The organism is Bradyrhizobium sp. A5 (assembly GCF_042076515.1).
GTDB classification, from domain to species: Bacteria; Pseudomonadota; Alphaproteobacteria; order Rhizobiales; family Xanthobacteraceae; genus Bradyrhizobium; species Bradyrhizobium cosmicum.
The window spans coordinates 4001891-4056345 of record NZ_CP148990.1 but is presented as its reverse complement, the minus strand read 5'-3'; the positions used below and the strand labels follow the sequence as shown (position 1 = coordinate 4056345).

Annotated in this window: 58 protein-coding genes (1 of these 58 cut by a window edge); 23 read left to right on the top strand and 35 right to left on the bottom strand. The window is 65.0% G+C overall.

Annotated elements, in window-relative coordinates:
* Positions 1–438, top strand: partial view of a ribosome biogenesis GTPase Der gene (gene der, locus WHZ77_RS19570; RefSeq protein WP_015686686.1) — the 3' portion only. It extends 945 nt beyond the left edge of the window; 438 of the gene's 1383 nt are visible here — the last part of the coding sequence; its start codon lies beyond the left edge, outside the window; it ends in the stop codon at positions 436–438.
* Positions 439–576: 138 nt separating this feature from the next.
* Here the strand turns inward: der and WHZ77_RS19565 are convergent, their stop codons facing one another.
* From WHZ77_RS19565 to radA, 6 genes are all read right to left on the bottom strand, one after another.
* The gene (locus tag WHZ77_RS19565) at positions 577–1803 is read right to left on the bottom strand and encodes an ABC transporter substrate-binding protein (protein WP_375309426.1); all 1227 of its coding nucleotides are present in this window, start codon (positions 1801–1803) and stop codon (positions 577–579) included.
* 178 nt (positions 1804–1981) lie between these two features.
* Positions 1982–3130 carry a hypothetical protein gene (locus WHZ77_RS19560; RefSeq protein WP_375309425.1) on the bottom strand — a complete coding sequence of 383 codons (1149 nt, stop codon included), beginning with the start codon at positions 3128–3130 and terminating at the stop codon, positions 1982–1984.
* A gap of 75 nt (positions 3131–3205) precedes the next feature.
* Entirely contained in the window at positions 3206–3946 is a 741-nt protein-coding gene (locus WHZ77_RS19555) for an SDR family NAD(P)-dependent oxidoreductase (protein ID WP_375309424.1), read from the bottom strand.
* 156 nt (positions 3947–4102) lie between these two features.
* The gene (gene purF, locus WHZ77_RS19550) at positions 4103–5626 is read right to left on the bottom strand and encodes an amidophosphoribosyltransferase (protein WP_375309423.1); all 1524 of its coding nucleotides are present in this window, start codon (positions 5624–5626) and stop codon (positions 4103–4105) included.
* Positions 5627–5654: 28 nt separating this feature from the next.
* Positions 5655–6284: a CvpA family protein gene (locus WHZ77_RS19545; protein ID WP_375309422.1), complete on the bottom strand. Its 630-nt coding sequence runs from the start codon at positions 6282–6284 to the stop codon at positions 5655–5657.
* Positions 6285–6450: 166 nt separating this feature from the next.
* The gene (radA, locus tag WHZ77_RS19540) at positions 6451–7899 is read right to left on the bottom strand and encodes a DNA repair protein RadA (protein ID WP_375309421.1); all 1449 of its coding nucleotides are present in this window, start codon (positions 7897–7899) and stop codon (positions 6451–6453) included.
* Positions 7900–8101: 202 nt separating this feature from the next.
* On the opposite strand from radA, the gene WHZ77_RS19535 reads away from it, so the two are divergent.
* Both WHZ77_RS19535 and WHZ77_RS19530 read left to right on the top strand, forming a co-directional pair.
* Complete coding sequence (locus WHZ77_RS19535) at positions 8102–9259, top strand: ABC transporter substrate-binding protein (RefSeq protein WP_375309420.1); 1158 nt, start codon at positions 8102–8104, stop codon at positions 9257–9259.
* Positions 9259–11328 (top strand): putative bifunctional diguanylate cyclase/phosphodiesterase, encoded by a 2070-nt coding sequence (locus WHZ77_RS19530; protein WP_375309419.1) that lies wholly within the window; start codon positions 9259–9261, stop codon positions 11326–11328. The genes WHZ77_RS19535 and WHZ77_RS19530 overlap by 1 nt, the downstream gene beginning before the upstream one ends.
* An 11-nt stretch (positions 11329–11339) precedes the next feature.
* On the opposite strand, the gene WHZ77_RS19525 is transcribed toward WHZ77_RS19530, so the two are convergent.
* From WHZ77_RS19525 to WHZ77_RS19490, 8 genes are all read right to left on the bottom strand, one after another.
* Positions 11340–12065 (bottom strand): sulfite exporter TauE/SafE family protein, encoded by a 726-nt coding sequence (locus tag WHZ77_RS19525; RefSeq protein WP_375309418.1) that lies wholly within the window; start codon positions 12063–12065, stop codon positions 11340–11342.
* An 874-nt stretch (positions 12066–12939) separates the two neighbouring features.
* Entirely contained in the window at positions 12940–13386 is a 447-nt protein-coding gene (gene rpiB, locus WHZ77_RS19520) for a ribose 5-phosphate isomerase B (RefSeq protein ID WP_143844745.1), read from the bottom strand.
* A gap of 66 nt (positions 13387–13452) precedes the next feature.
* Positions 13453–14247, bottom strand: a complete 795-nt coding sequence (locus WHZ77_RS19515) for a transporter substrate-binding domain-containing protein (protein ID WP_375309417.1) — start codon at positions 14245–14247, stop codon at positions 13453–13455.
* 18 nt (positions 14248–14265) lie between these two features.
* Entirely contained in the window at positions 14266–15024 is a 759-nt protein-coding gene (locus tag WHZ77_RS19510) for an amino acid ABC transporter ATP-binding protein (RefSeq protein ID WP_375309416.1), read from the bottom strand.
* Position 15025: 1 nt separating this feature from the next.
* On the bottom strand, positions 15026–15694 hold the full coding sequence (locus WHZ77_RS19505) for an amino acid ABC transporter permease (protein ID WP_375309415.1): 669 nt from the start codon (positions 15692–15694) through the stop codon (positions 15026–15028).
* A gap of 7 nt (positions 15695–15701) precedes the next feature.
* A complete protein-coding gene (locus WHZ77_RS19500) occupies positions 15702–16385 on the bottom strand; it encodes an amino acid ABC transporter permease (RefSeq protein WP_375309414.1) in 684 nt (227 codons plus the stop codon).
* Positions 16386–16395: 10 nt separating this feature from the next.
* Complete coding sequence (locus tag WHZ77_RS19495) at positions 16396–17295, bottom strand: NAD(P)-dependent oxidoreductase (protein ID WP_375309413.1); 900 nt, start codon at positions 17293–17295, stop codon at positions 16396–16398.
* A gap of 31 nt (positions 17296–17326) precedes the next feature.
* Positions 17327–18067, bottom strand: a complete 741-nt coding sequence (locus WHZ77_RS19490; RefSeq protein WP_015686670.1) for a FadR/GntR family transcriptional regulator — start codon at positions 18065–18067, stop codon at positions 17327–17329.
* Between the two features lie 179 nt (positions 18068–18246).
* Here WHZ77_RS19490 and WHZ77_RS19485 point away from each other — a divergent pair, with 179 nt between their 5' ends.
* Positions 18247–18564, top strand: a complete 318-nt coding sequence (locus tag WHZ77_RS19485; protein WP_375309412.1) for a hypothetical protein — start codon at positions 18247–18249, stop codon at positions 18562–18564.
* 50 nt (positions 18565–18614) lie between these two features.
* Here the strand turns inward: WHZ77_RS19485 and WHZ77_RS19480 are convergent, their stop codons facing one another.
* Entirely contained in the window at positions 18615–19391 is a 777-nt protein-coding gene (locus WHZ77_RS19480) for an exodeoxyribonuclease III (protein WP_375309411.1), read from the bottom strand.
* Positions 19392–19430: 39 nt separating this feature from the next.
* On the opposite strand from WHZ77_RS19480, the gene WHZ77_RS19475 reads away from it, so the two are divergent.
* The gene (locus tag WHZ77_RS19475) at positions 19431–19652 is read left to right on the top strand and encodes a cysteine rich repeat-containing protein (RefSeq protein WP_375309410.1); all 222 of its coding nucleotides are present in this window, start codon (positions 19431–19433) and stop codon (positions 19650–19652) included.
* Positions 19653–19686: 34 nt separating this feature from the next.
* Here WHZ77_RS19475 and alr read toward each other — a convergent pair whose 3' ends face one another.
* The 3 genes from alr to WHZ77_RS19460 form a co-directional block, all read right to left on the bottom strand.
* Positions 19687–20961, bottom strand: a complete 1275-nt coding sequence (alr, locus tag WHZ77_RS19470; RefSeq protein WP_375314768.1) for an alanine racemase — start codon at positions 20959–20961, stop codon at positions 19687–19689.
* 46 nt (positions 20962–21007) lie between these two features.
* Positions 21008–22516, bottom strand: a complete 1509-nt coding sequence (locus WHZ77_RS19465) for a replicative DNA helicase (RefSeq protein ID WP_375309409.1) — start codon at positions 22514–22516, stop codon at positions 21008–21010.
* A gap of 511 nt (positions 22517–23027) precedes the next feature.
* Positions 23028–23486, bottom strand: coding sequence for a hypothetical protein (locus WHZ77_RS19460; RefSeq protein ID WP_375309408.1), 459 nt, complete (start codon positions 23484–23486; stop codon positions 23028–23030).
* A gap of 81 nt (positions 23487–23567) precedes the next feature.
* On the opposite strand from WHZ77_RS19460, the gene WHZ77_RS19455 reads away from it, so the two are divergent.
* From WHZ77_RS19455 to WHZ77_RS19445, 3 genes are all read left to right on the top strand, one after another.
* Entirely contained in the window at positions 23568–24575 is a 1008-nt protein-coding gene (locus tag WHZ77_RS19455) for a hypothetical protein (RefSeq protein ID WP_375309407.1), read from the top strand.
* A 109-nt stretch (positions 24576–24684) separates the two neighbouring features.
* Complete coding sequence (locus tag WHZ77_RS19450) at positions 24685–25281, top strand: TetR/AcrR family transcriptional regulator (protein ID WP_143844755.1); 597 nt, start codon at positions 24685–24687, stop codon at positions 25279–25281.
* Between the two features lie 8 nt (positions 25282–25289).
* Complete coding sequence (locus tag WHZ77_RS19445) at positions 25290–25757, top strand: PaaI family thioesterase (RefSeq protein WP_375309406.1); 468 nt, start codon at positions 25290–25292, stop codon at positions 25755–25757.
* Positions 25758–25793: 36 nt separating this feature from the next.
* On the opposite strand, the gene rplI is transcribed toward WHZ77_RS19445, so the two are convergent.
* From rplI to rpsF, 4 genes are all read right to left on the bottom strand, one after another.
* Positions 25794–26396, bottom strand: a complete 603-nt coding sequence (gene rplI, locus WHZ77_RS19440) for a 50S ribosomal protein L9 (RefSeq protein WP_015686659.1) — start codon at positions 26394–26396, stop codon at positions 25794–25796.
* Positions 26397–26457: 61 nt separating this feature from the next.
* Entirely contained in the window at positions 26458–27429 is a 972-nt protein-coding gene (locus WHZ77_RS19435; RefSeq protein ID WP_375309405.1) for a DUF2232 domain-containing protein, read from the bottom strand.
* A 127-nt stretch (positions 27430–27556) separates the two neighbouring features.
* Positions 27557–27796 (bottom strand): 30S ribosomal protein S18, encoded by a 240-nt coding sequence (rpsR, locus tag WHZ77_RS19430; protein WP_007592020.1) that lies wholly within the window; start codon positions 27794–27796, stop codon positions 27557–27559.
* A 5-nt stretch (positions 27797–27801) separates the two neighbouring features.
* Complete coding sequence (gene rpsF, locus WHZ77_RS19425; RefSeq protein WP_375309404.1) at positions 27802–28305, bottom strand: 30S ribosomal protein S6; 504 nt, start codon at positions 28303–28305, stop codon at positions 27802–27804.
* Positions 28306–28647: 342 nt separating this feature from the next.
* Here rpsF and WHZ77_RS19420 point away from each other — a divergent pair, with 342 nt between their 5' ends.
* The 9 genes from WHZ77_RS19420 to gmk all read left to right on the top strand — a co-directional run bounded on the left by WHZ77_RS19420 (position 28648) and on the right by gmk (position 37257).
* A complete protein-coding gene (locus WHZ77_RS19420; RefSeq protein ID WP_375309403.1) occupies positions 28648–29352 on the top strand; it encodes a TetR/AcrR family transcriptional regulator C-terminal domain-containing protein in 705 nt (234 codons plus the stop codon).
* A 3-nt stretch (positions 29353–29355) separates the two neighbouring features.
* Positions 29356–30381, top strand: coding sequence for a fatty acid desaturase family protein (locus WHZ77_RS19415; protein WP_375309402.1), 1026 nt, complete (start codon positions 29356–29358; stop codon positions 30379–30381).
* Between the two features lie 174 nt (positions 30382–30555).
* Positions 30556–31515, top strand: a complete 960-nt coding sequence (fabD, locus tag WHZ77_RS19410; RefSeq protein WP_375309401.1) for an ACP S-malonyltransferase — start codon at positions 30556–30558, stop codon at positions 31513–31515.
* A 12-nt stretch (positions 31516–31527) separates the two neighbouring features.
* Complete coding sequence (gene fabG / locus WHZ77_RS19405; RefSeq protein ID WP_015686653.1) at positions 31528–32265, top strand: 3-oxoacyl-[acyl-carrier-protein] reductase; 738 nt, start codon at positions 31528–31530, stop codon at positions 32263–32265.
* Positions 32266–32576: 311 nt separating this feature from the next.
* Positions 32577–32816 carry an acyl carrier protein gene (locus WHZ77_RS19400; protein ID WP_006020277.1) on the top strand — a complete coding sequence of 80 codons (240 nt, stop codon included), beginning with the start codon at positions 32577–32579 and terminating at the stop codon, positions 32814–32816.
* Between the two features lie 109 nt (positions 32817–32925).
* The gene (fabF, locus tag WHZ77_RS19395; protein WP_375309400.1) at positions 32926–34191 is read left to right on the top strand and encodes a beta-ketoacyl-ACP synthase II; all 1266 of its coding nucleotides are present in this window, start codon (positions 32926–32928) and stop codon (positions 34189–34191) included.
* Positions 34192–34316: 125 nt separating this feature from the next.
* Positions 34317–35591 carry an endolytic transglycosylase MltG gene (gene mltG, locus WHZ77_RS19390; RefSeq protein ID WP_375309399.1) on the top strand — a complete coding sequence of 425 codons (1275 nt, stop codon included), beginning with the start codon at positions 34317–34319 and terminating at the stop codon, positions 35589–35591.
* Positions 35592–35706: 115 nt separating this feature from the next.
* The gene (locus tag WHZ77_RS19385; RefSeq protein ID WP_375309398.1) at positions 35707–36594 is read left to right on the top strand and encodes a YicC/YloC family endoribonuclease; all 888 of its coding nucleotides are present in this window, start codon (positions 35707–35709) and stop codon (positions 36592–36594) included.
* A gap of 3 nt (positions 36595–36597) precedes the next feature.
* Positions 36598–37257, top strand: coding sequence for a guanylate kinase (gene gmk, locus WHZ77_RS19380; RefSeq protein ID WP_375309397.1), 660 nt, complete (start codon positions 36598–36600; stop codon positions 37255–37257).
* Here gmk and WHZ77_RS19375 read toward each other — a convergent pair.
* Positions 37190–38335, bottom strand: a complete 1146-nt coding sequence (locus WHZ77_RS19375; protein WP_375309396.1) for a hypothetical protein — start codon at positions 38333–38335, stop codon at positions 37190–37192. The genes gmk and WHZ77_RS19375 overlap by 68 nt on opposite strands.
* 412 nt (positions 38336–38747) lie before the next feature.
* Here WHZ77_RS19375 and WHZ77_RS19370 point away from each other — a divergent pair, with 412 nt between their 5' ends.
* The 3 genes from WHZ77_RS19370 to WHZ77_RS19360 all read left to right on the top strand — a co-directional run bounded on the left by WHZ77_RS19370 (position 38748) and on the right by WHZ77_RS19360 (position 39636).
* Positions 38748–38870 (top strand): hypothetical protein, encoded by a 123-nt coding sequence (locus WHZ77_RS19370; protein ID WP_375314884.1) that lies wholly within the window; start codon positions 38748–38750, stop codon positions 38868–38870.
* A gap of 335 nt (positions 38871–39205) precedes the next feature.
* Complete coding sequence (locus tag WHZ77_RS19365) at positions 39206–39373, top strand: hypothetical protein (RefSeq protein ID WP_375309395.1); 168 nt, start codon at positions 39206–39208, stop codon at positions 39371–39373.
* Positions 39374–39390: 17 nt separating this feature from the next.
* Positions 39391–39636 carry a hypothetical protein gene (locus tag WHZ77_RS19360; protein ID WP_375309394.1) on the top strand — a complete coding sequence of 82 codons (246 nt, stop codon included), beginning with the start codon at positions 39391–39393 and terminating at the stop codon, positions 39634–39636.
* An 88-nt stretch (positions 39637–39724) separates the two neighbouring features.
* Here the strand turns inward: WHZ77_RS19360 and WHZ77_RS19355 are convergent, their stop codons facing one another.
* The 12 genes from WHZ77_RS19355 to lptF all read right to left on the bottom strand — a co-directional run bounded on the left by WHZ77_RS19355 (position 39725) and on the right by lptF (position 51309).
* Positions 39725–39946 carry a hypothetical protein gene (locus tag WHZ77_RS19355; RefSeq protein WP_375309393.1) on the bottom strand — a complete coding sequence of 74 codons (222 nt, stop codon included), beginning with the start codon at positions 39944–39946 and terminating at the stop codon, positions 39725–39727.
* 395 nt (positions 39947–40341) lie between these two features.
* On the bottom strand, positions 40342–40755 hold the full coding sequence (locus WHZ77_RS19350; protein ID WP_375309392.1) for a phosphonate metabolism protein PhnM: 414 nt from the start codon (positions 40753–40755) through the stop codon (positions 40342–40344).
* A gap of 227 nt (positions 40756–40982) precedes the next feature.
* Positions 40983–41198: a DUF6894 family protein gene (locus WHZ77_RS19345; RefSeq protein WP_015686643.1), complete on the bottom strand. Its 216-nt coding sequence runs from the start codon at positions 41196–41198 to the stop codon at positions 40983–40985.
* Between the two features lie 48 nt (positions 41199–41246).
* Entirely contained in the window at positions 41247–41963 is a 717-nt protein-coding gene (locus WHZ77_RS19340) for a Crp/Fnr family transcriptional regulator (RefSeq protein WP_375309391.1), read from the bottom strand.
* A 325-nt stretch (positions 41964–42288) separates the two neighbouring features.
* Complete coding sequence (locus WHZ77_RS19335; protein WP_375309390.1) at positions 42289–42525, bottom strand: hypothetical protein; 237 nt, start codon at positions 42523–42525, stop codon at positions 42289–42291.
* A 75-nt stretch (positions 42526–42600) separates the two neighbouring features.
* On the bottom strand, positions 42601–43659 hold the full coding sequence (locus WHZ77_RS19330) for an alcohol dehydrogenase (protein WP_375309389.1): 1059 nt from the start codon (positions 43657–43659) through the stop codon (positions 42601–42603).
* A 22-nt stretch (positions 43660–43681) separates the two neighbouring features.
* Positions 43682–44539, bottom strand: a complete 858-nt coding sequence (rsmA, locus tag WHZ77_RS19325) for a 16S rRNA (adenine(1518)-N(6)/adenine(1519)-N(6))-dimethyltransferase RsmA (protein ID WP_375309388.1) — start codon at positions 44537–44539, stop codon at positions 43682–43684.
* Entirely contained in the window at positions 44536–45552 is a 1017-nt protein-coding gene (gene pdxA / locus WHZ77_RS19320) for a 4-hydroxythreonine-4-phosphate dehydrogenase PdxA (protein ID WP_375309387.1), read from the bottom strand. The genes rsmA and pdxA overlap by 4 nt, the downstream gene beginning before the upstream one ends.
* Positions 45552–46487, bottom strand: a complete 936-nt coding sequence (locus WHZ77_RS19315; RefSeq protein WP_375309386.1) for a peptidylprolyl isomerase — start codon at positions 46485–46487, stop codon at positions 45552–45554. The genes pdxA and WHZ77_RS19315 overlap by 1 nt, the downstream gene beginning before the upstream one ends.
* Positions 46488–46553: 66 nt before the next feature.
* Entirely contained in the window at positions 46554–49046 is a 2493-nt protein-coding gene (locus WHZ77_RS19310) for an LPS-assembly protein LptD (protein ID WP_375309385.1), read from the bottom strand.
* Positions 49046–50143: an LPS export ABC transporter permease LptG gene (lptG, locus tag WHZ77_RS19305; RefSeq protein WP_375309384.1), complete on the bottom strand. Its 1098-nt coding sequence runs from the start codon at positions 50141–50143 to the stop codon at positions 49046–49048. The genes WHZ77_RS19310 and lptG overlap by 1 nt, the downstream gene beginning before the upstream one ends.
* A complete protein-coding gene (lptF, locus tag WHZ77_RS19300; protein ID WP_375309383.1) occupies positions 50140–51309 on the bottom strand; it encodes an LPS export ABC transporter permease LptF in 1170 nt (389 codons plus the stop codon). The genes lptG and lptF overlap by 4 nt, the downstream gene beginning before the upstream one ends.
* 341 nt (positions 51310–51650) lie before the next feature.
* Here lptF and WHZ77_RS19295 point away from each other — a divergent pair, with 341 nt between their 5' ends.
* The 3 genes from WHZ77_RS19295 to WHZ77_RS19285 all read left to right on the top strand — a co-directional run bounded on the left by WHZ77_RS19295 (position 51651) and on the right by WHZ77_RS19285 (position 54264).
* Positions 51651–53150: a leucyl aminopeptidase gene (locus tag WHZ77_RS19295; protein ID WP_375309382.1), complete on the top strand. Its 1500-nt coding sequence runs from the start codon at positions 51651–51653 to the stop codon at positions 53148–53150.
* 6 nt (positions 53151–53156) lie between these two features.
* Positions 53157–53609 carry a DNA polymerase III subunit chi gene (locus WHZ77_RS19290; protein WP_375309381.1) on the top strand — a complete coding sequence of 151 codons (453 nt, stop codon included), beginning with the start codon at positions 53157–53159 and terminating at the stop codon, positions 53607–53609.
* Between the two features lie 166 nt (positions 53610–53775).
* Complete coding sequence (locus WHZ77_RS19285) at positions 53776–54264, top strand: hypothetical protein (RefSeq protein WP_375309380.1); 489 nt, start codon at positions 53776–53778, stop codon at positions 54262–54264.
* Positions 54265–54455 lie beyond the last annotated feature (191 nt).

Here is a 54455-nt window from a genome sequence, read left to right as displayed (position 1 = left end):
GGCGGCGCCATCTCCAATTTGCGCCGGGATGCCGACCACTTGCTGCCGCAGGTTAAGGGGGTACCGATCGTCGCCGTATCGGGCCTGATGGGCGAGGGCATCGACCGCCTGATGCAGGCGATCCAGGACGCCTACGCGGTCTGGAACAGGCGCGTCTCGACGGCGGCCTTGAACCGCTGGTTCGAGGAAGCGGTCCAGGCCAATCCGCCGCCCGCGGTGTCCGGCCGCCGCCTGAAGCTGAACTATATCACGCAGACCAAGGCACGTCCGCCGAGCTTCGTGCTGTTCTGCTCGCGCGCGGACGCCGTGCCGCAATCGTACATGCGCTACCTCGTCAATTCGATGCGCGAGGCTTTCGAACTGCCGGGCACGCCGGTTCGGATCACGTTGCGCGAGAAGGCCAACCCCTTCGCCCACAAGCGCAAGCGGCCGTCGTAGGGTCGGGCAACGCGACTTGTCCGCCGTAGCTTGAAGAGCGAAGGCGGAAGCGTGATCATCGCGACTTCGTCAACTCGCGGAGAGAAGGTGGGCACGGCGCCAGAGCGCCCTTGCCCACCTTGCACAGCGTTGGCTGGCTTACTTCTTCACCAGCGGGCACTCGCTGTCCTTGAGTGGCTTGGCCGCATCTTCCGCCGAGATGGTCGCGACCAGCTTGTAATAGTCCCACGGGCCCTTCGATTCTTCCGGCTTTTTCACCTCGAACAGATAGGCCGGGATGATGCGGCGACCGTCCTCGCGCAGCGGGCCCTTGCCGAACAGCGCATCCTCGGTCGGAAGCTCCTTCATCTTGGCGACGACCTTGGCGCCGTCATGCGGATTGCCGCCGAGGGCATCGAGTGCCTTCAGGTAATGCAGAATGGCCGCATAATTGCCGGCCTGCGTCATTGACGGCATCGCCTTGTTGGCCGCCTTTTCCTGGAAACGCTTCGAGAAGGCGCGGGTGCCTTCGTTGAGGTCCCAGTAGAACGACTCGGTGAAGGTCAGGCCGTGCGCGGTCTTCAGCCCGAGCGAGTGGACGTCGTTGATGAAGAGCAGCAGCGCGGCGAGCTTCTGGCCGCCCTCGACGATGCCGAACTCGGCCGCCTGCTTGATCGAGTTGGTGGTGTCGCCGCCGGCATTGGCAAGCCCGATGATCTTCGCCTTCGAATTCTGCGCCTGCAGCAGGAAGGACGAGAAGTCCGACGTATTGAGCGGATGCTTGACGCCGCCGAGCACCTTACCGCCATTGGCGGTGACGACCGCGCTGGTGTCACGCTCGAGCGCGGCACCGAAGGCATAGTCGGCGGTCAGGAAGAACCAGCTGTCGCCGCCGGCCTTGGTCAGCGCCTTGCCGGTGCCATTGGCGAGCATGTAGGTGTCGTAGGTGAAAGAGATGGTGTTGGCGTTGCAGGCCTTGCCGGTGAGGTCGGCGCTGGCGCCGCCATTGTTGAGCAGGACCGCGTTCTTCTCCTTGACGACGTTGCTGACGGCCAGCGCGACGCCGGAGTTCGGCGTGTCGGCGATCACATCGACTTTCTGGGTGTCGATCCACTGGCGCGCGATGTTGACGCCAACGTCAGGCTTGTTCTGGTGGTCGCCGCTGATGACGTCGATCTTCCAGCCCTTGGCGGCCAGGCCGGAATCTTCCACCGCCATCTTGACCGCGATCACCGCGTTAGGGCCGCCGATGTCGGCGTAGAGACTGGACATGTCATTGAGCACGCCGATCGTGACGGTCTTGTCTTGAGCGTAGGCGGATGTGGCAAAACCGAAAGCGGCACAGGCCAGAAGGGCCGCAGAGCGGCGCGCGAACGTCATCGTCATATAAGGTTTCCTCCATTGTCAAATATGCGGACGGCTCTCTTGCGAAGCCTTGGTCCGGTGATGGCTCTACCTTGTCCCGCGGTCTGCGGCAATGCGCCTAAAGCCGGATGACGCTGCGTCGAAGCGTCATCCGTCGGTTAACTTTTGGGCAAAATGCGCCAAGGCGCTATTGGGGACGTTATTTCAGAGCGTCCGACGTCAACCTGAATTTCTGGATGCGCTTTCCGGTATCGACCTCGGCGGTATAGACGTTACCCTTGGCGTCGATCGCCATGGCATGCACCCAATGGAATTGCCCGGCATTGCGGCCGTTGTGCCCGAAGCTGCCGACCACGCTGCCGTCGTCGCGCTTGATCACCCGGATCTCGTTGTTCTCGCCGTCGGCGCTCAGCAGATAAGTCTGCTTCGGATCAGGCCAGATCGCGATGTCCCACACTGCGCCGTTGCCCAGCGTGTTCTTCTCGAAGAAGAACTCCTTCACGAAGGTGCCGTCCTTCCTGAACACCTGGATGCGGTTGTTGATGCGGTCGCAGACGTAGACGAACCCGTCATTGGCGAGCTTCACGCAGTGGACGGGATTGCCGAATTGCTGCGACACCGGCGCCTTGGGATCATAGGCCGCCTGCCTGGCGTCGTCAGGCTTGTTGCCATAGGCGCCCCAGTGCCGCTTGTAGGCGAGCGTTGTCGCATCGAACACGACGACGCGGCGGTTGCCATAGCCGTCGGCGACGTAGATCTCGTTGGCCTCCTTGTCGATCGCGGTCTCGGCGGGCTTGCCGAGCTGCGTCGTGTCGTTGCTGCCGAGGCTCGGCGCGATCTTGCCGATCTGGGCCACGAACTTGCCGTCGAGCGTGAACTTCAAAATTGCGTTGTCGTTGTCGGCATTGCCGCCGACCCAGACGAAGCCTCGCTCGTCGACCTCGATGCCGTGCTCGCGGCCGACCCATTCATAGCCTGCGCCTGGACCGCCCCAGGACCGCAGCAGATTGCCTTCGGCGTCGAACTCGAGCACGGGCGGCGCCGACACGCAGCATTTCGAGCGCGGCGGGGTGAGGCTCGCGCCCTTCTCGTCATCGGTGAGCGAGCGTGGGCGATGGATCACCCAGATATGGCCCTGCCAGTCGACGGTGATGCCACCGACCTGGCCGAGGATCCAGTTGTTCGGCAGCTGCTTTGGCCAGGAGGTATCGACCGCGAAGGTCGGGATGTCGCCGGCGGTCGCAACGCCCGGACATATGAAGGCGATGGCCGCAATCAGGATGGAGAAGGCGCGACAGACATTTGCGAGCGCACGGTTGAGGCCGGCGCGATCATGCCATGGTGCCATGGCAAACTCCCTTTGGCTTGCGGCTTGCTGCCGCTTGAGCGCGGGCAGTCAATCGCGGGGAGGTCTCCAAGTCAATCAGGCCGGCGAGCGGAAGCTCATCAGGCTGCGGCTCTTGTAGTCGTAGAACTTGCCGGTCTCGGTCCAGTCGGGCGCGCACATCGGGACGATGAATTCGGCGACCTGCTCGGGCGTCTCCAGCGTTGCGGGATCCTCGCCCGGCATCAGGGTTGCGCGCATGCGGGTGCGGATCGGGCCGGGGTTGAACAGGTTGACACGGAGAGGCGTGTTCGCGGTTTCCTGCGCCCATGCGCGCGCCAGCGTTTCCAGCGCCGCCTTGGAGGCGGCGTAGGGGCTGACATAGGCGGTCGCCTTGTTGGCGGCGCCCGAGGTGATGAACACGGCGCGGCCGGCGTCGGATTGCCTGAGCAGCGGTTCCATGCAGCGGATCAGCTGGAAGTTCGCGGTGACGTTCACCGCCATCACGTCGGTGAAGGTTTTCAGCTCGATATGACCGATTGGCGAGGAGGGGCCGAGCACGCCGGCATTGCCGACGAGGATGTCGAGCTTGCCGTAACGCTCGTGCAGGCCGGCCCCGAGCCGCGCGATGCCGTCGGAATCGGTCAGGTTGAGCGGCACCAGCGTGGCGCCGCCGCCGTCCTTCCGGATCTCGTCGTCAAGCTCCTCCAATCCGCCCTGCGTGCGCGCCGTCGCAACGATATGCGCGCCCGCTTTTGCAAGGGCGACAGCGGTGGCATAGCCGATGCCGCGCGAGGCGCCGGTGACGAGAGCGATGCGGTTGGCGAGGGGCTTTGTCATGGCGGGGGTTTTACAGGCGTGGATGGCCGGGACAAGCCCCCACGTGGCCCGTCATTCCGGGGCGATGCGAAGCATCGAACCCGGAATCTCAAGCTTACCAGGCAATGTCGAGATTCCGGGTTCGCGCTGCGCGCGCCCTGGAATGACAGCAGAGGGTCAGCTCGCTTCCGCCAGCAGCGACAGCTGCCGCGGCTGTTGCTCGGTCTGGGTCTGGTCGGTGAGGTGGGTTGGATAGGCGCCGGTGAAGCAGTGGTCCGAGAATTTTGGATTGGCGGGGTCGCGGCCGGGCTCGCCCATGGCGCGATACATGCCGTCGATCGACAGGAAGGCGAGCGAGTCGGCGCCAATGATCTCGCGCATCTCTTCCAGCGAGTGCGTCGCCGCGAGAAGGCCGCCGCGATCGGGCAGGTCGATGCCGTAATAGTCGGGATAGAGGATCGGCGGCGAGGCGAGGCGGAAATGCACTTCCTTGGCGCCCGCATCGCGCATCATGCGCACGATCTTCTTCGAGGTGGTGCCGCGCACCAGCGAGTCGTCGATCAGGATAATACGCTTGCCTTCGATCGCGGCGCGGTTCGCCGAATGCTTCATGCGCACGCCGGATTCGCGGATCGCCTGCGTCGGCTGGATGAAGGTGCGGCCGACATAGTGGTTGCGGATGATGCCGAGTTCGAACGGCACGCCGGAATGCTGGCTGTAGCCGACCGCGGCGGGCACGCCGGAATCCGGCACCGGCACGACGACGTCGACCGGGACATGGCTCTCGCGGGCGAGTTGCGCGCCGAAGGCCTTGCGCACCTCGTAGACCGAGCGGCCGTGGACGACGGAATCGGGCCGGGAGAAATAGATGTATTCGAAGATGCAGGGACGCGGCGCCATCGGCGGGAACGGCTTGTGGATGTCCTGGCCGTTTTCGTCGAATACGATGACCTCACCGGGCTCGATGTCGCGGACGAAGCGCGCGCCGATGATATCGAGCGCGCAGGTCTCGGAGGTCAGGATCGGGCAGCCGTCGAGGTCGCCAAGCACCAGCGGACGGATGCCGCGCGGATCGCGCGCGCCGACCAGCTTCTTGTTGGTCAGCGAGACCAGCGCATAGGCGCCTTCGATCTCGCGCAGCGCGTCGATGTAGCGTTCGATGAAGCGGCTGCGCCTGGAGCGTGCGACCAGGTGCAGGATCACCTCGGTGTCGGTGGTCGACTGCATCATCGCGCCGCTCTTCACGAGCTCGCGGCGCAGCGTCAGGCCATTGGTAAGGTTGCCGTTGTGGGCGACCGCAAGGCCGCCGGCATTGAGTTCGGCGAACAGCGGCTGCACGTTGCGCAGGATGGTGGCGCCGGTGGTGGAATAGCGGACATGGCCGACCGCCATGTTGCCGGGCAGGCGGTCGATCACCTCGCGGCGGGAAAAGGTGTCGCCGACAAGGCCGAGGCGACGTTCGGAATGAAAGCGGGAGCCGTCATAGGAAACGATGCCGGCCGCTTCCTGGCCGCGGTGCTGAAGGGCGTGGAGGCCGAGCGCGGTGATGGCGGCCGCGTCGGGGTGGCCGTAGATGCCGAACACGCCGCATTCCTCGCGCAGCGTATCCCCCTCCAGATCGTCCTGTAGCTCGATCGCGGCTGGGCCAGAGGGCCGGTTCAAGTCGAGATCAAGCTGGGCGTCCTGGTCAGGGTGTCGCATCTCGTCCGCGCCTCTCTTTAGGGCCTAATCAACGCGCCGCAGGTTTCTCGATCAGCTTTTTCAGGCTGTCACGAGCCGGTTTGCTGTATCCGTCGCCAGTAGCCGAAGGCTGCTGTTCGGAATCAGCTTGATCATCATCTGGTTTGTTTTTCTTGAATCTCTTCAAGATGGTGTTCTCGGGGTCATCCGGCAAGAGGGCCATCAACCAATCCCCGGTTCCCTGCAGCACCAGGCGGGATTTGGCCCCCGTGACCCAGTCCGGGCGCTGCTTGTCCGGCACCAGCCAAGTAAAGAACAGGAAGGCGACCACGACGATCAAAAGCCCGCGAGCGAGGCCAAACAGGAAGCCGAGGGTGCGGTCCAGCGCGCCGATGCGCGAATCCAGGATCATGTCGGAGATCCGGACCGTGATCACGGAAACCACGACCAAGGTACCGACGAACACGCCGGCGACCACGACCACGCTGGCGACCGTGTCGTTGTTGAAATAGGTCTTTGCGGTCGGCAGCAGCTTCGAGAACGAGTACAGCGTCACGATCGCCGCCGCGCCCCAGGCCGCGATCGACAGGATTTCGCGCATAAAGCCGCGGACCATCGCGAGCAGGCCCGAGATCAGCATCACACCGAGCAGGATCAGGTCGAGGATGGTTACTGGCATCGGCTGGTCTGGTCCGCTCGTACTCTCAAAGGTGTCAGCGAATCGGTGCTTGGCCGCCGCCCTAACTGAAGGCCAGACGGCGTTCCCGGCAAGGCCGCAAACACGCAATCCCATGCTGCTTTTGTGACGGCTGTATAGCGACGGGGGCGGGGGACGTCACCTCCACCTAACCCTCTCCGCGGCGGAATCTTGCCGGTGTGGCATTTTTCTCTACCGGCGGGTTCTGTTCGCCGCGGCGGGAGCCGCGGGCGGCGATCTCGGCGACCAGGGTGGTCAGGCTGTTGATCGCGTTCAGGGACAATCCGGCGTCGCCGCCCGCATCGCCGCCCCGGGCCGATTCGGGGAGCACGGCGCGCTTGAAGCCGAGCTTGGCCGCTTCTTTCAGCCGAGCCGGGGTCTGCGCAACCGGGCGAATGACGCCGGAGAGCGAAATCTCGCCGAAATAGACCGCATCGGTGGGTAACTGCGCATTAACCAGGGAGGAAACCAGCGCGGCCGCAGCGGCCATATCGGCCGCTGGCTCGTGGATACGCAAGCCGCCCGCGACATTGAGATAGACGTCGTGGCCGGACAGCTTGACCCCGCAATGGGCCTCCAGCACCGCCAGCACCATGGAGAGCCGGCTCTGATCCCAGCCGACCACTGCGCGCCGCGGTGTACCAAGCGAGGTCGGCGCCACCAGTGCCTGCAATTCGACCAGAACGGGCCGTGTGCCCTCGATGCCCGCAAAGACTGCGGTGCCGGGCGTGCCGAGGTCGCGCTCGGACAGGAACAGCTCTGAGGGATTGGTGACCTCGCGCAGGCCAAGGCCGGTCATCTCGAACACACCAATCTCGTCGGTCGGGCCGAAACGGTTCTTCACGGCGCGCAGGATCCGGAATTGCTGCGAGCCTTCGCCCTCGAAGGACATGACCGCGTCGACCATGTGCTCGACGACGCGGGGGCCGGCGATCTGGCCATCCTTGGTGACGTGGCCGACCAGGATGATGGCGGCGCCCGTCTTCTTGGCAAACCGTATCAGCGCCTGCGCCGAGGCGCGTACCTGCGTGACGGTGCCGGGCGCGGATTCCACCGTGTCGGTCCACATGGTCTGGATCGAGTCGATCACGATCAGCCGCGGCACCGCGCCTTCCGAGAGCGTCGAGACGATATCCTCGACCGAGGTCTCGGCCGCGAGCTGCACCGGTGCATCCGACAGGCCGAGCCGCTCGGCGCGGAGCCGCACCTGGGCAATGGCTTCTTCGCCGGAGATGTAGACGATGCGGTGGCCGGCGCGCGCCATCAGGCTCGTTGCCTGCGTCAGCAGCGTCGACTTGCCGATGCCGGGATCGCCGCCGACCAGAAGCACCGAGCCGCGAACGAAGCCGCCGCCGGTGACGCGGTCGAGTTCGGTCATCCCCGAGGACAGGCGCGGCGCGTCCTGGGTCTTTCCCGACAGGCTTTCCAATGCAAACGTCCGGCCCTTGCGCTTGGAGCGGATCGAGACCGGCACGCTGCCGGTCGTGTCCTCCTCGGCAAGCGTATTCCACTCGCCGCAGGACTCGCACTTGCCCTGCCAGCGGTTATAGGCCGCGCCGCAATTCTGGCAGACGAAGGACAGCGTGTTCTTGGCCATGGGGACAACGAGTCGGGAATCTCAGGTTTGCTGATAGCACGGAATGACGGGCAGCGAGGGCATCCGATGGCGCTCCAATGAGCGCAATTCGGTGCGGCAGATACACCTTTTGTTAGGGCTACGTCGCCGCACCTCGCCGGGCTTTGCCAAATGTTAGCGGACGCGGGTCCAGTTTCGGAACCGATACGGGGTGGCTAAGACGATGACGGCATTTTTGCGCATATTGCTCGCTGTGGGCATGGCCTGCGGCGTTCTCGCGCCCGTCAGCCTGGCCGTCGCCGCCGATGCAGGGCCGCTCGACATCGTTTTCGTCAATCCCGGCAAGACCGGCGAAGTCTACTGGGACATGGTCGCGCAGACCATGCAGGCGGCCGGACGAAAGCTCAATGCACGTGTCGAGGTGCTCACCAGCGAGCGCAATTACCGCACCATGCAGGAACTGGGGCTCGGTGTTGTAGCCCGCACCGACAAGCCGGATTTCCTCATCCTGTCGAACGAGGAATCCGCCGCCGTTCCGATCCTGGAGGCTGCCGAAGCTGCCGGCGTCAAGACGCTGTTGTTGTCGAACACGCTGATCGGTAACGATGCGGCGCGTCTCGGAGCGCCGCGCCAAATCCTCAAAACCTGGCTCGGCGATATCACGACCGATCTCCAGACCGCGGGGGCCCGGATGGCCAACGCCCTGATCGGCAGGGCGCGCGCCGAAAAATGGCAGAGCGCTGACGGCAAGATCCACATTCTCGGCATCGGCGGCGACGAGATCACGCCGGCATCGATCGCCCGCAATGCCGGTCTCCAGCTTGCGGTCGCGGCAGCGCCTGATGTGGTGGTGGACCGGATGCTGTTCGCCAACTGGACGCAGTCCGAGGCCGAGCAGGTCACAATGAATTATCTGAGCTGGGCCTCGCGCAAGGGGATTCGGCCCGCCGGCATCTGGGCCGGAAACGATCCGATGGCGCTCGGAGCTATCAAGGCCGCCTCGACGGCGGGCCTGGCGCCCGGCGAGGACATCCAGGTGGTCGGCCTCAACTGGTCGGAGGACGCGCTGCGCGCGATCAGGGCTGGCCGTCTGCTTATGACGGACGGCGGCCACTTCCTGCTCGGCGGCTGGTCGATCGTGCTCTTGCGCGACTATGCCGATGGCTGCGATTTCGCAGTCGCTTCCCCTCATGTCGAGGTCAAGACATCCGCGATTACCCGCGCCAACCTTGCCTCGGTCGGCGACCTCATCAGGGCCCGTGCCTTCGACAGGATCGACTTCACCCGGTTCAGGGCGAAGGCAGGACACTGCGGCCAGTACGATTTCTCCAGCGATGCGCTGATCTCGTCGCTGGCGCCCCTGGAAGGTACCGCTGACTGATGCGAAACGGTAACGACATGACCGATCCGAACGGCAACGAGCAGGTTGCGCCTTCGCGCACCCGCTCGGTGGTCCGGGCGATGATCTGGGCCACGATGCCGGTGCTGCTGGTGGTGCAACTGTTCGCCTCCGCCGGTGTCGAGGTCTCGAGTTTCTGGTCGCAGATCAGGCAGCTGGACGCCCGCATTGCCCGCGTCGCCGAGAGCCGCGCCGAGCTGATTGCCGAGCCGCTCTGGAAAATGCGTTACGACCAGGTCACGAGCGTGCTCAACGAGATCATGCACGACGAGACCATTGCCGCGGCGGCGGTCTACGACGATACCGGCGTTGCGATTGCCCGCGTGGTGGCGCGTCCGGCGGATCAGTCTGTCGCAGAAGTGTCGCGTCCGATCAACTATCGCAACGGCAACATCGCCGTTCAGGCCGGCCGTATCGCGATCGCCTATTCCTATGGAACCGTTTATACGGACACCAGCAGCCAGCTGATGCTGCTGATCGTCGTAGGTCTGCTCGCAACGCTTGCGACCGTGGTCGCTTTGCGGATATCGGCCAACATCTTCATCGGCAAGCCGCTTGCCGCGATCATGTCCGCGATCCAGCGCAGCAAGCAGGACGGCCGTGCCTATCCGGCGGACATCAAGTCGTCCAATGAATTCGGCCAGCTCGCGCGTGCCTTCAATTCCATGCAGCACACCACGTCGGGTGCGCTCGACCGGCTCGGCCACATGGCCTCGCACGATCCGCTCACGGGGCTGCCCAATCGCCGCTCGCTGTCCGAGCGACTCGCGACCTTGAGCAGCGATGCCGGCTCGCCGGACTCCCTGATCGCGTTCTGCTTCATCGATCTCGACGACTTCAAGGGCATCAACGACACTTTCGGCCATGATGCCGGCGACAAGTTCCTGGTGCACATCTCCGAGCGCCTGCGCGAGGCGGTCGAGCCGCAGGACTGGGTCGCGCGGCTCGGCGGCGACGAATTCGTCGTCATCCGTCCCGAGGTCAGCAACGCAGCGACCGCGCAGGCGTTTGCGCGCCAGTTGCTGGATGCCATCTCCGAGCCGATCCGGCTGCACGACAAGCAGGTCATTCCGCGCGCCAGCATCGGCCTTGCAGTGCGCCGCGCCGGCGATCCCGAGCTTTCGCACCTGCCGGCGCTCGCCGACATCGCGCTCTACCATGCCAAGAGCAAGGCGCCCGGCACCGTCGCGGTGCTCGACGAAGCGCTGCAGCGCGACTACCGCCGCCGCCGCGATCTCGAGCTCGCCATTCCCACAGGCTTCGCCGAGGGTCAATTCGAGGTCTGGTATCAGAGCCTGGTCGATCTCGAGAGCCAGGCCGTCGTCGGCCTCGAGGCGCTCATTCGCTGGCGTCATCCCGAGCATGGCTTGATAGGCCCCGGCGAATTCCTGCCGCTGATCGAGCGAAGCGGCAACAATGCGCGGTTGACGCGCTATGTGCTGACCGATGCCTGCCGCGCGCTGCAGCGCCTCGCGTCCGCGGGCAGGCCGCATATCCGGATCGCGATCAACCTGCCGCCGTCCGAGCTCGCCGACCATTCGCTCGCCGCCGAGCTGCGCGAGACCTGTGCGCGCTTCGATGTTGCGCCCTCGTCACTGGAACTCGAGATCACCGAGGGCTCGCTGATCAACAACATCGCCAGCGCTTCCGAGACGCTGCACCGCCTGCGGCGCCTCGGCGCGACCATCGCGCTCGACGATTTCGGCACCGGCTACAGCTCGCTCGCCCATCTCAGGCGCTTCCCGCTGGACAAGGTCAAGATCGACAAGGCCTTCATCAGCGAGATTCCCGGCAGCGCGGAGGACCAGGCGATCGTCGGGGTCATCGCCTCGCTCGCCGGCACTTTGGGGCTCACACTGGTCGCCGAAGGCATCGAGCGGGCCGAGCAGGCGCAGGCCATGCGCGAGATGGGCGTGACGCTCGGGCAGGGCTTTCTCTATCACCGGCCGCAGCCGCTTGAGGCCGTGCTGCGATGGCTCGAGGGACAGGCGGTGCCCGAAAGCCGCGTCCTTGCGGAGAGCCCGCCAATCACGCCGGAGTTTGCCGCCTGAGTGCGCCGCGATTACGTCTGCGCCGCATTCCAGAGCATCGACAGCCCGGCAGCGATCATGATCGCGTCCATCACCAGGCGGAACATCTCTGGCTTCAGATGCAGCACGAAGCGTTTGGCGATGAAGGCGCCTGACATCAAGGAGGAGCCTGCGACCAGGCCCTTGACGAAGACGTCGCCGGTCAGCGCGCCGAAACGCTCGAACGTCACGGATTTCGCGAAGTAGAGGCCGAGCGAAGAGGCGGCTTCGGTGGCGAGGAAAGCGCCCTTGCTGAGTCCGTAGAACAGGAACAGCGGCACGCTGAGCGGGCCGGTCGAGACCACGATGCCGGTGAGATAACCGATGATGGCGCCGCCGATCGCAAGATGCCAGAGGTTGGCCTTCAGATCGTGCCGCGCCAGCCAGTGCCGCACCGGCACCATCGCGATCAGGAAGATGCCGATCGCGAGGTCCACGGCATGCGACGGCAGCGCCAGCAGCGTGCGTGCGCCGAGCGCAGCCGCTGGAATGCCTGTCACCGAATAGGCGGCGCAGGCCCGCCAATCGACCTCGCGCCACCAGGCCAGGATGCGTGAAAAATTCGCCATCACGGAGGCGACCGCCATGATCGGCACGGCCTCCTTCGGCCCATAGGCATAGACCAGCACCGGCATCAGCATGATCGACGATCCCGTGCCGACGATGCCTGAGATGGTACCGGCGAGCAGGCCGACGATGAGGACGAAGAGAAAGGCCAAGAGCAGGACTCCGGGAATCGGAGCAGTCTAGCCGGAGGAGGGGGCAGGCGGGAATGGCGGCACTGGTTCCTTCCGTGTCCCGGACGCGGTGCGGCACGCGGTGACGCCTCCGCAGAGCCGGGACCCAGCAAGCCACACGGATCGCCGACGCATGGGCCCCGGCTCTGGAGCGCGCCGCTGAAGTGGCGCTGTGCAGCGTCCGGGGCACGAGATTGTTGTTCATCGATAGACATGGCTGTCCATCCTCGCGGCGTGTTCGCCCGAGCTTTGCTTCGTCGCGTTGCCCCCAATGAAAGAGGGCGCAGGGAAGGCCGGGCACCGGCTGGCACCCGCGGTCCACTGTGCGAAGTTGTGGTGAGAAAACTGCACAGCGGCATACAGGTGTAGCCAGGACATCCCGGCCTTCCCTGCGCAGTGGTTTGACGGCTTATGTCGTGCTCTCCCCGGGGAGCGATGCACTATTGCCCCCGTCGCCTTGCGGATGGCTGATGCACGCGCCCGGTCGGGCCGCCACATCACCACAACGCTTGACGCCAGCCTGCGGGCGCCAGGACCACACGATTTTGCCGTACGCAGATCGCACCGATCGTGTGCGCGAGGTGTTCCGCTCACGGTTTCCCGCCCTGCGATCACCGTCGCACCAGTGTGGCCCACGTCCACCGCCGTCCGGCCCGCGTTCGTGACGATCGCGATACGCCCCTCTTCCTTGGGCCGGGTTGAGGCGACAGATACGCTTTTTCCGAAATTCGGTAAAGTGGAATATTTTCGACGACCGATGTCGACCTAGGGGGGGCGTGTTTTGCCCGTCGGGCAACGCGATATCTTGTAGCCCGGATTGCACTGCGCTCCGTCCGAGCTACGACTTTGCAGTCCGTCAGCCCTGTTCGTCCATGACGCGCAGCTTCTCGACGCGGCGGCGGAAATCCTCATCCGTCGAAAATTCCGCCGAGAGATAGGAGGAGACGAGATCGACGGCAAGCCACGCGCCGACGATCTGTGCGCCGATGCACATCACGTTGACATCGTCATGTTCGACGCACTGATGGGCGGAATGGATGTCGTGGCAGACCGCGGCGCGGATGCCCTTCATCTTGTTGGCGGCGATCGAGGCACCGACGCCGGTGCCGCAGACCATGATGCCGCGTGCGGCTTCACCCGAGGTCACCTTCTGCGCCACGGCGCGTGCGATGTCGGGGAAGTCCACCGGCTTGTCGTCATAGGAGCCGACGTCGACGACGTCATGGCCGAGGCTGCGGATGTGGTCGATGACGGTCTGCTTGAGCGGCCAGCCGGCGTGGTCGGATCCGATGACGAGACGCATGTGATGTCCTTCTTGATTTTGCCATAGCCGTGACAGTCGCGTGCGACTGTCACGGCGTTCTTCTGTTCAGCTGCGCATGTCCGGCGGCAGCTCGACGCCGTGGAATTTCTTGTAGATCGTGTTGAGCTTGCCGTTCTTGATGTTCTCGGTGATCCAGGCGTTGAGCTTGTCCATCAGGCGCTGCTCGCCCTTCTTCAGGCCGATGGCAAGGTCGAAGGTCGCCAGCGGTATCCGGGACTCGAACACGCGTGAGGGGTTCTTCACGCCGATCTGGTTGATGATCGTCGCGGACGAGGCGACGCAGTCGACCTGACCGGACACCGCCGCCGTCACCATGGTGGCGTCGTCGTCGTAACGGGAGATCTTGAGGTCCTTGTCCTTCATGTTGGACAGGGTCGTGTCCTGCGTGGTGCCGCGGGAGACGCCGATCGACTTGTCCTTGAGGTCGGGCCAGTCCTTGACCGTCGATGATTTCAGGCAGCCGACGTCGGATTGCAGCGTCGCATAACGCTTGGTGAAATCGATCACCTTGGCGCGGTCGGGCGTCACTGACAGCGTCGAGATGATGATGTCGGCCTTGCCGGTCAGGACGTTCGGGATACGGGTTGCGCCGGTGGTCTGGATGAACTCGAGCTCGAGCCCCCAGTCCTTGGCTAGCAGCTGCGCCACTTCGACGTCGGAGCCGGTCGGCTTCATGCTGGAGTCCATCATGCCCGAGGGCGGGATGGCGACATCCGTCGAAATGCGGATCTTCTTCGCCTGCGTGATGTCGTCGAGCAAATCGGCCGATGCCGGCGTCGCCGTCATCATGACGAGGCTGCACAGCGCGGCGGCAGCCCCCAGCAATGTTGTGTTGGTCATCCCTAGTTCCTCTCCCTGTTATGATTTTAAGTTTCCCGTACCCACAAATTGTGTGAGTTCGGGGGTCGTCGGCGACGTCAGGATCGAGGCAGGTCCGGTCTCGTGAACCTTGCCGCGATGCATGAAGACGATCCGGTCGGCGATGCCCTTGGCAAAGCCCATCTCGTGGGTCACCATCACCATGGTCATGCCGTCAGCCGCCAGCTGCTCGATCACCTTGAGCACTTCGCCGGTGAGTTCCGGATCGAGTGCGGACGTGACCTCGTCAAACAGCATGACCTTCGGCTGCATCGCGAGCGAGCGGGCGATCGCGGCGCGCTGCTGCTGGCCGCCGGAAAGCTGCTCCGGATAGGCGTGCAGCTTCTCTTCGAGCCCGACCTGCGCCAGCACGTTTCGCGCGAGATCCTTGGCCTGCGACGTCGTCATGCCCTTCACGGCACGGGGCGCCAGCGTGATGTTCTGCTCGATCGTGAGATGCGGAAACAGATTGTAGCTCTGGAACACGATGCCGACGTCTTGGCGCAGCGCGCGCAGGTTGACATCCGGGCGGTCAACGCGGTGCCCGCACACGACGATCTCGCCGCCGTCGACTTTCTCGAAGCGGTCGATGCAGCGCAGGGCCGTGCTCTTGCCGGAGCCGGAGCGGCCGATCAGCGCCAGCACCTCGCCGCGATCGACGGCAAAGGAGACGCCGTCGAGCACAAGGAGCGGACCAAAGCTCTTCTGCACGTCGCGAAGCGACACGATCGGTTCGGAGGAGGGCGGGTTTTGCTTCATGTCAGGCTGGCGAGAGGGTGGATCTGCCACGCCCCATCCGCCGTTCCAGCTTCTGGCTGAACAGCGACAGGGGATAGCACATGGCGAAATAGGTAGCGGCGATGATGGCGTAAATGACGAACGGCTCGAACAGCGAGTTGTTGACGATCTGGCCCGAGCGCATCAACTCGACGAAGCCGACTACGGAGGCGAGCGAGGTGTTCTTGATGATCTGCACCATGAAGCCGACGGTGGGCGGCGTCGCGATGCGGATCGCCTGCGGCAGGATCACCTTCATCATGCGCTGGGTCCGGCTGAGCGCGAGGCCTTCGGCGGCCTCCCATTGCGGCTTCGGCACCGACTGAATGCAGCCGCGCCAGATCTCGCCGAGATAGGCGGCGACATAGAGCGTGAGCGAAGCGCCGGCGGCCGTGAGCGAGGAGACCTTGAGGCCGATCGCGGCGAGGCCGAAATAGCCGAGAAACAGGATGACCAGAAGCGGCGTGCCCTGGATGAGCTGGACATAGACAGCGCTGGCGATGCGCACCGATTTGAGCGGCGAGATGCGCGCCAGCGCGATCACGAAGCCCACGATGCCGCCCCCGATCAGCGCGATCACGGATAGACCAATGGTCCACAGCGCGCCCTGGCCGAGGAACATCAGATGATTGATGTTGAGATGTCCGCCCATGGTCATCTCACAACGGTGTGCCGAGCCGGCGACGGCGCGGGAACAGCACGAGGCCGAGGCCCCAGAAGCCGGCGCGCATCACCAGCGACAGGATGATGTAGAGCACGGCGACGATGATGTAGGTCTCGAACGCGCGGTAGGTGTCCGACTGAATGTAGTTGGCGACCGCCGTGAGTTCCTCGGCCGAGATCTGCGAGCAGACCGAGGAGGCCAGCATCAACAGCACGAACTGGCTCGTTAGCGCCGGATAGACCTTCTCGACCGCCGGCAACAGGATGATGTGCCAGTAGATCTGCAGGCGTGACAGCGCCAGCCCTTCGGCGGCCTCGATCTGTCCGCGTGGGATCGCCTCGAAGCCGGCGCGCATGATCTCGGCGGTGTAGGCGCCGACATTGATGGTCAGCGCGGCCACCGCCACGGTGAAGGCCGAGAGTTTCAGCCCCAGGCTGGCGAGGCCGAAATAGACCAGGAAGATCTGCACCAGCAGCGGCGTGTTGCGGATCGACTCGACGTAGACTTTGCAGGCGCCCGCGATCAGCGCGCTGTGCGAGCCGCGGCCGACGGCGGCGAGCGTGCCGAACAGGGCGCCGAGCACCGTCGCAAAAGCCGCCAACTCCAGCGTCAGCGCCGCGCCGCCGAGAAAACTCGGCCAACGCTCCAGCACTGCGGGAAAGTCGAGTTGGAGGCTCATTGTGTCGGGTTCAGCCGGTGGTCTGGTTGGTCATGCGGTCGTAGACGCGGAACAGCGCCTGGTTGCCGTTGCTGCCTTCGCCATGCGCACGCGCGTCCACATACTGACTCGTGACGAGCGCCGTGCCCGGCAGCGGCACGCTCAGCGCCTGGGCCTGCTCCTGCACCAGGCGGAGGTCCTTGAGCTGCAGATCGATCCGGAAGCCGGCGGAGACGTCGCCCGCGATCATCGCGGGGCCGAGCTTGTCGAGCATCCAGGAGGCAGCGGAGCCACCGAGCAGCACCCGGCGCAGCAGATCGAGATCGAGGCCCGAAGCGCGACCAAGAGCGAGCGCCTCGCAGATGGCCTGGATGTTGATGCCGCAGATCAGTTGGTTGCAGAGCTTCACCGTTTGCCCCGCGCCGGAAGCGCCGACATGCGTGATGGTGGTGCCCATAGCGCGGAAGAACGGCTCGGCCTGCGCGAACGCGTTCGCATCGCCGCCGGCCATGATCGAGAGTGCGGCCTTCTTGGCGCCCACCGGGCCACCCGAGACCGGCGCGTCGATGAAGCTGACGCCGATTTTTTGCAGATCGCCATGGATGCGGCGGACCGCGACCGGCGAGATCGTGCTCATGTCGACAATGAGCTTGCCGGATGGCGGCGACTTCAGCAGTCCGTGCTCGCCGTAAACGGTCGCTTCGACATGGGGCGTGTCGGGCAGCATGGTGATGACGATGTCGGCGCCTTGCGCGGCATCGGCCGGGTTCTTGGCGCGGGTCGCGCCGTCCTTGACGATATCGGTTACGGCGGCCTCGTTGAGATCGAACGCGTGCACCGCGTGCCCGGCCTTCAGAAGGTTACGCACCATCTCCAGGCCCATTGTGCCGATGCCGATGAAGCCGACGCTGCCCTTGTCGTTCCGTCCCATGTCACTCGTCCGTTTCTTGGTTAGTCCGCGATCAGCGCGAGGCGCTGGTCTTGTCGATGTCGCCGACGACGGCGCGCCTGCGGTATTCGTCGCCGATGGCAAAATGCTTGCGCAGCGTCGCGTCGGCGCGCTCGGGGTCGCGCGCGATGATCGCGTCGAAGATGCGCCGGTGGTCGTCGATGAGGTACGTCTTCATCGATGGAAAGGCCTGTACCAACTCGCGGCGGCTGCGATGCGAGTGCGTCAGCAGACCCGCCAGCGAGCCGTGCAAGACCGTCAACGTCTCCGAATGCGAGGCCACGACGATGGCGCGATGAAATTCGAAGTCAGCCATGCCGCCGGCATCGGCCTCGTCGATGGTGTCCCCGATCTTCGCCAGTGCGCGCTGTAGGCGTTCGAAATCGGCAATGTTGGCGCGCTCGCAGGCGAGGCGGATCGCCTGGCATTCGATCGCGACGCGCGCCTGCATGACGTCGTCGAGCATGTCCGCCTGCTGGGCGAGGGCGAAGGTGAAGAAGTCGTTCAGCACCGAGACGTCCGGCCGCGTCACCACGGTACCGATGCGGTCGCGGATCTCGACGATGCCGAGCACGGTGAGGGCGCGAAGCGCCTCGCGGACGATCGGCCGGCTGACGCCGAGGAGGGTTGCCAGCTCGCGCTCGGAGATCAGGCGGTCGCCCGGCTTCAGCGAGCCTGCAAGCAGGCGCTCGCGCAGGAAGGCGAACACCTTCTCGAACCCTTTTTCGCCCTCAGCGGCTCGCTTGAGCTCCATCCCGGTCTCTTTTGGTCTGATCGTGGTCAGACCAGTAAGATAACCAGAGCCGGCGCGTCAAGGGCCTTGGTTAACGGCCGATCTCGGAGGCGAGCCCAATCCGACCGGTTCCCCGGCCTGATCCTTCAAGTTTGAAGCATATTGATCGGAGCGTCCGCCCAAAGAATTTGAGGTCCGAGATGCCCGATCACCCTTCCTTCTCCGCGCTCGACCGCCACGCGGTGCTCAGCGGTTCCGACAACGGCTTTCCCTGGTACGCCGGTGTGATGCTCGCGGTCGAAGCCAGCGAAGTGGTGCGGCTGCGCTGCGAGAAGCTCAGCCATGGCGGCGAGGCGGCCGGACAGGAAGCCGCGCTGATGGTCAGCGAGAAGATCGCAGCAGCTTTCGAAGCGGCCGCGAGCCTGCTTGCCGGGGCAACGCCGGGGACAATCGTCCGGCGCTATCGCGAGCATGTGGCCGCGAACGCCAGGCGGCTGTCCGGGAACCAGGCTTCGTGACCGGGTTGCGCTGCTGACAGCATATTGGCAGCAGCGGCGAGCCCTGCGCATCAACGTTGCTTCAGCATCACCCATGCCGGCGCGTGATCGCTGGCGCCATCCTCGCCGCGAACCTTCTTGTCGACTCCGGCTTTCGCCAGCCGTGAGACGAGGGCAGGGCTGAGCAGGAGATGGTCGAGCCGCAGGCCCGCATCACGCGGCCAGCGGTTCCGCTTGTAGTCCCAGAACGTGTAGATGCGTTTCTCCGGATTCAGCTCGCGGATCGCATCGCACCAGCCTTGTTGTACCAGTGATGCAAACGCCGCGCGGCTCTTCGGCTGGATCAGGGCATCCTTGTCCCATGAGCGGGTCGGATAGATGTCGATCGTATCGGGCGCGACGTTGTAGTCGCCGGCGAGCACGACGGGCAGGTCCTGCCTGATGAAGGTCCTGGCGTGGCGCCTGAGGCGCGCGAACCAGTCGAGCTTGTAGTCGAATTTCGGACCTGGCTGCGGATTGCCGTTCGGCAGATAGAGGCTGGTGACGATGACGCCGCGCACCGCGGCCTCGATGTAGCGCGCCTCGTGATCGTCAGGCTTTCCGGGCAGGCGATCGCGAGTCAGCACAGGCTCCGCATTGCGGGCGAGGATGGCGACGCCGTTCCAGGTCTTCTGTCCACACCAGACCGCGCCATAGCCGGCCTTTTCGATCGCGGCCGCCGGAAATTCGCCATCACTTGCCTTCAATTCCTGAAGCGCGACGACATCGGGCTTTGCCGCGCGCATCCATGCCAACAGATTGGGCAGGCGGCGATTGATGTTGTTGATGTTGAATGTCGCAATCTTCATGTAGAGCTGACGCTTCTGCCTTCCTTCACCGGAGATACAATGTCCAAGTTGAACTTTGCTGCTTTCGTCGTCGTTGTCGCAATCTCCGGAGCGGCTTCGGCACAATCGTCCGATCCGCGCGGTGCGTGCAAGGCGGACTATGACAAATTCTGCGCCGGCATCGCGCCGGGCGGCGGCAAGATCATCGCCTGCCTCGACGCCAAGCGCGACCAGCTCAGCGAATCGTGCAAGACGGCGCTCGACGGCCGGAAGAAGAAGTAAGTCGCGGGTCCCAGACGCGCGTAGCGCGTTTCCGTCAGGACGGCAGCGGCGGGTTCGCGGGCTGCTCGATCGGCGGCGGGGCAGGGGGCTGCTCGGCGGCTTGCGCGGGTGCCGGCTTCGTCAGCGGCTCCACCACGTTGCCGCCCTTGTAGACGCGGGCGTAGCGGTGGCCGAGGCTGGTCAGCACCTCGTAGCCGATGGTGCCGAAATGATGCGCGAGCTCGTCGACGGTGATGCCTTCGCCGATCAGCGTCACCAAATGGCCGCGCCGCGCCGCATTGGGCGGCAGGTCGGTGATGTCGATCGCGATCAGATCCATGGACACGCGGCCCGCGACCGGGCAGCGCTTGCCCGCGACGATCACCTCGGCGCCGCGGGTGCCGTCATTGGAGCTGGCGGCGCGGAAATATCCGTCGGCATAGCCGACCGCGATGATCGCGAGCTTCGTTGGCCTGCGTGCTGTCCAGGTGCCGCCATAGCCGACGGTCTCGCCGCGCTCGACGTTGCGGATCTGCACGATGCGCGCCTTGAGGTCCACGACCGGCTGCATCGGGTTGTCAGCCTCCGGCGTCGGATTGACGCCGTAGAGCGCCGCGCCGGGCCGCACCAGGTCGAACTGGAACGGGGCGCCGAGGAAAATGCCTGACGAATTGGCAAGCGCTGCCGGCACGCCGGAGAATTCGCTGGCGATGCCGCGGAAGGAAGCGAGCTGCTTTGCATTGACGGGATTGTTGAGCTGTTCGGCCGAAACCAGATGGCTCATGACCAGCGTGATGCCGTGGTCGCCGGCATTGATGCGGGGAATGATCGCCTGCGCCTCGGCAAGCGTCAGCCCCAGCCGGTTCATGCCTGTGTCGATGTGGATGGCGGCGCCCCCGGTCCAGCCGGTGCGGCGGCAGAACACGTCCCATTCGGCGAGTTCGTTGAGATCGCCGATCACCGGCCGGCAATTGATGCTGGCGTAGTGCTCGCCGGTGTTCTGAAAATAGCCTCCGAGCACGTAGATCGCGGCTTCCGGCACGGCCCCGCGTACCTTGCGCGCTTCCTCGATGGTGGCGACGAAGAAGGTCTTGCAGCCGGCCTTGCTCAGGGCCCGCGAGACCTGCTCGGCGCCGCAGCCATAGGCGTCGGCCTTTATCACCGCCGAGCATTCGGCCGGTACTGCCGTCTTCTCGAGCTTGCGCCAGTTGGCGATGATGGCGTCGAGATCGACGGTGAGTACGCCGCCATAGGCAGCGAGCGCGGCGGCCTGACTGGCCTCCGCGGAGAGGAGGCCAGATTGCGGGATCATTTTCGGGTCGGACGCCATTGTCATGGCGCCGTTTTACGCAAGAGGCAGGCTTGGTTCAAGGAACTCAGTAGTCGTTGCCGCTACGATCCGGCAATTGAGCGTCAGACGCGAGGTCGCCGAACCGCGTGACCGAGGCTTCGAAGGCCAGATCGACGGTGCCGGTCGGGCCGTGGCGCTGCTTGCCGATGATGACTTCGGCCTTTCCGTGCGCAAGACTCATGTCAAGCTGCCACTTCTCGTGTTCAGGCGTGCCCGGGCGCGGCTCCTTCATGGCGAGGTAATATTCCTCGCGGTAAACGAACAGCACGACGTCGGCGTCCTGCTCGATCGAGCCCGATTCACGCAAGTCGGAGAGCTGCGGCCGCTTGTCGTCGCGCGATTCCACCTGACGCGAGAGCTGCGACAGCGCGATCACAGGGACATTGAGTTCCTTGGCCAGCGCTTTCAGGCTGGTCGTGATCTCCGTGATTTCCTGGACGCGGTTTTCGCTCCGCTTGCCCGAGCCCGACAACAGCTGGATGTAGTCGATCACGAGGAGATCGAGGCCCTTCTGCCGCTTGAGCCGGCGCGCGCGCGCCATCAGCTGCGCGATCGACAGACCGCCGGTCGCGTCGACATAGAAAGGCAGCGATTGCAGCTCGATCGAAACCTGGCGGATCTTCTCGAAATCGCCTTCCGTGATGCCGCCACGGCGGATGTGGGAGGAGGAAATGCCGGTGCGTTCGGCCACGATACGCGTGGCGAGCTGGTCGGCGGACATTTCGCAGGAGAAGAAGCCGATCACGCCGCCATTGGCGGCCTTCATGGTGCCATCGGCCTGGAGCTCCGGCACATAGGCTTGCGCGACGTTGTAGGCGATGTTGGTCGCCAGCGACGTCTTGCCCATGCCGGGACGTCCCGCGACGATGATGAGGTCGGAGTGCTGCAGGCCGCCCATCTTGGTGTCGAGATCGCGCAGGCCCGTTGAAATACCCGACAGCTTTCCGTCGCGCTGGAACGCCTTTGCCGCGAGATCGACGGCAACCGCCAGCGCCTGCGAGAATTTCTGGAAGCCACCGTCATAGCGGCCGGATTCAGCGAGCTCGTACAGCCGGCGCTCGGCGTCCTCGATCTGCGCCCGCGGCGCGAAGTCGACCGGCGCGTCATAGGCGACATTGACCATGTCTTCGCCGATGCCGATCAGGTCGCGGCGCAATGCAAGATCGTAGACGGTACGGCCGTAGTCCTGGGCGTTGATGATGGTGGTCGCTTCGGCCGCGAGCCGTGCCAGATATTGCCCGATGGTCATGCCGCCGACATCGGTGTCGGCGGGGAGGAACGTCTTCAGCGTGACGGGCGTGGCGATCTTGCCCATCCGGATCAGGCTGCCGGCGGTCTCGTAGATGGTCTGATGCAGCGGCTCGAAATAATGCTTCGGCTCCAGGAAGTCGGAGACGCGGTAGAAGGCATCGTTGTTGACCAGGATCGCGCCCAGAAGGCTCTGTTCCGCCTCGATATTATGCGGCGCGCTCCGGTAGGCGGGAGTTCCGGGCTCGGGCGCGAGTTTGAGGACGTTCGAATCAGTGAGGGCCATGGTCGAGCGATAGCAATTTTCTGGGGCGGATGCGGGGCCGGGATAAAGCGCCGACTGACGCGGAAGCGGAAGTGAAAGCTGGCCGCTATCAACCGATCATTAAAATGGTGGATGATTGGCAGCCGCAGCACGCACCACGCTTGACGGATTTTCGCGGAACTCGCGCGCGGCCCGCAAGGCGCCGCGACCGCACTGCGGAAAAATCCGGATGACATGAACCTGGTGGATTGGCGCGCAGACGTATCGATAAGCGCGCGAAGTGCCGCGCGCTGGGAGCTCTCGGCTCGGATTCAGACCAGCAGGAGGTAGACCAGCGCGACCAGGGCCGCTCCGACGCCGGTGGCGATCAGGGCGTAATCGGTGCGGAGGTCGTCCTGCACGTCGAATGAGGTTGGGCTCTGCTTGCTCATGGCGACGGTCTAAGCCAGGCCCGACAAGACTTGTGTGAAACAGATCACATCTCCCCGGATTCTTTCGGGGGTACGGTCGGAACAGGTGGGTGGGCAGGGGATTACCCCAAAGGCCCGCCACCGCGGAGACGAGGCAAGCAATGCGGCCAGAACGGCAGCACCAGATTTGGCGAAGCGAGGCAGGCAGCCGGCTTTGGCTGTCGGGTCTGATCGCAGCCATGCAATATGCCGAGCAGCCAGAAATCCGCCGAGAGCCGATAGGCACTGAAACGCTTGCGCAGTTGCGGGCTCACCTGGCCCTGCCGGCGTCGTTTCCGCTGTCCACCCTCCGTCACTAGCACTTTATTCACCTTCCCACGTCGGCTCGGAGCCGCCATTGAATGCGCGCAGCCGGGCGGCTGCGGCACGTGGCTTTGCGACGATGTGCCGCTTTCCGGCGAGGCCGCGCCGTCGGGCAAGGCTTGCCTGGTTCGAGCGAGCCGCCGCGCTATTGCACTGTGCTCACAGCCGATATTCCAAAACTGCTTAATCACATCCTTGCGCTTGGAGGCTGCTTCCATTCGCGGCTCAATCCGCTAAAAGGTGACCGCCGCCGCGCGGATGCCGGCTGCATTCGCGTAAATTCAATGGAGATGATGGGAATGTCGAGCCGAGCGCTCAGCCTCGCGACGGTAGTGCTTCTGATCGGCTTCGGCGCGACCGACTCCGTTCTCGCGCAGGCGACGAACCTCGAGGCCGGCAAGGCCCCATCCCAGCTCTTCGCGCAGACCTGCAATGCCTGCCACAAGAGCCCGAGGGGGCTCCTGAAGACAGTGGCGCCAGGGTCGCTGCCGGGCTTCCTGCGTCAGCATTACACCACCAGTTCCGACATGGCCGGCGTGCTGGCCTCCTACCTCGTCTCCAACGGCGCCACCGACACCCGCTACCAGGCCAAGGACGGCAAGGACAGGAAGGACGGCGCCAGGGAAGCCAATACCAATCCCGCGCAGGCGCCTGAGCATCAAGGTCGCCGCCAGCGCTCGCAGGACGCCGCCAAGCCGGAAGGCGAGGGCGCAGCTCCGGCCGCCGAAGGCGCGCGCCAGAAGCGCGCTGCACGGCCGGCCGAGGAGGGATCGAAGGACGGCGCGAAGCCCGAGGCCGCGCCCGAAGGCCGCAAGGCCAAGCGCCGCGGCAAGCCCGGGACCGAGGAGGCTCCGAAGGTCGACGCCGCCGCGCCGGCCAGTGAGGACAAGAAGAGCGAGCCGAAGGCGGAGTCCAAGCCGGAGACTAAGCCCGAGACCGCGAAGGTCGAGCCCGGACGTGACGAAGCCAGGCCTGACAGTGCCAAGGCGCCCGAGAAGCCCGCTGAGGCCAAGCCTGATAGCGCCAAGGTCGAGCCGCGCGGCAGCGAAGCTCCCGCGCTGCGGCCCGATCCGGTGCCGCAGGTAACGCCGGCTGTGCCGGCCGCCGCGAAGCCGGCTGAGCCCAAGTCTTCTGAGCCCAAGTCTTCCGAACCCAAGCCCGCCGAAGAGGCTGCTCCCAAGCCGGCTGCGTCTGTCGCGAGCCCCGAGCCGGTGGCCAAGCCGCAGGAGCCGGCGCCGCCCGCGACTGCCGCAGCCCCGCCGCCGGCGGAATCGTCGGGACCACCCGCGCCGCCGATTTCGCGCTAAGCCAACCCACATTCTCCAATCGAGCTTGCGAAGGCCGCTCATCGCGGCCTTCGCCTGGTCTTGACCCAGATTAGAGTTGTACTCTAGAGTATCACTCTAGGAGGCGTCGATGACGGCGAGCGTGCGTGAGGACCTGTTGGCGGCCGGGCTGGTCGTGTTCGACCGCGTCGGCTTCGAGGCCGCGACGGTGGCTGCGATCCGCACCCGGGCGCGCGCCTCCAACGGTAGCTTCTTTCATGTCTTCGGATCGAAGAAGGAGCTCGCGGGGGCGCTTTTCCTGGAGGTGCTCAGGCACTATCACGCAGCGGTGCTGGCTGCGCTCGATCCAGTGCCTGATGCCGGGCAGGGCATCGATCGCCTGATCCGGGCGCATCTCGACTGGGTCGCCTCGAGCCGGCGCGAGGCGCGCTATCTCTTCGAGATATCGCGCAGCGAATGGGGCGAGGACGTGCGCGATGCCCAGCGCGCGCAGAATGCGCGGCTGGCCGAAGGCATCGAGCGTTGGCGCGCGCCGCTGGTTGCCGGTGGCGAGCTGCTGCCGATGACGCCGGTGATGTTCGTCAGCCAGTTGATCGGGCCGGCGCAGATTTTCTGCCGCGCGTTCCTCTCGGGGCGCGATCGCTCCGATCCTCGAGCCGAAGCGGACACGCTGATCGCCTGCGCCATCCGCGCGCTGGTCCCGCCCGAGCGCATCACGAAACGATGAGAGGTATCATGCAAGACGAAGCAGATCCCGAATTCGCAGCCGTTGCCGAGCGCATCCACGTCAATGTCGGCCGGCAGGGTTTCATGAGCTTGGTCGGCGCCGAGCTCTCGGACCTTGCGCGCGGCAAATGCACGATCGCGGTGGATCGCCGGCCGGAGCTGCTCCAGCAGCATGGCTTCTTCCACGGCGGCGTCACCGCCTTCCTGGTCGACAACGCCACGACGATCGCAGCGGCCACCTCGCGCGGCCAGCCGGCGCTGACGGCGGAGTACAAGCTCAATCTGTTGTCGCCGGCGGTCGGCGAGAAGCTGATCTGCCGGGCCAGGGTGATCAAGCCGGGCCGCCAGGTCTCCGTTGTCGCCGCCGACGTGTTCTGCGTCAGCGACGGCGTCGAGAAGCACACGGCAACGGCGCTGGCCTCGATCGCGATGCTGAGCGAGGACGTCGCCACAAAAACGAAAAGCCCAGCCGCGTAGCGCGGCCGGGCTTCGCTTCGCGTATGAACGCGAGGCTTACTTCTCGGTCTCTTCCGCAGCCGGGGCCGGCTCGTCGTCCTGCTGGGCTTCCGGATCGAAGAACTCGCCTGCGGCGGCGATCGCCTCGGCGGCAGCATCGCGGTCCTCGTTGCGGGTCGAGATGTCCTCGCCGCGGTTGATGCGCTCGGCCTCGTCCTGGCTGCGCGCAACCGTGACGCTGATCTGGACTTCGACCTCGGGGTGGATGGCAACAGTGATGGAGCGCTTGCCGATGGTCTTGATCGGCGCGTCGAGCTGGACCTGCGGGCGGGACAGCGAAATGCCGTCAGCTTCGAACGCGACGACGATGTCACGCACGTTGACCGAGCCGAACAGCTGGCCGGCTTCCGAGGCCTGACGGATCACGATGATGTTCTTGCCCTCGATCTTCTCGGCGACCTTGGACGCCTCGCCCTTGGACTGAAGGTTGCGAGCCTCGAGGTCGGCCTTCATGCCTTCGTACTTGGCCTTGTTGTCGGCGGTAGCGCGCAGCGCCTTGCCGCGCTTGAGCAGGAAATTGCGGGCATAACCGTCGCGGACCTTCACGACTTCGCCCATCTGGCCGAGCTTGCTCACGCGTTCCAGCAAAATGACTTCCATATTCGTTCTCCTTTGAAGTGTTGAGTGTTGAAGTGTTGAGTGTGGATTTTCGAACTTGAGCTCAAGCGGTTGGCAGCGGCGGCGGCTGCCGGCTGCGCAGGAAGCGCTCCCGGAAGCCGAACACGGCGTCCGCCATGCCGAGGATCACCATCGCGATCACCGGCCATCCGAACACCACGACGACGGCGTAGGTCGAGCCGAGCCAGAAGGTGCGGCTCTTCAGTGCCAGCGTCAGCGTATGCAGAACGGCAAAGCCGGTGAACGCATAGCCCATCATCAGCGCCGCCGCGGTGATCTGCGCGGCGATCGCGAGCAGCCCGCCGGTGAAGCAGAAGGCGAGCGCGACGCATAGCCCGACCAGCGTCATCGGCGGCAGCTCCGCCGTCTTCATGTCCGGCCAGGGACGCCGCAGCCGGCCCGACGTCGCCGTGATCTTGGCGCTGAGCCAGAGATTGAGCGTGAGCGTCATCATCGCGACGATGGTGGCGGCGGCCGGGGCGATGCGCACCATCGCTTCGACGAACTGGCTGGCTTCGCCTGATGTCTGCGGATCGGTGGTGCGGAGGAGGCGCATCAACCCGCGCCGCAGCGTGCCGGTGATGGTCTCGGCGTCGGTGCCGAGCGTGAGCAGTGCAGCGATCGTGGTCAGCGTGGCGAAGCCTGCGATCCACAGCAGGATGCGGCCGACCGGATACCATTCGAGCTCGGGTTCCACCGGCGGCGCGGGGGCGGGCGTGGCAGGTCCCGTCGGACGGCTGAGCAGGACGAGATGGCCGAGCCACCAGGCCGGCAGCGCGACGGTGACGGCAAAGGCGATGCAGTAGTTCAGGCCGAACAGAGCGCCGAGGCCGATCGCTGCGGCGATGCCGCCGACGCTGGCGCAAAGCGGTCCCCAGCCGATCGCGGCGACCATCAGCGGCAATGGCGCGAGATAGAACAGGACGAGCGAGATCAGCGCGCCCGAAACGATCGAGGCGAACATCAGGGCCGACGCTGCGCCGGCGATCAGGGCTATCAGTCCAAAAGCCATCATCAGCTGTCCCGCTCCCTTCGAGCGGTTAGAGGCGTCTTGCCCCAACCATCGGCGACCGGACGACCCGGAAGCCTTATGAGATCAAAGAGTGCGGCCGGCGGCGATGTCGCCGCCGGCCGGATTCGTCTTAGCGAATGACGTAGGGCAGCAGGCCCAGGAACCGCGCGCGCTTGATGGCGCGGGCGAGCTCACGCTGCTTCTTGGCGGACACCGCGGTGATGCGGCTCGGCACGATCTTGCCGCGCTCGGAAACGTAACGCATCAGGAGCTTGGAGTCCTTGTAGTCGATCTTCGGAGCATTCGCGCCCGTGAACGGGCAGCTCTTGCGACGACGGAAAAACGGACGGCGTGCACCAGCTTCAGCCATTGATCTTACTCCGCATCCGTCGTGGTGGTTTCAGCTTCGTCGCGCGGACGGCGCGGGCCGCGATCACCGCGGAAGCCGCCGTCGCGATCACCGCCACGGAAACCGCCCTCGCGGTCGCCACGGAAGCCACCGCCTTCGCGATCGCCACGGAAGCCGCCGCCGCGGTCGTCACGCTCGCGGTCGCGATCAGCCTTGCGCATCATCGCGGACGGGCCTTCTTCGAGTTCTTCGACGCGGACGCTGAGATAGCGGATCACGTCTTCGCTGATGCGCTCCTGGCGCTCGATCTCGGCGATCGCCGCGGACGGCGCGTCGATGTTGAGCAGCACGAAGTGCGCCTTGCGGTTCTTGTTCATGCGATAGGTGAGGGAGCGCACGCCCCAATTCTCGGTCTTGGTGACCTTGCCGCCGAGACCCTCGACGATGCTGGTCATCTGCGCAGTCAGCTCTTCGACCTGCTGCGTGCTCGCGTCTTGGCGCGCGAGAAAAACATGCTCATAGAGAGCCATGGAAGTCCTTTCCTCATGTTGGCGCATCGCCCGGCGTCAAGCCCTTAAGAGGCCTTCGGAAAGGACTCTGGGATTAAGCTCAGAAGGCGGAAACACGGGACGACGGGCCGACTGGCCCTGCCACACCAAAATCACGAATGATTTGCTGAGACCGTCCGTTCAGCTCCCGGCCGGGGTCTGCGGATGCGCGCCTTATACGGATTTTGGCCGGCTTTGCAAGGTTGCAGGCCGGCTTTTCGGTCCAGATCGCCCCTGGCGGCTCGGCCAATCCTGTCCTCCAATACCACGCCGGCTTGATTTATTTGTTTGTACGTCATACAAATAAACGAACGGGAGGACTTAATGGCGAAAAGGCCGGTCCATGAACCGCTTGAGGCGGCTGGCGACCCCAAGCATGCGGCGCGGGCTACGCGCTCCGCCGGCCGCAAGATGCGGTCGCTGCTGCTGGACGCGGCGAGCCCGCTGTTCCGGGAGCGTGGGCTGTCCGGTACCGCGATCACCGATATCGCGGCCGCCGTGGACGCATTTCCGAGCCAGATCACCTATTACTTTCGCACCAAGGAGGCGCTGTTCGTTGAATGCGCTTGCCGCGAATTGCTGTATCTGGCGCGGGCGACCGAACAGGCGGCGCTGAAGGCGCATACGCCGCGGGACTACACGCGCGCGTTGGCCGAGACCGTGACGGCGAGCGATTCGGTCGCCTTCTTCGCCGAGGCGCTGGCGCTGACGCGGCGGCGCCAGGATCTCGCGCCGCTGGTCGAGCGTACCATCGAGCGCCTGCACAGCGAGGGCGCGCGGGCCTATGCGGGCCAGGTCGCGCGCAACGGCTGGCGCTCCCTGCGCGCGCCCGACGAAAGCTCGCGGCGGTTCTGGGCCGTCGCCATCGGAATCATTCTCGAAGGCTACGCCATGGGTCGTTCGCCCGAGGCGCTCTGTGCCGAGATGCTGCGCGTGCTGGGTGAGCAGGCGAAGACCGCCGGCGACATTGCGCGCCTGCGTCTCGTCGACGAGCGCGGCGCATCAGGCAATTCGAATGAGGAGGGGTAAGCCATGACCGCGCTTCGCATGCGTGCCCGCGACTTCCTGACCGACGGCCAGCTCGCCGACGTGCGCCAGCGAGTGACCTGGAAGGGCGTTGCGCTGATAGCGCACGCCTGGGCGCTGATATTAGGCGCAATCGCTTTGGTCGCGTGGTGGCCCAATCCGCTGACCTATGTTCTCGCCGTGGCTGTCATCGGTTCGCGCCAGCTCGGACTTGCGATCCTGATGCATGACGGCGCGCACGGCTGCTTGTCCGCTGACGAGAAGACCAATCTGGCGCTGAGCCAGTGGTTTTGCGCCTATCCGGTTTTTGCCGAGACCCGTGCCTATCGGCGCTATCATTTGCAGCATCATGCGCGGACCCAGCAGGAAGACGATCCTGATCTCGTGCTGTCGGCGCCGTTTCCGATCACGAAGCTGAGCTACCGCCGCAAGTTCATCCGCGACATCACCGGGCAGACCGGCTACCAGCAGCGCAAGGCGCAACTGCTCAATGCGCTCGGGCCGAAGGACTGGCCGTGGCGCCAGCGCGCCGCACATTTCCGGGAGAAGCTCGGTCCGCAATGCCTCGTCAACGCTGGGATGTTCGCAGCGCTTGCGGCGGCCGGCGTGTGGTGGGCCTATCCGCTGCTGTGGCTGGTGCCGCTCCTGACCTGGATGATGGTCATCACCCGCATCCGCAACATCGCCGAGCACGCTGTCGTCCCTGATAGCAGCGATCCCCTGCGCAACACCCGCACCACGCATGCCAATGTTATCGAGCGTCTGTTCATCGCGCCGTATTACGTGAACTATCACCTCGAGCATCACCTGCTGTTCTACGTGCCCTGCTACAATCTGCCCAAGGTCCATCGCCTGCTCAGCGCGAGCCGACATGCGGGGCGCATGGAGGTGCAGCCGGGCTACGCGACGGTACTGCGGCTTGCGACGACGAAGCCGAATCGCGACGACCGGCCGGGGCAATTGGTCAGCAGCGTGCGCCGTGCGCAGTCAGGGGCGGCGGTCGATGCCAATCAGGCCAATGGTGGATTTTGAGGGGCTGCATCCCCAGTTGAATAGGGGGCGAAGTTCCTATCTTGGCTTGACATTCCGGCCCCGGACAGTGTCTACGGCCCCCTTTGGAGCATGACCCGGAACCATGGCCTAAGGCCGTGCGTCATCGGTTGCCGGTTTCTCGCAGGGATCACGCCCGACAAGCAGGGAGCGCCGATGACGGCAGCATTCACATTTCCAGGGCAGGGGTCCCAGGCGGTCGGCATGGGCAAGGCCCTGGCCGACGCGTTTCCGGCGGCGCGCGCCGTATTCGACGAGGTCGATGCCGCGCTTGGCGAGAAGCTGACCGCCGTCATCTGGGATGGTCCGGCCGAAACCCTCCAACTGACTGAAAACGCCCAGCCGGCGTTGATGGCGGTGTCCGTCGCCACCCTGCGCGTTCTCGAGGCCGAAGCTGGTTTTTCCGTCGGGCGGGACGCGGCCTTCGTCGCAGGTCACTCGCTCGGAGAATATTCGGCGCTGGCCGCTGCCGGCAGCCTGACGATTTCAGATGCCGCGCGCCTGCTTCGCACCCGCGGTCTCGCAATGCAGAAGGCCGTTCCGGTTGGCGCCGGAGCGATGGCCGCCTTGCTCGGCCTCGACTACGAGACTGCCATCGCGGTCGCCAGCGAGGCGGCGCAGGGCCAGGTCTGTCAGGCCGCCAACGACAATGGCGGCGGGCAGGTGGTCGTCTCCGGCGACAAGGCCGCGGTCGATCGCGCCGTCGAGATCGCCAAGACCAGGGGCGCCAAGCGCGCGATGCTGCTGCCGGTGTCCGCGCCGTTCCATTGCAAGCTGATGCAGCCCGCCGCCGATGCCATGGCGGAGGCGCTGGCGAAGGTCACAATCAAGCCGCCGGCCGCACCCCTGGTATCGAACGTGCTGGCGAGCGCGATCACCGATCCCGACGAGATCCGCCGCCGTCTGGTCGAGCAAGTCACCGGCACGGTGCGCTGGCGCGAGTCGGTTGCCTATATGGCGGGGCAGGGCGTCAACCGCTTCTTTGAGATCGGTGCCGGCAAGGTGCTGACCGGCCTCGTCAAGCGCATTGCGGACGGCGCCGTCGGCGTTGCTGTCGGCGGACCGAATGACATTGCCGCCGCCAAGGATGCATTGGCCGCTGCGAAGCAGGCCTAGAGGAGTCTTCGAATGTTCGATCTGACTGGCAAGAAGGCGCTCGTCACCGGCGCGACTGGCGGCATCGGCGGCGCGATCGCGCAGGCGCTGCACGCGCAGGGCGCCACGGTCGCGATCTCGGGGACGCGCAAGGACGTGCTGGACGAGCTTGCGGGCAAGCTCGGCGAGCGCACCCATGTGCTGCCCTGCAATCTCTCCAAGGCCGACGAGGTCGAGGCGCTGGTGCCCGCTGCGGAAGCTGCAATGGGTCAGGTCGACATTCTCGTCGCCAATGCCGGCATCACCCGCGACAATCTCTTCGTCCAGCTTCGCGACGAGGACTGGGACGAGGTCATCAACGTCAACCTGACCTCGACCTTCCGCCTGGCGCGCGCCGCCACCAAACTGATGATGCGCAAGCGCTTCGGCCGCATCATCGCCATCACCTCGGTGGTTGGCGTCACCGGCAATCCCGGGCAGGGCAACTACACCGCGTCGAAGGCCGGTCTGATCGGCATGATCAAGACGCTCGGTGCCGAATACGCCAAGCGCGGCGTAACCGCGAACTGCATCGCACCCGGCTTCATCAAGACGCCGATGACCGATGCGCTCAACGACAAGCAGCGCGAAACGATTCTGAGCAAAGTTCCGGCCGCCCGCCTGGGCACGCCCGAGGACATCGCGGCAGCCGCCGTTTACCTCAGTTCGAACGAAGCAGCCTACGTCACGGGGCAAACCATTCATGTCAACGGCGGCATGGCCATGATCTGACGTTCGTTCGGCGGACCGCCCGCGAGGGCGGTGCGGGATGCGGCAAACGGCCGTTTCCGGAGCGAAATGAGGCGTGTAGTCAAGGCAGTTGAAGTATGATAACCGGACCTTCAACGGATGGGCAAAGAACGCCATTGCAGGTTTTTGAAACCCTGTATATTGGCGATGCGGAGCCTTGGCCGTCGTTCGCCGGGCCTCTATCAGTTAAGGTGGGGCCAAATCAAAGTTCGTAAGCGAAGGCAGTCAACGACCACGACGGCTCGTATCGTCCCGGGGGGTCGGGTCTACAGGGAACAACACGAGGTTATGCAATGAGTGAGATTGGCGAGCGGGTTAAGAAGATCGTGGTCGAACACCTTGGTGTTGAACCCGAGAAGGTTGTCGACGCAGCGAGCTTCATCGACGACCTTGGCGCCGACAGTCTGGACACCGTCGAGCTGGTGATGGCGTTCGAAGAAGAATTCGGTTGCGAGATTCCGGACGACGCCGCGGAGACGATTCTCACCGTCGGCGACGCCACGAAGTTTCTCGAGAAGAACGCGAAGAGCTAAGGCTCTTTAATTTTCGCGGGGACAACATTGAAACCGGACGGGCCGCTGACCAGCGGTCAGCCGGTTTCTTGTTATTGGCCGTGAATCTTTCGATGCGGAGTTTTCGGATATGAGGCGGGTTGTCGTCACGGGTCTCGGCATGGTGTCGCCACTCGGTTGTGGCGTCGAGCCGACCTGGAAGCGGATTCTCAACGGCGAGAGTGGTGCGCGCAGGATCGAGAGCTTCGATGTCTCCGATCTTCAGACCAAATACGCGTGCACCGTCGTGCGTGGCGACGGCACCAACGACAGCTTCAATCCCGATATCTGGATGGAGCCAAAGGACCAGCGCAAGGTCGACGACTTCATCATCTTCGGCATGGCGGCTGCGGGCCAGGCGCTCGACCATGCCAACTGGCATCCCGAGTCCGAAGAGGACAAATGCGCGACCGGAACCATGATCGGGTCGGGCATCGGCGGCCTCAGCGGCATCGCCGAGACCGCGATCCTGCTGAAGGAACGCGGGCCGCGCCGGGTGTCGCCGTTCTTCATTCCGGGCCGCCTGATCAATCTCGCGTCCGGCTACGTCTCGATCAAGCATGGTCTCAAGGGTCCGAACCATTCGGTGGTCACGGCCTGTTCGACCGGCGCGCATGCGGTCGGCGACGCCGCCCGTCTGATTGCGCTGGGCGATGCCGACGTCATGGTCGCCGGCGGCGCGGAATCCCCGATCAGCCGCATCGGAATTGCCGGCTTCAACGCTGCGCGCGCGCTCTCGACCGGCTTCAACGACACACCCGAGAAGGCTTCGCGTCCCTACGACAAGGACCGCGACGGCTTCGTGATGGGCGAGGGCGCCGGCGTCCTCGTCCTCGAGGAGCTCGAGCACGCCCAGCGCCGCGGCGCCAGGATCTATGCCGAAGTGATCGGCTACGGTCTTTCGGGTGATGCCTATCACATAACCTCGCCGTCGCCCGACGGTGATGGCGGATTCCGCAGCATGGCGGCCGCTCTCAAGCGCGCCGGCCTCACGGCATCCGATCTCGACTACATCAATGCGCACGGCACCTCGACGCCGCTCGGCGACGAGATCGAGCTCGGCGCTGTCGAGCGCCTGCTCGGCAACGCCGCCTCCAAGGTCGCGATGTCCTCGACCAAATCGTCGACCGGCCATCTGCTCGGTGCCGCCGGCGCAATCGAGGCGATCTTCGCCATTCTCGCGATTCGCGATAATGTCGTGCCGCCGACCATCAACCTGGACAATCCGTCGGTCGAGACTGCGATCGATCTCGTGCCGCGTACGGCGAAGAAGCGCGAGGTCAACGTCGCGTTGTCGAATTCTTTCGGGTTTGGCGGTACCAACGCGTCGGTGATCTTCCGGCGGCTGGTTCACTAGTTTGCGTTTGAAACGAATCCACCGTTTTGCCGTATTCGGCGATAGTCATACCCCGCGGGCGCGTGCATTGGCTGGACAAACGATTGTCAGGCCGCGATTGAACCGGCAGGATTCAGGTTGCATCGATGAGTGAAAGGCCGCCCATTTCGCCCCGGAGTCCGCGGGCAGCGCTTGAGCCCGAGCAGGTCCCGCCGCCGCCGAAGCGGTCGGACCGCGCCCGCAATCCTTTCGTGATCGTCGGCAACGCCATCATCACCCTGCTGCTGATCGCCATGATCGGCGCGGGCGGCGTGTATTATTACGGCCGGCAGGTGATCGAGGCGCCGGGACCGCTGAAGGACGACAAGATCGTCAACATCCCGCAGCGCGCCGGCAAGCGCGACATCGCCGAGACCCTGAACCGGGAAGGCGTGACCGACGTCAATCCGTGGGTGTTCATCGCTAGCGTGGCGGCGCTGAAGGCGAGCTCGGACCTGAAGCCCGGCGAGTATTCGTTCCAGAAGAACGCCTCCTTGCGCGACGTCATCGCCACCATCGTCGAGGGCAAGGTGGTGCAGCATGCCGTGACCGTCCCGGAAGGCCTGACTTCCGAGCAGATCGTGGCGCGGCTCTCCGACAACGATATCTTCACCGGCAGCGTCCGTGAGCTGCCGCGGGAAGGCACGCTGCTGCCGGAGACCTACAAGTTCCCGCGCGGGACCCCGCGCGAGCAGGTGATCCAGCGCATGCAGCAGGCGCACAAGCGCGTGCTGGCCGAGATCTGGGAGCGCCGCAATCAGGACATTCCCGTCAAGACTCCGGAGCAGCTGGTGACGCTGGCCTCGATCGTCGAGAAGGAAACCGGCAAGCCCGACGAGCGCAGCCGTGTTGCCGCGGTGTTCGTCAACCGCCTGAAGCAGAAGATCAAGCTGCAGTCCGATCCGACGATCATCTACGGCATCGTCGGAGGCAAGGGCACGCTGGGGCGCCCGATCAAGCGCAGCGAGATCACGCAGCCCTCGCCCTACAACACCTACGTGATCGAGGGCCTGCCGCCGGGCCCGATCGCCAACCCCGGGCGCGCCTCGCTGGAAGCCGCCGCCAATCCGGCCCGCACCCGCGACCTCTTCTTCGTCGCCGACGGCAGCGGCGGGCACGCCTTTACCGAGACCTACGACGCGCATCAGAAGAACGTCGCCAAGCTGCGCGCGATGGAGAAGCAGATCCAGAACGACACTGTCGAGCCGGCCGAGGATGTGCCGCCGCCGGCTGCCGCAGCGCCCGGCGCAGCCGACACGCCGACCGCGGCCATGCCGGCCCGGCCCAACCAGCAGAAGAAGCCGCCGGCGGCGCGCCCCGCCAATCCCGCGCCGGCCCACCAGGGCGCGGTGCAGCCGTTGCCGCCGGTGGTCCAGCGCTAGGTTCGCGCAGACCTGCCTGCCGGACTTTGCGGATTACACTTTCCCGCAAAATAGTCTTAAGATTCGCGTGGCCTGATGGCCTCGCGAATCCTGTGTTTCTGGAGAATTTGATCTGATGGCGCTGTCGTCCATGACCGGCTTTGCCCGAAGCCACGGCGCGAGCGGGCCGTACACGTTCGAATGGGAATTGAAGTCGGTCAATGCCAAGGGCTTCGACCTCAGGGTGCGGCTGCCGCAGGGGTTCGACGAGCTCGAGGCCTACGCCAAGAAGCGCGCCGGCGAGATTTTGTCGCGCGGAACCGTCTACGCCAATCTCACCGTCAAGCGCACCAACGCCGCAGCCTCCGTCCGCGTCAATGAGGACGTGCTCAACGCCGTCCTGAAGGCCGCCGCAATGATCGCCGGCAAGGTCGACGCCGTCGCGCCGAGTGTCGACGGCCTGCTCGCCATCAAGGGCGTGGTCGAGGTCGCCGAACCCGAGGGCGACGAGGAGGAGGACAAGGCCGCGCGCACCGCCGCGGCGGAAGCCTTCGACAAGGCGCTCGCCGAACTCGTCGAGATGCGCAAGCGCGAGGGCACCTCGCTCGGGCAGATCCTGATCCAGCGGGTCGACGAGGTCGAGCAGCTGGCCACGAAGGCGGAAGGCGCGCCCGGCCGCAAGCCCGAGGCGATCAAGGCCAGGCTCGCCGAGCAGATCGCAACATTGCTCGACACCTCCGATCGCTTCGATTCCGACCGCCTGATGCAGGAAGCGATCCTGATCGCGACCCGCGCCGACATCCGCGAGGAGCTCGACCGCATCGCCTCGCACATTGCGCAGGCGCGCGAGCTGATCGGCAAGGGGGGCCCGGTCGGCCGCAAGCTCGACTTTCTGGCGCAGGAGTTTCACCGCGAGGTCAACACCTGCTGCTCGAAGTCGAACGACATCGAGCTGACCAATACGGGGCTCGCCATGAAGAACGTGGTCGAGCAGTTTCGCGAGCAGGTCCAGAATCTGGAGTGATCGATGACGACGGGCGATCACGGAACTGACGGGGTCGAGCGGCGCGGATTGATGTTCGTGCTGTCCTCGCCGTCGGGGGCGGGCAAAACGACGCTATCGCGGATGCTGCTCGAGCGGGAGCCCGGCCTGAAGATGTCAGTGTCGGCGACGACGCGAGCCAAGCGCCCCGGCGAGGTCGATGGCCGCGACTATCTGTTCGTCGACAAGCCTCGCTTCGAAGCGATGGTGAAGGGTGACGAGCTCCTCGAGTGGGCCACCGTGTTTGACAATCTCTACGGGACGCCCCGTGCCCCGGTGGAGGCGGCACTGTCGGCCGGGCAGGACGTGCTGTTCGACATCGACTGGCAGGGTACGCAGCAGCTGCACCAGAAGGCGAGCGTCGATGTGGTTCGCGTCTTCATCTTGCCGCCGTCGGCGGCCGATCTCGAAAAGCGGCTGCACTCGCGCGCGCAGGATTCCGACGAGGTGATCCGCAATCGCATGAGCCGCGCCAGCCACGAGATGAGTCACTGGGCGGAGTACGATTACATCGTGATCAACAACGACGTCGACGAGGCCTTCGCCGAAGTGCAGTCGATCCTGAAGGCCGAACGCCTCAAGCGCGAGCGGCGGACTGGCCTCGTGGGCTTCGTGCGAGGTCTTCAAGGCCAGCTTCAAGGCTAGGCTGCGACAGGCGCGGCCCTTCCTGTGCCAGCCGTTCCAGCATCGCCGTGATGATGTCGATGTCGACGGCAGCGTCGTCGCGGTGGGCCGGCTCCTCGTCGTTGACGGCGAGCCGAGGCGCGGGGGTCTCGATCTCGAATTCCCCTTCGAATACCGCGATCCCGGCCTCGTCGGGTTCTGCATCCTCGACCCGAGCAGGCTGAGCGTGGCTTGCGACCCTGGCGATCGCGTCGCTGAATGCGGCGAGCTGCTTGGCCTGAGGACGCGCGGCATCGAAGTCCACCGGACGCGGCCGTTCTGCGCGCGCCGCCGCGACAGGTGCCGCCTCGAGCCAGGGTGCGCGGCCGTCGTCGCGATCCGGCGGCTCGCGCTGGTCCCAGTTCACGCGGCGGTCACCCGCCTGGACGCGGACGCGTCCGCCGGCAAAGCGATAGATGACGCTGGCGAGCAGGCCGGCCAGTGCCAGCGCGCCGACGATGACGAGCATCAGCGTCTGCAGCGAGCCGGTCGGCTTTTCGGCGGGGATTTCGGCGGCAGCGAGCGTCACAGGCGCAGGGGCCTTCGCCGGCTTCGCGCTCGGCTGTGCGGCGGTCGATGCAGGTGTGGCTACCGGCTGTTGCGCGGGCGCGGCCGTGCTGGCGTCGGGCCAGCGTGCGGCGACGGCGGGCGCTTGCGCGCTGCTGTCCGCCTGCCGGGTCGCCGGTGGGGCACTCGCTGCGGCCGGCGCGCTTGCTTGCGGCGCGATGTATTCGGCGCGCGCATTCTGCACCGATTGCGGCGCGGCCGACTCCGGGTTCGGCGTGTCGGCCGTCGCCTGCGCGCTCTGCGTGACCTTGCCGCCTTCGGCGCGCAAGTACCAGCACTGCCGCTTGGTCGCGCGATCGAGGCGATAGAACCAATGCTGGCCCTGCGGCGCGGTGCCCTTCGGCGAAGCGAGGCAGTCGCTTGCCGCGTTCGCCGTGCTTGTTGCTGCTGTGGCTGCTGCCGTCGGTGCATTCTGCGATACGGCTGCTAGTGGCGCGCCTGCAATGATGCCGCCAACCAGCGCGGATATGAATTTCGCGGTGCGGTTGCCCATCCTGGTCTCCCGATTACGCATGACGCAACTCGTTACCGTCCCTTTCTCGTCAAAGAGTTGGGTGGCAATGAGCCGCAAATCCGGAGAGGATGTGGCTGGAATTGGGCCTGCGACGCGTTCGTTCCGCCGCGCATGCAGGCAATGTCGAGCGCTATTGCTTGGTCGATGTCCAGGTTCCGCCACAGCCGTCGGAGCGGCGCCAGGTTCCGGAACCGCTGCGGCCCGAGAGGCGGCCGGCGCCCGTGAAGGTCACACCATTGCCCGCGCCGGACGTATGAACCGAGCCGCTCGGGACAGCGACTTTTCGTCATTGCCGATCGCGCCGCCGGCGCTGCCGGACTGCGCTAAGGCGGACGATGAAGCGAGGATGATGAGGGAGCCGAAAGCCAACGTCCGGGCGATAGCGTGCGACATGAGCATTCAATCCAAAGATCAAAAGGTATTAGCGGCCGGAGCCGTCGGCGCAGACGGACCCGATAATCCGCCAAGCTTTGCCAGCCTTGCCGCATTCTTCAAGCGCGGCGTCGTTTCGTGACGATCGCGAACGCCTCTTTGGCAGCGGCCGAGGTGAAGTGTGTATGCCACAAATCCGAAATTCGGGAAAGTAAAATATTTTTGCGTGAAGGGATTGACGAGGTGTTTTGCCCGACGTGTCGCTGAGGCTCTGCTCTGCTTCATCCATCGCGGATGCATTAGCCGGCTATGCGATTTGGCGTCCGAAGATTGCGTTAGCGTGCTCCAGTTGCCGCCGACACTCGTCGAGCGGCCCCCCGGGGGGCCGCCGGTAAGGTTGACCAGTGAGGTTAATTTCAGCGGGCGTTTGTCCATCGGCACTGGCCTCGCTAACCCTGCGATCCAGGCAGGGACGACATGCTCGATAGAACCATGCAGGAGACGTTTCCCAGCGTCGATCGCCGAGACGCGGGCGGTTACATCGTGGCGTTGGCATTCTTCGGCGCCGCCGGCACTGCGATGATTGCCTGGATCGCCGCAATCGTCTGGGTCAACTGGCGTCTGGTCGAGTGGATGCTCGTTTGAGGGACCGGCAGATTACCATGAGCGAGTTCGACGGACTTTCCGACCATTTTGTTCTGCGTATGTACGAGTTCATTCGCAATGAGGTGCAAGCCGATGCCATGGCTGGCACACGGCTGGTCGGCCTACCCGCAATGCACCGCGCGGATCACCTTCTCATGGAGATCGACCGACGCGGCCTCTTCTGCGCACCGATTGATTGGCCCAAACACCTCATCGAAGCGGCATGCGACCCGTCCGTTGGACTCCGGAAGGCGACAGCTTGATGGCTTCCCGGGTCTGTGCTGATCGCGCATCCAGGAACGACAGGAAATGGATCAGTCTCTTGGTGCAGGGAAACGTAGGGGCGGGAGTCTATTTCCACACCCGCGCAAGCACCAGCGCCAGCAGCCCCAGCACAGCGCTGATGAGTCCCACCATCGCATAGGATTGAGCGAACACGCCGGTCTGGACGAAGACCTGGCATGCGATGGCGACGCAGATTGCGGCCAGCAGCAAGCAGGCGCAACCGACGATGATCGAGAGATAGCGTATCGCAGTTGCGACGGGCCTTGTAAGCGATGAGGAATCGGTCATGCAGGGTTACAACGGCGCGGCAGACGACGAGTTCCTTCGCCGTCGCTCATAACCAAGCGGTCAATCATGCGTGCAGCAGTCGACCAGCGCGCGCCAGATGCGTTTGAGTTCAATGGTCTTCTCTAGTTCGAGAACATGATTCTCGCCGGGGCCTGGCGAAATCGCCTCCAGGCGCACGGGTCGCGGTTCGATCCAGCGCTCGGATATTGGATCATACCATTTGCCGGGACTAACCAAGTGGGGCTCCTTCGCAGGCACGACGCGGCGAGCCCCAGGTGTGGGCCGTCGCCGTCATCGGCTGGGGCTTATCGTTGCCTTCACAGTGAGCAAACATCTGGTAGCGCGCGGTGTTCCAATGCAGGCTCAAGTCATCGGTGCCGAAGCGAGGCCGATCGCTAGCGCTTCGGCTCGTCCCGCTCGTCGGAGCGCGATCCGTGGGCTGAGTTCTGCGCCTCTTTGACACGGTGTTCGTCGAGCACCGTATCGAGGGATCCTTCGCTCCCTTCAGTGTTGGATCGCTTCGCCTTGCGGCATCTTCCGAGCAGCCTCTTGATGTCATCGGCCGCCTGGAGCAGCGGCGGTGTCAGCGAGAACAGCGCGCCCATCGCGATGGCGATGATGGTGTGACGCAGCGAGATCTTCTCGTCTTCGTCGAATGGATAGTCGTTGGGCTCGACGGCGGCCGGTGCAAGACCTGCCGACGATCGTGGACGATCCGGCCTGCGCGGCTTTCGCGGCGGCATCATGATCACGACGAAAAGCACGTTGATCAGCAGCCAGATGCCGATGATGATGAGAAATGTCTGCATTCCAAAACCAGGAAAGTATAAATGTGCTGCCGGCTTAAACCGTCATTGAACGGCGGTTCGCTCGTTAATGCAAGTTGTGCTTTGGGTGCCGGCAAGCGATGCGCGAGATGCAGAGCGCGATGACTATCGGAATTTGACGGATTGGGGCGCTGTTCGACCGCATGACCGGCCCTGCGGAACTGAACCGACCGGTGCCCTCTGTCCGGCCCGTCTCGGGGGCTGGCCTCTCACCGAAACCGCCGCGTCACCATCGCCAGCACGAACACCGGCTCGGTGCCGTCGAACACGCTGAGCGTCCAGCTGTCGCCAGGGCGTAGCGCATGCTCGACGTCGCGGGAGAGGCGGACCGCTTCGCGCCAGGCGGCCTCGTCGTCGAGGAGCGCTTCGCCTGTCGTGTCGGTGTGGGGCTGCTGGCCCTCGAAGTGAAAATAATACCGCGGCATGTCCGGGCAATGCGGGGTACGCGATTATGTTCCGGCGGCGCGGTTGGTCTACTCCGCTGAGGCCGCTCGTCCCAGCACTTCGCGAAAATGCCTCTTCACCGTGTCGTTGCAGGCGCAGGCGCTCGACTCGAGCGCGGCGGCATCGAGGATCAGGATGGCGCCGCGGCGGGTGGCGAGGATGCGCCTGGCCTTGAACGTCTGGATGACGCGGCTCGCATAGCTGCGGGAGACGCCGAGCATGCCGGCGAGCTGCTCGTGGGTGAGGGGGATCTCGTCGCCGCCGATATGCTCCCGGGCCGCGATGATCCATTTGGCGGCGCGCTGCTCGATCGAATGCGCGGCGTTGCAGGCGGCGGTCTGCAGCAGCTGCGCGAACTGGCAGGCTGCGTAACGTGCGAACAGTTCCTGCAGGCCGGCCGATCGCTGCTGCGCCTGTTCGAGCGCGCGCAGCGGCAGGCGCGCGAGCGTCCCGCCGACCTTCGCGACGATGCGGGAATAGGCCAGCGACGGTCCGCGGCCGGCGGGGATCCCGATCGCACCTTCACGGCCCACCAGCAGGCTTTCGACTTCGCGATCGTCCTCGACCGGCACTGCGAACGACACGAAAGTCGGGCCGCAGGGAAAATGGACGGCCGCGACGTCGTCGCCAGCATGATGCAGGATGTGGCTCGCGGCGAGCTCGACCGATTGCAGGTGCGGGGCGAGCAGCTCGAAATCCTGGGCGCCGAGCTTGCGAAGCAGATCGTTCTGGGGCCGGCCGGTCACGCTTCTCGTCACTTGGTTCTTGATCTTGGCTGGTGCTCGGCCGGGAATCGGCAGCTCGAAAAACCCTACGTTTCCGTAGCGGAACTGACGGTTCCAAAGTGCACACAAGGCCTTCCGGGAAATCGAAAATTCGCGGGCAGGCACAGCCAATCCGTCGGGCGTTGCCCGTAGGGCACGCTGCGAACCTTGTTCTGGTCCGGAGAACTACGGAAATTCGAGATCCGCCGGCCGTTCTGTTCAGGAGTGAACACAGAGCGCGCACGGATGGGCGCGTCGAGTTTCCGGTCACCTCGCGGCAGCGCCTAAAGGCGTTGTCCGGGCCGGATCATCCCAGGTGAATCCGGTGCGTGGCCGAGATGCGGCCTTGGGCCATTTGTTTGCGATAGGCGTCGATCGCCTTGTTGGCGAGCATCAACTGCCGGCGTTCGCCGGTCCTGAGCTGGGCTTCTATGGTATCGAGAAGCATGTTCGCCGTCGCATCCGGAGGACCGAGCTCGCCGCTCTTCTCCAGACAGCTCCAGGCGATGAAGAATGCGCTTTCGACCGTGCAGCGGATGGACATGGGCTGCCAACGCAGCGCGGCCGAAGCCGTTCCGTGCGCGGCGGCGAGACATTCATCCCGCCGCCGGCGAATAACTCAGTTCTTCAGCACGATGCGTCCGACCACCTTGCCGGCGCGCAGCTCGTCGATCCATTTCTGGACATCGCCCATCGGCTCCTCGCGCATCGGCGTCGGCTTGATCTTGCCGGCGCGGGCGAGCGCCATCAGTTCCTTCGCCTCCGCGAGCGTGCCGACCATGAAGCCTTCGATGGTCATGCGCTTGTAGACCCATTGCACCATCGGCAGCGTGAACTGCCCGCCCATCAGGCCGGAGACCACGATCTTGCCGCCGCGCGCGGCGACGGCGACCGCGAACGCCATCGACTTCTCGTTGCCGGCGAAGTCGACGATCTCGTCGAAGCCGCCTTCGGTCTCCTTGAGGATGCGCTTGATCACGTCGGGCTCGGACGGATCGTAGGCGCCGGCTGCGCCGCTCTTCAGCGCGGTGTCGCGCGCGGCCGGCGAGAGGTCGGCGACCGTGATCGGCTGCTTGAACATGGCTTGCGCGAACGACAGGCCCATCATGCCGACGCCGCCAAGACCGATCAGCAGCAGGTTGCGCTGGCGCGGACGGTCGACCAGGCGCTTGAGCGCGCCATAGGCGGTCACGCCGGAGCACATCAGGGTCGCGGCCTGGTTGACGGGCAGGGGATCGTAGTCGAGCAGGTATTTCGCGTCGGGCACCAGCACGTGGGTGGCGAAGCCGCCGTCGATGGAGACGCCGAGGAAGCGCTGCTTCACACAGAGATTCTCGTCGCCATTGGCGCAGTCGCGGCACTGGCCGCAGCCGATCCAGGGAAACACCGCCTTCTTGGCCCCGACGAGGCCCGCAGGAACGTCAGGTCCGACTTCGTCGACGACGCCGGCGATCTCGTGGCCGAGCGTGAAGGGCAGCGTCATGCCGCGCGTGGTGTCGAGCTTCTTGCCGCCGCCGAGATCGGCGTAGCCGTCCTGGATGTGCAGATCGGAATGGCAGAGGCCGCAGCGCTCGATGCGCACCAGCACCTCGCGCCCCTGTGGCTTTGGCGTGTCCACGATGGTCTCGCACAGCGGCGCATCGAACTTGACCAGGGATTGCCGACGCATCAACGCCATATTCCTTCCTCCGAAATTCCTGTTATCGAGCCTCGCTGCGTATATCCGCCAATTCACGCGCCATGGCAACAAAGCCGGAAATAGGCACGGTCTCGGCGCGCCGCGTCGCATCGACGCCGGCGGCGGCCGCAAGACGCGCGGGATCGACGCCCAGCGATTTGAGGCTCTGGCGCAGCATCTTGCGGCGCTGGCCGAAGGCTGCGGCTGCGACCTGTTCGAGCAATCTTCGATCGCAGGCGAGAGGTTCTGCGCGCGGCACCAGGCGCACGACGGAGGACGTGACCTTCGGCGGCGGCACGAAGGCGGACGGCGCAATGTCGAACAGGATCTTGGTCTCGCAGCGCCAGTTGGCGAGCACGCCGAGACGGCCATAGGCCTCCTCGTCCTCGCGCGCGACGATGCGCTCGCCGACCTCGCGCTGAAACATCAGGACCATCATGTCGTACCAGGGCGGCCATGGCTCGGTGGTGAGCCAGCCGATCAGGAGCTGGGTCGCGATATTGTAGGGCAGGTTCGCGACGATCTTCGCGCGCTCGCCGGCGAGCAGCGGGCGGGGATCGAAGGTCATGGCGTCGCCGTGCACGATCTCGAGCCTATCAGGGTAGCGCGCCGAAATATCCTGCAGGGCGGGGATCGCGCGCTCGTCATGCTCGATGGCGACAACGCGCCTGGCGCCGAGCGCGAGCAGTGCGCGGGTCAGCCCGCCCGGGCCCGGGCCGATCTCGACGATGGTGGAGTCCTCGAGCGGCGCTGCTGCGCGCGCGATGCGCGCGGTGAGGTTGAGGTCGAGCAGAAAATTCTGGCCGAGCGATTTGCGGGCCGACAGCGCGTGCTGGCGAATGACCTCGCGAAGCGGCGGGAGGTCGTCGATCGCGCTCATTCGCTTGTCGCGGCCGCCATGCGGCTTGCAAGCCTCAGCGCGGCGATCAGGCTGGCCGGATTGGCCTTGCCCGTGCCGGCGATGTCGAAGGCGGTGCCGTGATCGGGCGAGGTGCGGATGAAGGGCAGGCCGAGCGTGACGTTGACGGCGTCGTCGAAGGCGACCGTCTTGATCGGGATCAGCGCCTGGTCGTGATACATGCAGACCGCGCAGTCATAGAGGTTGCGCGCGGCTTCGTGGAACATGGTGTCGGCGGGCAATGGCCCTCTGGCATCGATGCCGTCGTTGCGCAGCGTCTCGAGCGCAGGCGCGATGATGGTCTGCTCCTCGTCGCCGAGCGAGCCGTCCTCGCCGGCGTGCGGGTTGAGACCGGAGATAGCGATGCGCGGCGTCGCGATGCCGAAGCGGGACTTGAGCTCGGCGGCGACGATGCGCACGGTCGAGACGATCAGCTCGCTGGTGAGCTGGGCCAGCGCTTCGCGCAGCGAGACGTGGATGGTCACGGGTACCACGGCGAGCCGCGGCGACCACAGCATCATCACCGGCTGCGGCACGCGGCCGTCCACGGCCGCGAGCTCGGCGAGGAATTCGGTGTGGCCGGGATGACGGAAGCCTGCGCGGTAGAGCACGCTCTTGGCGATTGGATTGGTGACGACGGCGCTGGCGCGCCCTTCGCGGACATCGGCGACCGCCTGGCGGATCGAGGCGAGCGCGGCCGGTGCGCTCGATGCGTCGGGCGAGCCGGGCCCGGCCGTGGTGTGCGCGCCGGTGGCCACGACGGGCAGGGCCTCGGCGAAGACGGCATCGGCCTCGCCCGCGCTTGACGAGGCGATCCTGATATTGGCACCAAGCGCTTTGGCGCGCCGCGCGATCGCCGCCTCGTCGCCGAGCAGATAGAAGGCGGGCAGGTTCAGTTCACGGCGCCTGAGCCAGGCTGCGATCGTGATGTCGGGGCCGATGCCGGCGGGCTCTCCCAGCGTCAGTGCGAGGGGCTTGGCAGGGTGGGTGGCCATCAGCGGTTGCGATATTCGATCATCGCCGCCTTGCGGAGCTCGTCGAGATAGGTCTTCTGGGTCTTCTCGTATTTCTGCTGGTACATCTTCTCGCGGACCTCGCGCTTCTTCGGCGTGTCGATCATGGTCGGCTTGCGCGAGCACAGCACAACCATCTCGATGCCCGCCTTGGTTACCTCGGGCGCGGTCAAATGGCCGATCGGCGTGTCGTCGAGCACCTTGCGCAGCGCCTCTGGCAGCTCCGCGGTGGTCTTGGTGACGCTGTCGCGGATGGTGGCGTTCGGCGTCGAGCGGAACAGCGAGTTGGCCTCCTCGCAGCTTCCGACGCGCGAGCGATATTGCTCGGCTTCCTTCATCCGCGTCTCCTGGAAGGCCGGAGACGAGCCGCGCGGCACGATCAGCACGATCGGCTGCATCTTGTATTCGGTGCCCTCGATCTGCAGCTTGTCGCCGGTTTCGGCCTGCACGGCCTGCGCCACGTCGCGCTCGCCGACCATCAGCTTCTCCTTGTAGCGGCCGCGCACGAGGCTGGTCCAGACCATCTCGGCCTTCATGCGGCCCTTCAACGTTTCGGGGCGCACGCCCTTGACCTCGAGCGACTTGGTGAGCTGGTCCGGTGTGATGCGCATGCGCTGCGCCATGCCATCGTAGGACTGGTTGATGTCGGAGACGCCGGGGTCGACGCCGTACTTCTTGCCTTCCTTCATCTTGATCTTGTCGTCGATCAGCTCGTTGATGACCTCCTGCCGGCTCGGGGTCTTCTGTGTCGTCAGCTGGTCGAGCTTGGAGCGCTGTTCGATGTCGAAATCGGTGATGGGGTCGCCGTTGACCATGACGACGATGTTCTGCGCGCGCGACGGCGAGGGCAGGCCGGTCAGCAGCAGCCCGGCGCTGATGGCGAGGAGGAGGCGGAAAACAGGCAATGGGGTCGTCATGGTTGTCGCTCGCATGTCAGCCGAAATGAACCTGCGATCGGGAACGCGGTCGTCACTTCAGGTGGTTCATTGCATGCCGGTCAGGCCGGACGTGCTGGACCCCGACGATGTCGCCAGCGTGCGCAAGCCGATCTGGAACATGAACGCGTGGCTCAGCACGGGCGGCGTCGTGCCCGCGGAGTAGCTATACGAAGTTACGTAGTTCGCCGCCAGCACGAAGCAATCGTCGACATAGCCGGCCCCGAGCACATACTGGTTGATCTTGTTGGCCTCGAGGTCCCAGCGCGCCGAGCCCGTCACCACCCAATTGGTCGCGACCTTCAGCGAGCCTGACGTCAGGATGCCCTCGCGGCGCGTCAGATAGCCAAGCTCCGCCTGCGGTGCGTAATTGCCGTACATCAGGCTGACCGACCAGCGATTGAAATTCGCGCGGCCTTCCGCCTCGAAGCGCTGCACGTTCCAGCTCTGCTCGTCCATGCGGGAGCGAACGCTGAACGTGTAGGTGCTGTTGGGCGAGTAGCTGGCGCTCGCCACGTAATCGGAACGCGGCTTGTCGAGGCCGGAATCGAGGCCCGTGTTGATGGAGTCCTGCACCGCATAGGAGTTCAGGCCGAACAGCTGGTAGGACTGTCCGAACAGCACCTTGACGGCGCCGCCCTTGTCGAACTGCGTGGTGGACTGCACGCCGACATTGGCGCGGCCGCCGCCCTCGACGCGGTCGTAGCCGGAGAACTTGTCGACGCTGAACAGGTTCGAGGCGTCGAACACCATGCTCTGGGCGTCCTCGTTGGGAAGCTTGCCGGCATAGGTTTCGTTCGGCCGGATGATGATCTGCGCGATCGGCTCGATGGTGGTGGAGCCCCAGGGCTGGACGTTGATGAAAGGATAGCGGTATTCGAGACCGACGGTCGGCATCAGGCGGAATGCCTGGGTGTCACCGGCGGGAAAGTAGTTCGACACGCCAGGCTGATTGGAGATCGAGGCGTTGATCGCGTCAGCGCGGAGACTGGCGAACGGGGTCCAGATCTGGCCGAGCGGGTCGGTGAAGGATTTGCGCCACTGCGCTTCCGCCGTCAGGCGGGTGTAGGTGCCGGGGACGCCGCGCAGCAGGCATTGCGATGGCGTTCGGGCGAGCGGGTCGGCCGACGCCGTCGTGCACAGGCTGTTGGTGTTGGCGAGCGTCGTGATCGGATCGAACACCGCGGCATCACGCGACAGGTTGACGAAATTGGTCTTGTAGCTGAACTCGCCGCCGAACACCGGATAGTTGAGCACGTTCGAATAGTCGATCACGGGGTAGACGATCGGAACCTGGCTCTGATTGCCCGAATAGCTCAGCCAGTACATCGTGCGCGCGTCGAAGAAGCTGCGATTGCCGACACCGGTCAGATAAAGCTGCGACAATGCGTCGGTCGGCAGATACAGGAACGAACCGAGCGGATCGCGGTATTGCGCCAAGCGGTAGTCCGAGAAGAAGTAGTAGTCTGACATGACTACGCCGTCCCAGCCCCAGACCCATTTGTCGTTCAGCGCGAACTGGCCCTTGGTGTCGACCGCGCCACGGAACTGGCGGTCGCCGGGCTGGCCTGCGAGCGCGCCGGGATCGAGCTGGTCGATGCCGTAGACCCGGACTTGGTAAGCGCCGTCCATCAGGCGCTGGCGGTACTCGGCCTGGAACAGCACGCCCTGCCTGGAGGTAATGCGCGGGCTGAAGGTCATGTCCATGTCGGGCGCGATCGCCCAATAGAACGGGACTTCGACGCCGTAGCCGAATGGCGTGTTCGACGTGAAGCCCGGCATGAGGAAGCCGGTCTTGCGCTTCACGGTCGGGTCAGGTGTCGAGAAGTAGGGCATGTAGGCGATAGGCACGCCGAAGAACTCGAGCTGCGCCGTCTCGAAATACAGCATCTTCTCCTGCTGGTCGTGGATGATGCGCGCACCCTTGACCTGCCACAGCGGCGGCTTCTTCGGATCGTCCTTGCACGGCGCGCAGGCCGTGTAGACGCCGTTCTCGAACACCGTGTAGTTGCCGTTGGAGCGGTCGGAGCGGCTTGCGGCCATGCGGGTCTGGTCGGCCGTGTCCACGCGCAGCGAATCGACGAAACCGTCGCGGTAGTCGTCGCTGAGATCCAGGATCTCGGCATAGGTGATCTTGCCGTCGGCATCCGTCATGCGGATGTTGCCTTCGGCATGCAGGCGCTTGGTCTTCTGGTCGTAGATGACCTTGTCGGCCTCGACGCTGGTGCCGTTGTAGAACAGCTGGACGTTGCCGACCGCGGAGACGCGCGAGTTGTTGTAGTCGTAGTCGACCTCGGTCGCCTGCACCAGCATCTGGTTGTCGTTGGGGACCTTTTGCGGCTTCGGACGCGGCGGGAGCGGATTGTAGGTGAAGCCCTGGGCGGAGGCGGGGGCCACGAAGGCTGCATCCATCAGCCCGCCGAGCGAGGCCACGGCGGCAATGGCGAGCAAGAGCCTGCGCGCGGACAAGCCGCACCCGTTCGCGCGCACCAATGTGCGGCGCGTCAAACGAGACACGAGCCCTCGATGGACGGCAGTCACTAACCGTCCTCCTGATACAACAAGGCCAAAAAGCCGGTGAGGCCGCCCACCACCACGGGCAACCACGCCGCAGCGATCGGATGCATCAACTCAGCCTTGCTCAAGTCTTCAGTCACTTTCGACAAAACGTAGAGCAGAAAGCCTGCGCCCACGCCACTCAAAACCATCTTCTGTACGCCGCCCATCCGGAAGAAGCGCAACGACACGGAGGCCGCCAGCATCACCATGGCGGCAAGCAAAAACGGCTGCGCCAACAGCTTGTGATACTGGAGTCGATAGCCGGCTGTCGCGAAGCCCGAGCTTTCGGAGGAGCGGATGTAGCTCGGTAGTTGCCAAAAAGACACAGTCTCCGGTGTGGAAAAGCTGTTGCGAATCTGGGCCTCGGTCAGCGTCGTCGGAATCTCCAACGTGGCCTGGTCGATGGGCGGCTGGTCCAGCGAGAAGCGGCGCACCGACTTGAACAGCCAATGGCCGGACTCGAGCGTCGCCTCGCGCGCCTCGATTCGCTCCTTGAAGTGTTGCTCCGCGTCAAAACGGAACAGCGTGAGGCCGGTGAGCCGCACGCCCTGTTGCTCGCTGCGCGCCGCATTGATGATGGTCTGGCCGTCGCTCGTCACCTGGTTCAGCCAGAAGCCGGACGCATCCTGGATTCCACCGCCGGGCGCGGAACCAAACAGCTCGGCTTCCATGCGCTTGGAGAGTTCGCGCAGATTCGCCGACATCGGATTGTAGGCGACGGTGGCGATCACCCCGATCAGCAGCGCGCTGCCGAGCGCCGGCGAGATGAACTGCCAGGCGGAGATGCCGGCGGCGCGCGCGACCACGAGCTCGAGCCGGCGGGAGAGCGCGAGATAACAGGTCATGGCGCCGATCAGCATGCAGAACGGCGTCAGCTTCTCGAGCAGCTGCGGGACCCGGAACAGGGAGGTCTCGGCCACCATCATCGCGGAGGCGGATGCAAGGCCCGAGGTCTTGCGCACCATCTCGATGTAGTCGACCAGCACCAGCAGCAGGAAGATGCTCGCGAACACGCCGAGCGCCGCGACGACGAAGCGCCCGGCGAAATAGCGTCCGAGTGTATTGGTGAGCATGCTCATGCGGCGACCGGCCGTCTGAACAGCCGTGCGATGCGCGCGTTTGACCTGTTGATGGCCTCCATCAGGCCGGCAGGCGGCTCGACCACGACGCCGCCGATGATCATCCACAGCCCGACGCCGATGGCGCCAATGACCATCGCGTATTGGACCAGCACCGGGGCCGGCGACTTCACCGCCATCACCGAACAGGCAAATCCCGCCATGCGCAGTCCGAACACGGCGATTATGGAGCCGCCGATCGAGAAGTTGCGGCTCTGGCGGGTGGTGCGCGGTGCGCCGAGGAAGGCGAAGGTCAGCACGGCAAAGGCGAAGGGATAGATCGGCGCCAACAGGCTGTCATGCAGGGCCGAGCGGAACTGCCCGGGAATCTGCTTGTAAACCGGATCGTCCTCTGACGGCGAGAACAGCTCCCAGAGGTAACGCTCGCGGATGCCGAGGGTGACGTCGCGGCCCTGGCCCGAGAACTTCGACATGTCGAAGCCGTAGCGGCCGAATGCCACTAGCGCCGGATCGCGCTTGCCGGCCTCGAAGCGCTGCAGATTGCCGTCCTTCAGGACCAGGAAAGAGCCGGTCTCGTTCTTAACGACCTCGCCTTGCTCGGCGACGATCGAGACGCGCTCGTTGGGGTCGCGGCGATCGTCGATGAAGATGCCGGCGAGGATGCCGCCGGGCTGGCGCTCGCGGATCCGGATCGTGAGGTTCTTGTCGAGCTGGGCGAAGCGGCCTGGCTGCAGGATGTTGGTGAGCACGTCGGCCGTGATCTCGGCATCCCACTGCTTGATCCGCCGCATCCCGTCGGGAGCAAGATAGGCCGCAATGAAGGCTACCAGCAGGGCGACCACACAGGTGGCGTAGAAGAACGGATAGAACAGCCGGAACGGCGAGAAGCCGGCGGCATTCATCACGATGATCTCGGAGTCGGTCGCGAGCTTGTTCAGCGTATGCGAGATCGCGATCATCAGCGCGATCGGCGAGATGATCAGGACCAGCGCAGGCACGACGAGGCTGGTGATACCGAGGAAGGTGAGGATGGTCTGACCTTGGCTGGTCATCAGGTCGATGCCGCGCAACGCCTGCGTAATCCAGATCACGCCGGTGAGGCTGACCAAGACCAGCGCAAACGACGCCAGCGTCGTGCGGAAGATATACCTATCGATCGACCCCATGCGCTACCGCACGAATCCCCACCAAAGCCCCAACATTCGTCCCGGGAATTTCCGGCTGTCCGACCCATCCCGGAAGGGATCCCCAGGGTCGCGCAGCCATCTCGTCCACAGGCTTACTCTCTCACTACCATCCCTTTGATCCGTCAACAAAATGGCTGCCCCGTGGCGCCCTCATTATATGGTTAATATTTCCCTCATTGTGGCTCGGCGGCCACGGGGGTGCTTGGCATCTGCCGGGCCGGTGGCCCATAGTGGGGAAAGTCCAGTGAATCGCCGTTCAGCTCCGGCCCGTGGCCGGGACCGCTAATCGGCAAAAGCCCTATGATTTTGAGGAGTTACCCATGTCCGATGCCATCAAGGTCGGCTTTGTCCCGCTGTCATCAGCCGCCCGTGGCATTCTGGTGGTGTTCTGTGACGACGGCTTGAAGCTGGGGCCGGCGACGGTCAAGGCGCTGGGCGGCGCTGGCGAACTGGTGAAGCGGGCGGCCTCCGCCGCCGGCTTCAAAGGTAAAAGCGGCGCGGCCCTCGACATCCTGGCGCCGGAGGGGGTGAAAGCCACCCGTCTGATCGTCATCGGCGCCGGCAAGGCGGCAGGCCTGAAGGCGAACGACTTCCTCAAATTCGGCGGCGTGGCGGCGGGCAAGCTCTCGGCCAGTGCCGCCGCCATGACCATCCTGGCGGAACTGCCCGATGGCGCCATGACCAGCGAGCAAACGGTCGCGATCGCCGCTGGCCTGCGGCTGCGCGCCTACAAGTTCGACCGCTACAAGACCAAGAAGAAGGAGGGCGAGGAGGGCGGCCTGCGCGCCGATATCTCGCTCGCGGTGGGTGACGTCACCGCCGCGAAAAAGGCGTTTGCCTCGGCGGGCGCTGTCGTCGACGGCGTGATCATCGCGCGCGACCTCGTGAACGAGCCGCCGAACGTGCTTTTCCCCGAGGAATTCGCGCGCCGCGCCAGCCAGCTCCGCAAGCTCGGCGTCAAGGTCGAGGTGCTCGACGTCAAGGCGATGGACAAGCTCGGCATGGGCGCGCTGCTCGGCGTCGGCCAGGGCTCGTCGCGGCCGAGCCGCACCGTGATCATGCGCTGGGACGGCGGCAAGAAGGGCGAGGCGCCGGTCGCCTTCGTCGGCAAGGGTGTCTGCTTCGACACCGGCGGCATCTCGATCAAGCCGGCCGGCAGCATGGAAGACATGAAGGGCGACATGGGGGGCGCGGCCTGCGTCGTCGGCCTGATGCACGCGCTCGCGGCCCGCAAGGCCAAGGCCAACGTGGTCGGCGCCATCGGCCTCGTCGAGAACATGCCCGACGGCAATGCGCAGCGCCCGGGCGACATCGTCACCTCGATGTCGGGCCAGACCATCGAGATCATCAACACCGACGCGGAAGGACGCCTCGTGCTGGCCGACGTGCTCTGGTACGTCGCCAAGAAGACCAAGCCGAAATTCATGGTGGATCTGGCGACGTTGACCGGCGCGATCATGGTCGCGCTGGGCACCGAGCATGCCGGCATGTTCTCCAACAACGACGAGCTCGCCGAACGCCTGCTGACGGCCGGCGTCGAGAGCGGCGAGAAGGTCTGGCGCATGCCGCTCAGCCCCGAATACGACAAGCTGATCGATTCCCAGTTCGCCGACATGAAGAACACCGGCGGCCGCCACGGCGGCTCGATCACCGCGGCGCAGTTCCTCCAGCGCTTCGTCGACGGAACGCCCTGGGCGCATCTCGACATCGCCGGCACCGCCATGGGCGCGCCGAAGACCGACATCAACCAGAGCTGGGGAAGCGGCTATGGCGTCCGGCTGCTTGATCGACTGGTCGCAGATCACTACGAGCGCAAATGATCCAAGATGACTGAAGTGCTGTTCTACCATCTGCAAAACATGACGGTGGAGAACGTGTTGCCGCCGCTTCTCGAGAAATCGCTGGAGCGCGGCTGGCGCGTCGTGGTGCAGGCGACCTCGCCGGAGCGCGCCGATGCGCTGGATGCGCACTTATGGACCTATCGCGACGATTCCTTCCTGCCTCACGCGACATGGCGCGTGAGCGACGCCGCCGATCAGCCGATCGTGCTGGCGGTCGAGGAGGACAATCCCAACGGCGCCAATGTCCGATTCCTGGTCGACGGCTCGGCGCTGCCGCAGGACGCGCAGAGCTATGAGCGCATGGTGCTGCTGTTCAACGGCGACGATCCGGACGCGCTCGCGCTCGCCCGCAGCGCCTGGACGGATTGCAAGGCGCGGGGATTTGATGTCACTTATTGGCAGGCCGACGAACGGGGCCGGTGGCAACGCCGGAATTAGCGGCCGTTCGGAATTAATGATAATTTGCACTTTTCGGGCGATGATGGTTTTTGTCACCTTCGTGCCGCAAAGTGATGTTGGTACAATCGCTTAGGGCTGGTCCTTGACGCGGGGAATTTGGTTTATCGTGCGACATCAAAAGCTTCCCAAGTCGCTCATAGTTGCGTTGGCTGCCGTAGCACCGCTGGTCGCGGGCTGCTCGGGGACCGATCTGCTGTCCAAGGACGCGCAATGGTTCAACACGCCGAGCCGCCTGTTCATCAAGAGCATCTCGATCGAATCGCCGCCGCTGACTCCCGACAAGCCGGTGACGGCGGAGGATATGGTCAGCGCTGACGGGGCCTGTCCCGGCATGGCGCCGCCCCCCGGACCGGCCGATGCCAATGCGTCGACCACGGCACCGGCGCCGATGGGCGGCACCGTCGCGCTCGGCCACACCGAATGCGATGTGGTCCGCGGCATCGGCGCGCCTTCGACCGTCAACCTCTCCAGTGACGGCGCGGGTCGCCGCGTCGCCGTCGTGACCTGGAACACCGGCCCGCGCGCCGGCATCTATACCTTCACGTCCGGCCGCCTGTCCTCGATCGAGGGCACGCCGGAAGCGCCTGTCATGCCGAAGGCGACCAAGCCGAAGGCGAAGAAGAAGTCGGCTTGAAGTTCAGAGCGACTGGCTACTGAATCGGCGCGCCGCCCGCACGCTCGATCAATTCTGCCCATTTAGGGCTTCGTTCTGGATCAGGGCGGCGGCTCCTCCAACGTGCGTGTCACGCCCTCGATGCCGAGCGTCGCGAACTTCTCTCGCGCGGCTGCTGTCGCCATCGTCCTTCTGCGCCTCATGATGGAGTC

Bases quoted from the DNA above. Each gene is read 5' to 3' on its own strand.
- rplI (WP_015686659.1), bottom strand. From the start codon at position 26,396: ATGGAAGTCATTTTGCTGGAACGCGTGAGCAAGCTCGGCCAGATGGGC.
- WHZ77_RS19495 (WP_375309413.1), bottom strand. From the start codon at position 17,295: ATGGGACGGAACGACAAGGGCAGCGTCGGCTTCATCGGCATCGGCACA.
- lptG (WP_375309384.1), bottom strand. From the start codon at position 50,143: ATGAGCATGCTCACCAATACACTCGGACGCTATTTCGCCGGGCGCTTC.
- WHZ77_RS19365 (WP_375309395.1), top strand. From the start codon at position 39,206: ATGCTCGATAGAACCATGCAGGAGACGTTTCCCAGCGTCGATCGCCGA.
- WHZ77_RS19355 (WP_375309393.1), bottom strand. From the start codon at position 39,946: ATGACCGATTCCTCATCGCTTACAAGGCCCGTCGCAACTGCGATACGC.
- WHZ77_RS19375 (WP_375309396.1), bottom strand. From the start codon at position 38,335: ATGGGCAACCGCACCGCGAAATTCATATCCGCGCTGGTTGGCGGCATC.
- WHZ77_RS19315 (WP_375309386.1), bottom strand. From the start codon at position 46,487: ATGACGACCCCATTGCCTGTTTTCCGCCTCCTCCTCGCCATCAGCGCC.
- fabG (WP_015686653.1), top strand. From the start codon at position 31,528: ATGTTCGATCTGACTGGCAAGAAGGCGCTCGTCACCGGCGCGACTGGC.
- WHZ77_RS19435 (WP_375309405.1), bottom strand. From the start codon at position 27,429: ATGATGGCTTTTGGACTGATAGCCCTGATCGCCGGCGCAGCGTCGGCC.
- fabD (WP_375309401.1), top strand. From the start codon at position 30,556: ATGACGGCAGCATTCACATTTCCAGGGCAGGGGTCCCAGGCGGTCGGC.
- fabF (WP_375309400.1), top strand. From the start codon at position 32,926: ATGAGGCGGGTTGTCGTCACGGGTCTCGGCATGGTGTCGCCACTCGGT.
- WHZ77_RS19505 (WP_375309415.1), bottom strand. From the start codon at position 15,694: ATGGGCGGACATCTCAACATCAATCATCTGATGTTCCTCGGCCAGGGC.
- WHZ77_RS19530 (WP_375309419.1), top strand. From the start codon at position 9,259: ATGCGAAACGGTAACGACATGACCGATCCGAACGGCAACGAGCAGGTT.
- WHZ77_RS19345 (WP_015686643.1), bottom strand. From the start codon at position 41,198: ATGCCGCGGTATTATTTTCACTTCGAGGGCCAGCAGCCCCACACCGAC.
- WHZ77_RS19455 (WP_375309407.1), top strand. From the start codon at position 23,568: ATGTCGAGCCGAGCGCTCAGCCTCGCGACGGTAGTGCTTCTGATCGGC.
- WHZ77_RS19360 (WP_375309394.1), top strand. From the start codon at position 39,391: ATGAGCGAGTTCGACGGACTTTCCGACCATTTTGTTCTGCGTATGTAC.
- WHZ77_RS19535 (WP_375309420.1), top strand. From the start codon at position 8,102: ATGACGGCATTTTTGCGCATATTGCTCGCTGTGGGCATGGCCTGCGGC.
- WHZ77_RS19460 (WP_375309408.1), bottom strand. From the start codon at position 23,486: ATGGAAGCAGCCTCCAAGCGCAAGGATGTGATTAAGCAGTTTTGGAAT.
- WHZ77_RS19555 (WP_375309424.1), bottom strand. From the start codon at position 3,946: ATGACAAAGCCCCTCGCCAACCGCATCGCTCTCGTCACCGGCGCCTCG.
- WHZ77_RS19290 (WP_375309381.1), top strand. From the start codon at position 53,157: ATGACTGAAGTGCTGTTCTACCATCTGCAAAACATGACGGTGGAGAAC.
- WHZ77_RS19480 (WP_375309411.1), bottom strand. From the start codon at position 19,391: ATGAAGATTGCGACATTCAACATCAACAACATCAATCGCCGCCTGCCC.
- WHZ77_RS19420 (WP_375309403.1), top strand. From the start codon at position 28,648: ATGGCGAAAAGGCCGGTCCATGAACCGCTTGAGGCGGCTGGCGACCCC.
- WHZ77_RS19490 (WP_015686670.1), bottom strand. From the start codon at position 18,067: ATGGAGCTCAAGCGAGCCGCTGAGGGCGAAAAAGGGTTCGAGAAGGTG.
- WHZ77_RS19465 (WP_375309409.1), bottom strand. From the start codon at position 22,516: ATGGCCCTCACTGATTCGAACGTCCTCAAACTCGCGCCCGAGCCCGGA.
- alr (WP_375314768.1), bottom strand. From the start codon at position 20,961: ATGGCGTCCGACCCGAAAATGATCCCGCAATCTGGCCTCCTCTCCGCG.
- rpsF (WP_375309404.1), bottom strand. From the start codon at position 28,305: ATGGCTCTCTATGAGCATGTTTTTCTCGCGCGCCAAGACGCGAGCACG.
- WHZ77_RS19450 (WP_143844755.1), top strand. From the start codon at position 24,685: ATGACGGCGAGCGTGCGTGAGGACCTGTTGGCGGCCGGGCTGGTCGTG.
- WHZ77_RS19400 (WP_006020277.1), top strand. From the start codon at position 32,577: ATGAGTGAGATTGGCGAGCGGGTTAAGAAGATCGTGGTCGAACACCTT.
- WHZ77_RS19385 (WP_375309398.1), top strand. From the start codon at position 35,707: ATGGCGCTGTCGTCCATGACCGGCTTTGCCCGAAGCCACGGCGCGAGC.
- WHZ77_RS19330 (WP_375309389.1), bottom strand. From the start codon at position 43,659: ATGGCGTTGATGCGTCGGCAATCCCTGGTCAAGTTCGATGCGCCGCTG.
- WHZ77_RS19295 (WP_375309382.1), top strand. From the start codon at position 51,651: ATGTCCGATGCCATCAAGGTCGGCTTTGTCCCGCTGTCATCAGCCGCC.
- WHZ77_RS19350 (WP_375309392.1), bottom strand. From the start codon at position 40,755: ATGCAGACATTTCTCATCATCATCGGCATCTGGCTGCTGATCAACGTG.
- WHZ77_RS19370 (WP_375314884.1), top strand. From the start codon at position 38,748: ATGAGCATTCAATCCAAAGATCAAAAGGTATTAGCGGCCGGAGCCGTC.
- WHZ77_RS19500 (WP_375309414.1), bottom strand. From the start codon at position 16,385: ATGAGCCTCCAACTCGACTTTCCCGCAGTGCTGGAGCGTTGGCCGAGT.
- radA (WP_375309421.1), bottom strand. From the start codon at position 7,899: ATGGCCAAGAACACGCTGTCCTTCGTCTGCCAGAATTGCGGCGCGGCC.
- pdxA (WP_375309387.1), bottom strand. From the start codon at position 45,552: ATGGCCACCCACCCTGCCAAGCCCCTCGCACTGACGCTGGGAGAGCCC.
- WHZ77_RS19445 (WP_375309406.1), top strand. From the start codon at position 25,290: ATGCAAGACGAAGCAGATCCCGAATTCGCAGCCGTTGCCGAGCGCATC.
- WHZ77_RS19545 (WP_375309422.1), bottom strand. From the start codon at position 6,284: ATGCCAGTAACCATCCTCGACCTGATCCTGCTCGGTGTGATGCTGATC.
- gmk (WP_375309397.1), top strand. From the start codon at position 36,598: ATGACGACGGGCGATCACGGAACTGACGGGGTCGAGCGGCGCGGATTG.
- rpiB (WP_143844745.1), bottom strand. From the start codon at position 13,386: ATGCGTCTCGTCATCGGATCCGACCACGCCGGCTGGCCGCTCAAGCAG.
- lptF (WP_375309383.1), bottom strand. From the start codon at position 51,309: ATGGGGTCGATCGATAGGTATATCTTCCGCACGACGCTGGCGTCGTTT.
- WHZ77_RS19565 (WP_375309426.1), bottom strand. From the start codon at position 1,803: ATGACGATGACGTTCGCGCGCCGCTCTGCGGCCCTTCTGGCCTGTGCC.
- purF (WP_375309423.1), bottom strand. From the start codon at position 5,626: ATGCGACACCCTGACCAGGACGCCCAGCTTGATCTCGACTTGAACCGG.
- WHZ77_RS19510 (WP_375309416.1), bottom strand. From the start codon at position 15,024: ATGAAGCAAAACCCGCCCTCCTCCGAACCGATCGTGTCGCTTCGCGAC.
- WHZ77_RS19560 (WP_375309425.1), bottom strand. From the start codon at position 3,130: ATGGCACCATGGCATGATCGCGCCGGCCTCAACCGTGCGCTCGCAAAT.
- WHZ77_RS19335 (WP_375309390.1), bottom strand. From the start codon at position 42,525: ATGTCCATCCGCTGCACGGTCGAAAGCGCATTCTTCATCGCCTGGAGC.
- WHZ77_RS19515 (WP_375309417.1), bottom strand. From the start codon at position 14,247: ATGACCAACACAACATTGCTGGGGGCTGCCGCCGCGCTGTGCAGCCTC.
- WHZ77_RS19415 (WP_375309402.1), top strand. From the start codon at position 29,356: ATGACCGCGCTTCGCATGCGTGCCCGCGACTTCCTGACCGACGGCCAG.
- WHZ77_RS19485 (WP_375309412.1), top strand. From the start codon at position 18,247: ATGCCCGATCACCCTTCCTTCTCCGCGCTCGACCGCCACGCGGTGCTC.
- rsmA (WP_375309388.1), bottom strand. From the start codon at position 44,539: ATGAGCGCGATCGACGACCTCCCGCCGCTTCGCGAGGTCATTCGCCAG.
- WHZ77_RS19475 (WP_375309410.1), top strand. From the start codon at position 19,431: ATGTCCAAGTTGAACTTTGCTGCTTTCGTCGTCGTTGTCGCAATCTCC.
- rpsR (WP_007592020.1), bottom strand. From the start codon at position 27,796: ATGGCTGAAGCTGGTGCACGCCGTCCGTTTTTCCGTCGTCGCAAGAGC.
- mltG (WP_375309399.1), top strand. From the start codon at position 34,317: ATGAGTGAAAGGCCGCCCATTTCGCCCCGGAGTCCGCGGGCAGCGCTT.